Source organism: Nocardioides okcheonensis (assembly GCF_020991065.1).
GTDB lineage: Bacteria > Actinomycetota > Actinomycetes > Propionibacteriales > Nocardioidaceae > Nocardioides > Nocardioides okcheonensis.
The window spans coordinates 689,909-747,119 of the sequence record NZ_CP087710.1 but is presented as its reverse complement, the minus strand read 5'-3'; the positions used below and the strand labels follow the sequence as shown (position 1 = coordinate 747,119).

At 69.9% G+C, this 57,211-nt stretch carries 56 protein-coding genes, 1 tRNA gene and 2 rRNA genes (1 of these 59 only partly in view); 45 read left to right on the top strand and 14 right to left on the bottom strand.

Annotated elements, in window-relative coordinates; all coding sequences use genetic code 11:
- Positions 1–53 precede the first annotated feature (53 nt).
- The 3 genes from LN652_RS03315 (at position 54) to LN652_RS22130 (ending at position 4,020) form a co-directional block, all read left to right on the top strand.
- A 23S ribosomal RNA gene (locus LN652_RS03315) occupies positions 54–3,189 on the top strand.
- Between the two features lie 153 nt (positions 3,190–3,342).
- Positions 3,343–3,460, top strand: a 5S ribosomal RNA gene (gene rrf, locus LN652_RS03310).
- A 278-nt stretch (positions 3,461–3,738) separates the two neighbouring features.
- On the top strand, positions 3,739–4,020 hold the full coding sequence (locus LN652_RS22130; protein ID WP_230443279.1) for a single-stranded DNA-binding protein: 282 nt from the start codon (positions 3,739–3,741) through the stop codon (positions 4,018–4,020).
- Here the strand turns inward: LN652_RS22130 and LN652_RS03300 are convergent.
- Positions 3,995–5,113, bottom strand: coding sequence for a DUF1015 family protein (locus LN652_RS03300; protein WP_230443278.1), 1,119 nt, complete (start codon positions 5,111–5,113; stop codon positions 3,995–3,997). The genes LN652_RS22130 and LN652_RS03300 overlap by 26 nt on opposite strands.
- 48 nt (positions 5,114–5,161) lie before the next feature.
- On the opposite strand from LN652_RS03300, the gene LN652_RS03295 reads away from it, so the two are divergent.
- Genes LN652_RS03295 through LN652_RS03260 form a run of 8 tightly spaced genes read left to right on the top strand, consistent with a single transcriptional unit; the run spans position 5,162 to position 13,776 of the window.
- A complete protein-coding gene (locus tag LN652_RS03295) occupies positions 5,162–6,181 on the top strand; it encodes an HAD-IIA family hydrolase (RefSeq protein WP_230443277.1) in 1,020 nt (339 codons plus the stop codon).
- 10 nt (positions 6,182–6,191) lie between these two features.
- Positions 6,192–6,392: a hypothetical protein gene (locus LN652_RS03290; RefSeq protein WP_230443276.1), complete on the top strand. Its 201-nt coding sequence runs from the start codon at positions 6,192–6,194 to the stop codon at positions 6,390–6,392.
- 6 nt (positions 6,393–6,398) lie between these two features.
- On the top strand, positions 6,399–7,235 hold the full coding sequence (locus LN652_RS03285; protein WP_230443275.1) for a TlyA family RNA methyltransferase: 837 nt from the start codon (positions 6,399–6,401) through the stop codon (positions 7,233–7,235).
- Positions 7,232–8,188: an NAD kinase gene (locus LN652_RS03280; protein WP_230443274.1), complete on the top strand. Its 957-nt coding sequence runs from the start codon at positions 7,232–7,234 to the stop codon at positions 8,186–8,188. Before LN652_RS03285 ends, LN652_RS03280 begins: the two co-directional genes overlap by 4 nt.
- Positions 8,181–9,965: a DNA repair protein RecN gene (gene recN / locus LN652_RS03275; protein WP_230443273.1), complete on the top strand. Its 1,785-nt coding sequence runs from the start codon at positions 8,181–8,183 to the stop codon at positions 9,963–9,965. The genes LN652_RS03280 and recN overlap by 8 nt, the downstream gene beginning before the upstream one ends.
- Positions 9,966–9,980: 15 nt before the next feature.
- Positions 9,981–11,180, top strand: coding sequence for a putative cytokinetic ring protein SteA (gene steA / locus LN652_RS03270; protein ID WP_230443272.1), 1,200 nt, complete (start codon positions 9,981–9,983; stop codon positions 11,178–11,180).
- Positions 11,177–12,070 (top strand): copper transporter, encoded by an 894-nt coding sequence (locus LN652_RS03265; protein WP_230443271.1) that lies wholly within the window; start codon positions 11,177–11,179, stop codon positions 12,068–12,070. Before steA ends, LN652_RS03265 begins: the two co-directional genes overlap by 4 nt.
- 11 nt (positions 12,071–12,081) lie before the next feature.
- On the top strand, positions 12,082–13,776 hold the full coding sequence (locus tag LN652_RS03260) for a CTP synthase (protein ID WP_230443270.1): 1,695 nt from the start codon (positions 12,082–12,084) through the stop codon (positions 13,774–13,776).
- A 150-nt stretch (positions 13,777–13,926) separates the two neighbouring features.
- On the opposite strand, the gene pepN is transcribed toward LN652_RS03260, so the two are convergent.
- A complete protein-coding gene (pepN, locus tag LN652_RS03255; RefSeq protein ID WP_230443269.1) occupies positions 13,927–16,380 on the bottom strand; it encodes an aminopeptidase N in 2,454 nt (817 codons plus the stop codon).
- Between the two features lie 45 nt (positions 16,381–16,425).
- Here pepN and LN652_RS03250 point away from each other — a divergent pair, with 45 nt between their 5' ends.
- The 17 genes from LN652_RS03250 (at position 16,426) to der (ending at position 31,513) form a co-directional block, all read left to right on the top strand.
- Positions 16,426–17,046 (top strand): NUDIX domain-containing protein, encoded by a 621-nt coding sequence (locus tag LN652_RS03250; protein WP_230443268.1) that lies wholly within the window; start codon positions 16,426–16,428, stop codon positions 17,044–17,046.
- An 81-nt stretch (positions 17,047–17,127) separates the two neighbouring features.
- The gene (gene ald, locus LN652_RS03245; protein WP_230443267.1) at positions 17,128–18,243 is read left to right on the top strand and encodes an alanine dehydrogenase; all 1,116 of its coding nucleotides are present in this window, start codon (positions 17,128–17,130) and stop codon (positions 18,241–18,243) included.
- Positions 18,244–18,250: 7 nt separating this feature from the next.
- Positions 18,251–19,183 carry a site-specific tyrosine recombinase XerD gene (gene xerD / locus LN652_RS03240; protein WP_230443266.1) on the top strand — a complete coding sequence of 311 codons (933 nt, stop codon included), beginning with the start codon at positions 18,251–18,253 and terminating at the stop codon, positions 19,181–19,183.
- 43 nt (positions 19,184–19,226) lie between these two features.
- Complete coding sequence (locus LN652_RS03235; protein WP_230443265.1) at positions 19,227–21,848, top strand: DEAD/DEAH box helicase; 2,622 nt, start codon at positions 19,227–19,229, stop codon at positions 21,846–21,848.
- Between the two features lie 381 nt (positions 21,849–22,229).
- Complete coding sequence (locus LN652_RS03230) at positions 22,230–23,129, top strand: ParA family protein (RefSeq protein WP_456238075.1); 900 nt, start codon at positions 22,230–22,232, stop codon at positions 23,127–23,129.
- 2 nt (positions 23,130–23,131) lie between these two features.
- Complete coding sequence (locus tag LN652_RS03225) at positions 23,132–23,464, top strand: hypothetical protein (RefSeq protein ID WP_407941543.1); 333 nt, start codon at positions 23,132–23,134, stop codon at positions 23,462–23,464.
- Positions 23,461–24,327: a segregation and condensation protein A gene (locus LN652_RS03220; protein ID WP_230443263.1), complete on the top strand. Its 867-nt coding sequence runs from the start codon at positions 23,461–23,463 to the stop codon at positions 24,325–24,327. Before LN652_RS03225 ends, LN652_RS03220 begins: the two co-directional genes overlap by 4 nt.
- Entirely contained in the window at positions 24,324–25,070 is a 747-nt protein-coding gene (gene scpB, locus LN652_RS03215; protein WP_230443262.1) for an SMC-Scp complex subunit ScpB, read from the top strand. Before LN652_RS03220 ends, scpB begins: the two co-directional genes overlap by 4 nt.
- Positions 25,067–25,870, top strand: coding sequence for a pseudouridine synthase (locus LN652_RS03210; RefSeq protein WP_230443261.1), 804 nt, complete (start codon positions 25,067–25,069; stop codon positions 25,868–25,870). The genes scpB and LN652_RS03210 overlap by 4 nt, the downstream gene beginning before the upstream one ends.
- Before the next feature lie 9 nt (positions 25,871–25,879).
- Positions 25,880–26,734 (top strand): helix-turn-helix domain-containing protein, encoded by an 855-nt coding sequence (locus tag LN652_RS03205; protein ID WP_230443260.1) that lies wholly within the window; start codon positions 25,880–25,882, stop codon positions 26,732–26,734.
- A gap of 44 nt (positions 26,735–26,778) precedes the next feature.
- Positions 26,779–27,171 carry a VOC family protein gene (locus LN652_RS03200; protein ID WP_230443259.1) on the top strand — a complete coding sequence of 131 codons (393 nt, stop codon included), beginning with the start codon at positions 26,779–26,781 and terminating at the stop codon, positions 27,169–27,171.
- Positions 27,172–27,228: 57 nt separating this feature from the next.
- On the top strand, positions 27,229–27,606 hold the full coding sequence (gene aroH / locus LN652_RS03195; RefSeq protein WP_230443258.1) for a chorismate mutase: 378 nt from the start codon (positions 27,229–27,231) through the stop codon (positions 27,604–27,606).
- On the top strand, positions 27,599–28,258 hold the full coding sequence (locus LN652_RS21995; RefSeq protein ID WP_329958454.1) for a prephenate dehydrogenase/arogenate dehydrogenase family protein: 660 nt from the start codon (positions 27,599–27,601) through the stop codon (positions 28,256–28,258). The genes aroH and LN652_RS21995 overlap by 8 nt, the downstream gene beginning before the upstream one ends.
- Positions 28,165–28,686, top strand: coding sequence for a prephenate dehydrogenase dimerization domain-containing protein (locus LN652_RS21845; protein WP_329958484.1), 522 nt, complete (start codon positions 28,165–28,167; stop codon positions 28,684–28,686). The genes LN652_RS21995 and LN652_RS21845 overlap by 94 nt, the downstream gene beginning before the upstream one ends.
- 11 nt (positions 28,687–28,697) lie before the next feature.
- Entirely contained in the window at positions 28,698–29,390 is a 693-nt protein-coding gene (gene cmk / locus LN652_RS03185) for a (d)CMP kinase (RefSeq protein WP_230443257.1), read from the top strand.
- Positions 29,387–30,136, top strand: coding sequence for a lysophospholipid acyltransferase family protein (locus LN652_RS03180; protein ID WP_230443256.1), 750 nt, complete (start codon positions 29,387–29,389; stop codon positions 30,134–30,136). The genes cmk and LN652_RS03180 overlap by 4 nt, the downstream gene beginning before the upstream one ends.
- A gap of 6 nt (positions 30,137–30,142) precedes the next feature.
- Complete coding sequence (gene der / locus LN652_RS03175) at positions 30,143–31,513, top strand: ribosome biogenesis GTPase Der (RefSeq protein WP_230443255.1); 1,371 nt, start codon at positions 30,143–30,145, stop codon at positions 31,511–31,513.
- A 6-nt stretch (positions 31,514–31,519) separates the two neighbouring features.
- On the opposite strand, the gene LN652_RS03170 is transcribed toward der, so the two are convergent.
- Complete coding sequence (locus LN652_RS03170) at positions 31,520–32,191, bottom strand: M23 family metallopeptidase (protein ID WP_230443254.1); 672 nt, start codon at positions 32,189–32,191, stop codon at positions 31,520–31,522.
- A 187-nt stretch (positions 32,192–32,378) separates the two neighbouring features.
- Here LN652_RS03170 and LN652_RS03165 point away from each other — a divergent pair.
- Positions 32,379–32,452, top strand: a tRNA-Pro gene (locus LN652_RS03165).
- Positions 32,453–32,629: 177 nt separating this feature from the next.
- Here the strand turns inward: LN652_RS03165 and LN652_RS03160 are convergent.
- From LN652_RS03160 to LN652_RS03145, 5 genes are all read right to left on the bottom strand, one after another.
- Positions 32,630–33,649, bottom strand: a complete 1,020-nt coding sequence (locus LN652_RS03160) for a tyrosine-type recombinase/integrase (protein ID WP_230443253.1) — start codon at positions 33,647–33,649, stop codon at positions 32,630–32,632.
- Between the two features lie 163 nt (positions 33,650–33,812).
- On the bottom strand, positions 33,813–34,112 hold the full coding sequence (locus LN652_RS22125; protein WP_407941519.1) for a helix-turn-helix domain-containing protein: 300 nt from the start codon (positions 34,110–34,112) through the stop codon (positions 33,813–33,815).
- Positions 34,113–35,090: 978 nt separating this feature from the next.
- Positions 35,091–35,288, bottom strand: coding sequence for a helix-turn-helix domain-containing protein (locus tag LN652_RS03155; protein WP_230443252.1), 198 nt, complete (start codon positions 35,286–35,288; stop codon positions 35,091–35,093).
- Positions 35,289–35,855: 567 nt separating this feature from the next.
- On the bottom strand, positions 35,856–37,487 hold the full coding sequence (locus tag LN652_RS03150) for a hypothetical protein (protein WP_230443251.1): 1,632 nt from the start codon (positions 37,485–37,487) through the stop codon (positions 35,856–35,858).
- A 3-nt stretch (positions 37,488–37,490) separates the two neighbouring features.
- Entirely contained in the window at positions 37,491–37,844 is a 354-nt protein-coding gene (locus LN652_RS03145) for a hypothetical protein (protein ID WP_230443250.1), read from the bottom strand.
- Positions 37,845–38,080: 236 nt separating this feature from the next.
- Here LN652_RS03145 and LN652_RS03140 point away from each other — a divergent pair, with 236 nt between their 5' ends.
- Both LN652_RS03140 and LN652_RS03135 read left to right on the top strand, forming a co-directional pair.
- Positions 38,081–38,992 (top strand): hypothetical protein, encoded by a 912-nt coding sequence (locus LN652_RS03140; protein ID WP_230443249.1) that lies wholly within the window; start codon positions 38,081–38,083, stop codon positions 38,990–38,992.
- A gap of 211 nt (positions 38,993–39,203) precedes the next feature.
- Positions 39,204–40,358 (top strand): IS30 family transposase, encoded by a 1,155-nt coding sequence (locus LN652_RS03135; protein WP_230443242.1) that lies wholly within the window; start codon positions 39,204–39,206, stop codon positions 40,356–40,358.
- A 177-nt stretch (positions 40,359–40,535) separates the two neighbouring features.
- Here LN652_RS03135 and LN652_RS03130 read toward each other — a convergent pair whose 3' ends face one another.
- From LN652_RS03130 to LN652_RS03120, 3 genes are all read right to left on the bottom strand, one after another.
- Positions 40,536–41,492 (bottom strand): ubiquitin family protein, encoded by a 957-nt coding sequence (locus LN652_RS03130; protein WP_230443248.1) that lies wholly within the window; start codon positions 41,490–41,492, stop codon positions 40,536–40,538.
- 32 nt (positions 41,493–41,524) lie between these two features.
- Entirely contained in the window at positions 41,525–42,004 is a 480-nt protein-coding gene (locus tag LN652_RS03125) for a SigE family RNA polymerase sigma factor (protein ID WP_230443247.1), read from the bottom strand.
- Positions 42,005–42,214: 210 nt separating this feature from the next.
- Positions 42,215–43,411 (bottom strand): IS110 family RNA-guided transposase, encoded by a 1,197-nt coding sequence (locus LN652_RS03120; RefSeq protein ID WP_230443246.1) that lies wholly within the window; start codon positions 43,409–43,411, stop codon positions 42,215–42,217.
- 341 nt (positions 43,412–43,752) lie between these two features.
- On the opposite strand from LN652_RS03120, the gene LN652_RS03115 reads away from it, so the two are divergent.
- Positions 43,753–44,763 carry an IS481 family transposase gene (locus LN652_RS03115; protein ID WP_230443245.1) on the top strand — a complete coding sequence of 337 codons (1,011 nt, stop codon included), beginning with the start codon at positions 43,753–43,755 and terminating at the stop codon, positions 44,761–44,763.
- A gap of 81 nt (positions 44,764–44,844) precedes the next feature.
- The gene (locus tag LN652_RS03110; protein ID WP_230443244.1) at positions 44,845–45,402 is read left to right on the top strand and encodes a VanZ family protein; all 558 of its coding nucleotides are present in this window, start codon (positions 44,845–44,847) and stop codon (positions 45,400–45,402) included.
- Between the two features lie 253 nt (positions 45,403–45,655).
- On the opposite strand, the gene LN652_RS03105 is transcribed toward LN652_RS03110, so the two are convergent.
- On the bottom strand, positions 45,656–45,862 hold the full coding sequence (locus LN652_RS03105) for a hypothetical protein (protein ID WP_230443243.1): 207 nt from the start codon (positions 45,860–45,862) through the stop codon (positions 45,656–45,658).
- Positions 45,863–45,930: 68 nt separating this feature from the next.
- Positions 45,931–47,085, bottom strand: a complete 1,155-nt coding sequence (locus LN652_RS03100; RefSeq protein ID WP_230443242.1) for an IS30 family transposase — start codon at positions 47,083–47,085, stop codon at positions 45,931–45,933.
- Between the two features lie 87 nt (positions 47,086–47,172).
- On the opposite strand from LN652_RS03100, the gene LN652_RS03095 reads away from it, so the two are divergent.
- A complete protein-coding gene (locus tag LN652_RS03095; RefSeq protein WP_230443241.1) occupies positions 47,173–47,436 on the top strand; it encodes a hypothetical protein in 264 nt (87 codons plus the stop codon).
- A gap of 73 nt (positions 47,437–47,509) precedes the next feature.
- Here the strand turns inward: LN652_RS03095 and LN652_RS03090 are convergent, their stop codons facing one another.
- Positions 47,510–48,781: an IS110 family RNA-guided transposase gene (locus tag LN652_RS03090; RefSeq protein ID WP_230443240.1), complete on the bottom strand. Its 1,272-nt coding sequence runs from the start codon at positions 48,779–48,781 to the stop codon at positions 47,510–47,512.
- Positions 48,782–48,973: 192 nt separating this feature from the next.
- Between LN652_RS03090 and LN652_RS03085 the strand changes: the two genes are divergently transcribed.
- The 11 genes from LN652_RS03085 to LN652_RS03035 form a co-directional block, all read left to right on the top strand.
- The gene (locus LN652_RS03085) at positions 48,974–49,438 is read left to right on the top strand and encodes a GNAT family N-acetyltransferase (protein WP_230443239.1); all 465 of its coding nucleotides are present in this window, start codon (positions 48,974–48,976) and stop codon (positions 49,436–49,438) included.
- 475 nt (positions 49,439–49,913) lie between these two features.
- A complete protein-coding gene (locus tag LN652_RS03080) occupies positions 49,914–50,480 on the top strand; it encodes an SAF domain-containing protein (RefSeq protein WP_230443238.1) in 567 nt (188 codons plus the stop codon).
- Position 50,481: 1 nt separating this feature from the next.
- On the top strand, positions 50,482–51,393 hold the full coding sequence (locus tag LN652_RS03075; protein WP_230443237.1) for a P-loop NTPase family protein: 912 nt from the start codon (positions 50,482–50,484) through the stop codon (positions 51,391–51,393).
- Between the two features lie 383 nt (positions 51,394–51,776).
- The gene (locus LN652_RS03070; protein WP_230443236.1) at positions 51,777–53,156 is read left to right on the top strand and encodes a CpaF family protein; all 1,380 of its coding nucleotides are present in this window, start codon (positions 51,777–51,779) and stop codon (positions 53,154–53,156) included.
- Positions 53,153–54,115 carry a type II secretion system F family protein gene (locus LN652_RS03065; protein WP_230443235.1) on the top strand — a complete coding sequence of 321 codons (963 nt, stop codon included), beginning with the start codon at positions 53,153–53,155 and terminating at the stop codon, positions 54,113–54,115. Before LN652_RS03070 ends, LN652_RS03065 begins: the two co-directional genes overlap by 4 nt.
- Entirely contained in the window at positions 54,112–55,026 is a 915-nt protein-coding gene (locus LN652_RS03060; protein WP_230443234.1) for a hypothetical protein, read from the top strand. The genes LN652_RS03065 and LN652_RS03060 overlap by 4 nt, the downstream gene beginning before the upstream one ends.
- 122 nt (positions 55,027–55,148) lie before the next feature.
- The gene (locus LN652_RS03055) at positions 55,149–55,412 is read left to right on the top strand and encodes a hypothetical protein (protein WP_230443233.1); all 264 of its coding nucleotides are present in this window, start codon (positions 55,149–55,151) and stop codon (positions 55,410–55,412) included.
- Between the two features lie 79 nt (positions 55,413–55,491).
- The gene (locus LN652_RS03050; RefSeq protein WP_230443232.1) at positions 55,492–55,830 is read left to right on the top strand and encodes a TadE/TadG family type IV pilus assembly protein; all 339 of its coding nucleotides are present in this window, start codon (positions 55,492–55,494) and stop codon (positions 55,828–55,830) included.
- Between the two features lie 68 nt (positions 55,831–55,898).
- Positions 55,899–56,324 (top strand): TadE/TadG family type IV pilus assembly protein, encoded by a 426-nt coding sequence (locus tag LN652_RS03045; RefSeq protein WP_230443231.1) that lies wholly within the window; start codon positions 55,899–55,901, stop codon positions 56,322–56,324.
- Positions 56,321–56,812 (top strand): pilus assembly protein TadG-related protein, encoded by a 492-nt coding sequence (locus LN652_RS03040; protein ID WP_230443230.1) that lies wholly within the window; start codon positions 56,321–56,323, stop codon positions 56,810–56,812. The genes LN652_RS03045 and LN652_RS03040 overlap by 4 nt, the downstream gene beginning before the upstream one ends.
- A 56-nt stretch (positions 56,813–56,868) precedes the next feature.
- Positions 56,869–57,211 carry the beginning of a LysM peptidoglycan-binding domain-containing protein gene (locus LN652_RS03035; protein ID WP_230443229.1) on the top strand. It continues 3,176 nt past the right edge of the window, so the window shows 343 of its 3,519 coding nt (coding positions 1–343); the start codon lies at positions 56,869–56,871; its stop codon lies beyond the right edge, outside the window.

The following is a 57,211-nucleotide window of genomic DNA, read 5'->3' as shown; positions in this document are numbered from 1 at the left end:
TTGATTGGGGTGTGTCGGTGGTGTTGTTCATGTGTGTTGTCTTGACGTTGTTGAGACAAGCTATGAAGGGCACATGGTGGATGCCTTGGCATCAAGAGCCGATGAAGGACGTTGGAGCCTGCGATAAGCCCTGGGGAGTTGGCAACCAAGCTGTGATCCGGGGGTGTCCGAATGGGGAAACCCAGCACGAGTCATGTCGTGTTACCTGCACCTGAACACATAGGGTGTGTGGAGGGAACGTCGGGAAGTGAAACATCTCAGTACCGACAGGAAGAGAAAACAACAGTGATTCCGAGAGTAGTGGCGAGCGAAATCGGATGAGGCTAAACCTCAGGTGTGTGATACCCGGCAGGGGTTGCATCTGGGGGGTTGTGGGACCGCTCGATTGAGTCTGCCGGCTCAGTGCAGAGTAAGAAACCAGTGTGGAAGTCGAAGTCGGTTGGAAAGCCGTACCGTAGAGGGTGATAGGCCCGTAGACGTAAAGCGCTGGCTCTGGAGCGTGTTCCCAAGTAACACGGAACCCCTGAAATTCCGTGTGAATCTGGCGGGACCACCCGTTAAGCCTAAATACTCCTTGATGACCGATAGCGGACAAGTACCGTGAGGGAAAGGTGAAAAGTACCCCTGGCGGGGAGTGAAATAGTACCTGAAACCGTGTGCCTACAATCCGTCGGAGCCTTGTGCCAACTTGTTGGTCGGGGTGACGGCGTGCCTTTTGAAGAATGAGCCTGCGAGTTTGCGGTGTGTTGCGAGGTTAACCCGTGTGGGGAAGCCGTAGCGAAAGCGAGTCCGAATAGGGCGATTCAGTAGCGCGCTCAAGACCCGAAGCGAAGTGATCTATCCATGGGCAGGTTGAAGCGTCGGTAAGACGACGTGGAGGACCGAACCCACTTAGGTTGAAAACTGAGGGGATGACCTGTGGATAGGGGTGAAAGGCCAATCAAACTTCGTGATAGCTGGTTCTCCCCGAAATGCATTTAGGTGCAGCGTTGCGTGTTTCTTGCCGGAGGTAGAGCACTGGATAGCCGATGGGCCCTACAAGGTTACTGACGTTAGCCAAACTCCGAATGCCGGTAAGTGAGAGCGCAGCAGTGAGACTGCGGGGGATAAGCTCCGTAGTCGAGAGGGAAACAGCCCAGACCATCAGCTAAGGCCCCTAAGCGGTGACTAAGTGGAAAAGGATGTGGAGTCGCATTGACAACCAGGAGGTTGGCTTGGAAGCAGCCACCCTTGAAAGAGTGCGTAATAGCTCACTGGTCAAGTGATTCCGCGCCGACAATGTAGCGGGGCTCAAGTCATCCGCCGAAGCTATGGCATTCAGCGAATACATCAGCATCGACTCGATCGGTGTTCAGTGCGCTGGATGGGTAGGGGAGCGTCGTGTGGGCAGTGAAGCGCCGGAGTGATCCAGGTGTGGAGGCCACACGAGTGAGAATGCAGGCATGAGTAGCGAATCACGGGTGAGAAACCCGTGCGCCGAATGATCAAGGGTTCCAGGGTCAAGCTAATCTGCCCTGGGTAAGTCGGGACCTAAGGCGAGGCCGACAGGCGTAGTCGATGGACAACGGGTTGATATTCCCGTACCGGCGAAGTTTCGCCCATGACGAACCTGGTGATGCTAACCACCCGAAGCATCGTGGACCGGACCCTTCGGGGCGAGGCCGTGGTGTGGAGCGTGGGACCCGAGCTGGTAGTAGTCAAGCGATGGGGTGACGCAGGAAGGTAGCCCAGCCACAGCGATGGTTGTCTGTGGGCAAGCGTGTAGGACGTCTGGTAGGCAAATCCGCCAGATCCACTTGGGTGTGGAGTCTGAGACGTGACGCGGAGCCACTTTTGGTGAAGTGGGTGATCCTATGCTGTCGAGAAAAACCTCTAGCGAGAAACGAGCCGCCCGTACCCCAAACCGACTCAGGTGATCAAGTAGAGAATACTAAGGCGATCGAGACAACCATGGTTAAGGAACTCGGCAAAATGCCCCCGTAACTTCGGGAGAAGGGGGGCCGGATCCGTGAACCCACTTGCTGGGGGAAGCGGTGATGGCCGCAGAGACCAGGGGAAAGCGACTGTTTACTAAAAACACAGGTCCGTGCGAAGTTGTAAGACGATGTATACGGACTGACTCCTGCCCGGTGCTGGAAGGTTAAGAGGACCGGTTAGGCCGCAAGGCCGAAGCTGAGAATTTAAGCCCCAGTAAACGGCGGTGGTAACTATAACCATCCTAAGGTAGCGAAATTCCTTGTCGGGTAAGTTCCGACCTGCACGAATGGAGTAACGACTTTCCCACTGTCTCAACCATGGACTCGGCGAAATTGCACTACGAGTAAAGATGCTCGTTACGCGCGGCAGGACGGAAAGACCCCGGGACCTTTACTATAGTTTGGTATTGGTGTTTGGTACGGCTTGTGTAGGATAGGTGGGAGACTGTGAAGCCCTCACGCCAGTGGGGGTGGAGTCAACGTTGAAATACCACTCTGGTCGTACTAGATGTCTAACCTAGGTCCGTTATCCGGATCAGGGACAGTGCCTGATGGGTAGTTTAACTGGGGCGGTTGCCTCCTAAAATGTAACGGAGGCGCTCAAAGGTTCCCTCAGCCTGGTTGGCAATCAGGTGGCGAGTGTAAGTGCACAAGGGAGCTTGACTGTGAGACAGACATGTCGAGCAGGGACGAAAGTCGGAACTAGTGATCTGGCCACGGCATGTGGAAGCGTGGTCACTCAACGGATAAAAGGTACCCCGGGGATAACAGGCTGATCTTCCCCAAGAGTCCATATCGACGGGATGGTTTGGCACCTCGATGTCGGCTCGTCGCATCCTGGGGCTGGAGTAGGTCCCAAGGGTTGGGCTGTTCGCCCATTAAAGCGGCACGCGAGCTGGGTTTAGAACGTCGTGAGACAGTTCGGTCCCTATCCGCCGCGCGCGCAGGAAACTTGAGAAAGGCTGTCCCTAGTACGAGAGGACCGGGATGGACGAACCTCTGGTGTGCCAGTTGTTCTGCCAAGAGCACGGCTGGTTGGCTACGTTCGGAAGTGATAACCGCTGAATGCATCTAAGCGGGAAGCACGTTTCAAGATGAGGTTTCCCACCCAATAATGGGGTAAGGCCCCCCACAGAACATGGGGTTGATAGGCCGGAGGTGTACAGCAGTAATGCCCAGCCGACCGGTACTAATAGGCCGAGGGCTTGTCCCAACCACGTACAAGACCACACACACGCGCAAAAACAACGAACACACATGTTCGCGTCCACTAGGCAGTTCCCAACCAACACACCCAGACACACCCCCCACATGCACACACGTGCGGAGCAGGGGTGAAGGTCAGGACGAGTTGAGTTGAAAGAGTTACGGCGGCCATAGCGAAACGGGAAACACCCGGTCCCATACCGAACCCGGAAGTTAAGCCTTTCAGCGCCGATGGTACTGCAACCGAGAGGTTGTGGGAGAGTAGGACGCCGCCGGACAAACATTCAAGAAGTGGGGCCACCCGTCACGGGTGGCCCCACTTCTGCATTTCCCCCCACCAGCAACGCGCGCAGTGCGCCCTTGGGTGTCCACAGGCGCCATTCGGACACCGGTATCCACAGGGTCGGGCGTCGCCGGCAGCTGGACGTCGGTGCCGCCGACGAGGGTGGGTGCAGGAGGTGGAGCTGTGGAGCACACACGGATCACGGACCAGGTCGACCTGGTCAACGAAGCGCGGCTCGTCGGGACGGTCACGGGGCCGCCGGCGGTGCGCACGATGCCCAGCGGTGACGAGGTGGTCACGGTGCGTGTGTCGGTTCCGAGAGGACCGCGGGCCCTGGGCCGCACGACGAGCGGCGCCCCCGGTGCGGACTCGGTGCCGTGTGCGGTGTGGGGTGGGCGCGCCCGACGGAGCGTGCTGAACTGGCGGCCGGGGGACCTCGTCGAGGTCACGGGAGCGATGCGCTGCCGGTTCTTCCGTGCCGGCGGGGTGACTCAGTCGCGCGTGGAGGTCGAGGTGACCGGCGCGCGGGTCATCCGCCGTTCACGGGTCGCATGAGCACCCCGAGGCTCGGCTTCGGCTGGAACGAGGTCGCCTTCTCGGGCAGGAGCCCGCCGGCTTCCACGAGGTCCTTGACCTGTTCGAAGTCGGGACTCGGCAGCAAGATGGCCGGTCGTCCCGGACCGGCGACCGCGAGGGCCTCCTCCACGCTGTGGTGGTGGTCGACCCGGACCGGCGGCCGGGGCAGGCGCGGCAGGACGTCCTCGTGGAGCCACGCGACGGCGGCCCGGTGCTCGAGTCCCTGGGGGGCGACGGTGACCCACGTGTAGCCGTCGGTCAGGGCGAGGTGCGTGCTGTCGAGCACGGCGAGCGCCTCCGACCGGGTGCCGTGCCGGACCTCCGCACCGGCACCGTCGGCGGCATCGGCCAGCTCGCCGAGCGACGTTCCGGCCAGGGTGCGGTGGATCGCCCCGAGGAAGAGGGGCGTGTCGTCCTGGTCGACGAGCATCGCGAGCCCGGCGTCCCAGTCCGTGCCGGGGTGTTCCTGCTGGAGCCTGAGGTAGGCCGCGTATCGGTGGTGGCCGTCCGCGATCAGGCACGTGGTCCGGCCGAGGAGCTCGTCGAGTCGCTCGAGCAGCGAGGGGTCCCGGACGGCCCAGATCCGCTGACGCTGACCGGTGCGATCCAGGTAGGTCCAGTCCGGGTCGCCGTCCGCGACGACGGTCAGGACCTCGCGGAGGTCGGCGGAGCCGTGGTGCACGAGCAGGATGGGGGCCGGGTTGAGCGCCATCTGCAGCATCCGGTCGGCGAGCTCACCCGCCTGGTCGGGGTGGATCGCCTCGTGCGGCCACACGGCGCGGTCGATCGCGTCCGCGGCGCGCCGCGAGACGTCCAACGCCCCGACCAGTCCGCGGACGGTGAGGCCCTCGACCGTGTACTCGTGCAGGTAGAGCGCCGGTGCGTCGTCGGCCGTGGCGCGACCCTGGTCGATCCAGCTGGTCAGGCGGCTCGCGACGTCGCGGTAGGGTCGCGCGAGGGCGCGGGCCGAGGCCGGGTCCCCCACACGTCCGGGCGCGAGCATCACGGCCGTGAACGGCTGGAGCTGGAACGGCTTCGCGACGTAGGGGGGCACGATCGCGGCGACGTCCATCGGAGCATCGTAGGGGGACGACGGTCACAGTCCTGAGAGGGGTGGAGCATGCTCGAGGAGTCCGTGGAACCGGTCCTGGCGGGCCACGACCTGGTCATGTTCGACCTGGACGGCGTGGTCTACGTCGGCAACGACGCGATCGACGGCGTCGCGGACCGGATCGACGCGGTCCGCGCGGCCGACGTGCACGTCGCGTTCGTCACCAACAACGCCTCCCGCACGCCCGCACAGGTCGCCGAGAAGCTGGCGGGCGTGGGGGTCCGGGCGGAGCCGTCCGACGTGGTCACCTCCGCCCAGGCTGCGGCGCACCTGCTCGCCGAGGAGCACGGAGCGGGCGCACGGGTCCTGGCCCTCGGCGGTGAGGGCCTGTGGACCGCGCTCGAGGAGGCGGGGCTCGCGCCGGTCGCCGAGCCCGACGGCGCCGCCGCCGTCGCCAGCGGCTACGGCCCGGACGTCCGCTGGCGCGAGATCATGCGGGTCGCCACCCTGGTGCGCGACGGACTTCCCTACGTCGCGAGCAACAGGGACATGACCATCCCGACCGCCTACGGCCTCGCCCCCGGGCACGGCGTGCTCGTCGACACGATCGCACGGTTCTCCGGGGTGACGCCCACGGTGGCCGGCAAGCCGGCCCGTCCGCTGATGGACGAGACCGTCCGCCGCGTCGGCGGCGAGCGGCCGCTGATGGTGGGGGACCGGCTCGACACCGACATCGAGGGCGCCCACGCCGTCGGCGTGCCGTCGCTGCTCGTGCTGACCGGGGTCAGCGGGCTCGAGGACCTCGCGTCGGCCGGACCCGACCTCCGCCCGACCTACGTCTCGCCCACCCTGTCCGGACTCTTCGAACCGCACCCGGTGCCCACCACGGACGGCGGGCGTGCCGAGCTCGGGGGCTGGTCGGCCACGGTGGAGGACGGGCGCCTCGCTGTGACGGGGTCGGGCGACGACGCCGACTGGTGGCGGGTCGCAGCGACGGCCTGCTGGCTCCACATGGACCGGGTCGGGACGCCCGCGGACGTCTCCGACACGACACCTCCCGGCCCCGCCCGGCCCTCCGGCGACGAGTAGGCTCGCCGCCATGGACGAGGGAGTCGTGGACGCACCGGCGCCGCCCGACGTCGAGCCCACCGGCGTGGACGCCGTCGACCGGGTCCTGGCCGAGGTCGACGGACTGGCGGACCGCCCGGTGGCCGAGCACGTCGCGGTCTTCGAGGCCGCCCACGAGCGCCTGCGGCGTGCCCTCGACGCGGCACCTGCAGCCGACCAGCGAGGTGCCTGACCGACCGTGCCGCCACGTCGACTCCGCCTGGACCAGGAGCTGGTCCGCCGTGGGCTCGCCCGCTCCCGCGAGCACGCCAGCGACCTCGTCGCCTCCGGTCGCGTGACCGTGTCCGGAGCCGTGGCGACCAAGGCCGCCACGGGTGTCACCACCGACGTCGCGATCGTGGTCCGCGACGACCCCGACCGGGTCGACTACGTGTCGCGCGGCGGGCACAAGCTCGCCGGTGCGCTCAGGGCGTTCGCGGCGTACGGGCTCGACGTGGAGGGCGCGCGCTGCCTCGACGCGGGCGCCTCCACGGGTGGCTTCACCGACGTCCTGCTGCGTGCCGGTGCCCGTGAGGTCGTCGCGGTCGACGTCGGCTACGGCCAGCTGGCCTGGTCGCTGCAGAGCGACGAGCGGGTGGTCGTCCACGACCGCACGAACATCCGCGAGCTGACCCCCGAGATCGTCGGCGAGCCCGTCGACCTGGTGGTCGGTGACCTGTCCTTCATCTCCCTCGCCCTGGTGCTCGACCCGCTCCTGTCGGTGACTCGGGACGACGGCGCGCTGGCCCTGATGGTGAAGCCGCAGTTCGAGGTGGGCAAGGACCGCGTCGGCAAGGGCGGGGTGGTGCGCGACCTCGCCCTGCGCGCCGAGGCGGTCACCTCGATCGCCGACCTCGCTGCCGCGCGCGGCTGGGGAGCGGTGGCGGTGACGGTGAGCCCGCTGCCGGGTCCGTCGGGGAACGTGGAGTTCTTCCTGCTGCTGCGGCGGCCCGCCGAGATCGGCGCCGACGACGTCCGCGCCGAGGTGGAGCGCGCGGCGTCGTTGGGGGTGGCGGGTGAGAGGGTGGACCCGTGACGACAGCCAGCCCCGGCCGCCGGGTCCTCGTGCTCGCCCACACCGGCCGCGCCGAGGTGCGTGACGTCGCCCGTGCGTGCGTGGGTGCCCTCAACGCGCACGGCCTCGCCGTCCGGCTGCTGGAGGACGAGGCCGCCGACCTGGGCCTGGCTCCGGACGACGGTCTCCTCGAGACGACCACGGCGCGTGACGTCCCCGGTGAGGGGTGCGAGCTCGCGCTCGTGATCGGAGGCGACGGCACCATCCTGCGCGCCGCCGAGCTGACCCGCGAGACCAGCACGCCGCTGCTGGGGGTCAACCTCGGTCACGTGGGGTTCCTCGCCGAGGCCGAGCAGGAGGACGTCGAGTCCACCATCGCGGCCATCGTGAACCGCGCCTACACCGCCGAGGACCGGCTGACCCTCGACGTGCGCGTCCTGCAGGGCAAGGAGGTCGTCGCCTCGACCTTCGCCCTCAACGAGGCGTCGGTGGAGAAGGCGTCGCGCGAGCGGATGCTCGAGGTGGTCGTCGAGGTCGACGGCCGGCCGCTGTCACGGTGGGGTTGCGACGGCGTGGTCTGCGCGACCCCGACCGGCTCCACCGCCTACAACTTCAGCGCAGGCGGACCGGTGGTGTGGCCGGAGGTCGAGGCCCTGCTGATGGTCCCGCTCAGCGCCCACGCGCTCTTCGCCCGGCCGATGGTGGTCGCCCCGACGTCGGTGCTGGCGGTCGAGGTGCTCTCGACCACGGCGAGCCCCGGCGTGCTGTGGTGCGACGGTCGCCGGACGGTCGACCTGCAGCCGGGCGCCCGCATCGAGGTACGGCGCGGCGAGCGCCCGGTGCGCCTGGTCCGGCTGCACCGCGCGCCCTTCACGGACCGACTGGTCGCGAAGTTCGACCTGCCGGTCGAGGGCTGGCGCGGCGCCGCCGAGCGCGAGCGCCGACGCCGGGACGGGAGCGACCACGATGCTTGAGGAGATCCGGATCAGCCAGCTCGGGGTGATCGACTCCTCGACCCTCGAGCTCGGACCCGGCCTGACCGTCATCACCGGTGAGACGGGTGCGGGCAAGACCATGGTCGTCACCGCCCTCGGTCTGCTGCTGGGCGGCCGCGCCGACAGCGGCGCGGTGCGCTCGGGGGCGAAGCAGGCGCGCGTCGAGGGCGTGGTGTCGCTCGCCGACCCGTCGGCCACGCTCGGGTCGTTCCGCGACGCCGTCGAGGACACCGGGGGAGAGGTCGAGGACGAGCAGGTCGTGCTCGCGCGCAACGTCGCCGCCCAGGGCCGCTCGCGCGCCTGGGTGGGCGGTGCGTCCGTGCCCGTCACCACCCTGGCCGAGGTCGCCGAGCCGCTGGTGGCGGTGCACGGCCAATCCGACCAGCACCGGCTGCTCAGGGCCGGGGCCCAGCGCGCCGCGCTCGACCGGTTCGGCGGGCCCGCCCTCGCGGCCACCGCGGCGGCCTACGCGGACCTCTGGGCCCAGCTCGCCCGGACCGAGCGCACCCTCGTCGAGGTCGTGGGCTCGGCGCGCGAGCGCGCCCGTGAGGCCGACCAGCTGCGCTTCGGCCTGGGCGAGGTGGAGGCGGTCGACCCGCGCCCGGGGGAGGACGCCGAGCTGGCGGCCGAGGAGACCCGGCTGGGCTTCGCCGACACCCTGCGCACGGCCGCAGAGACTGCACGCGAGGCGCTCTCGAGCGAGGACGGCGCTCCTGACGCGCTCGGCACGACGAGTGTCGCGCGCCAGGCGCTGGAGGGGGTGCGCGAGCACGACGCGACGGCCGGCGAGCTCGCCGACCGACTCGCCGAGCTCGGTCACCTGCTCGTCGACGTCGCCGGGGACGTGGCGTCGTACGCCTCGAGCCTGGACGTCGACCCGGCCCGCCTGGCCGCGGTCTCGGAGCGGCGTGCGGCCCTCAGCGCGCTGACGCGGAAGTACGGCGAGAGCATCGACGAGGTGCTGGCGTGGGCCGAGGACGGTGCCAAGCGGCTCCTCGACCTCGAGGACACCGACGGACAGATCACCGAGCTCGAGGCGCGCCGGGACCGGATCCGCGCGGAGCTGGGCACCCTCGCCGCCAAGCTCACCAAGCAGCGGGTGGCCGCGGCGAAGAAGCTCGGGAAGGCGGTCAGCGACGAGCTGACCTCGCTGGCCATGCCGCACGCGACCGTGTCGATCGCGGTGACGCAGGCGGAGCTGCCGGTCCCCGCGACTCCCGCCGGACCCCAGCTCCTCGTGGACGGCCGGTGGCTGCGGGGGACCGCGCACGGGGTCGACGAGGTGGAGCTCCTGCTCGCGGCGAACACCGGGGCCGACCCGCGGCCCCTGCACAAGGGGGCGTCGGGCGGCGAGCTCTCGCGCGTGATGCTGGCGCTGGAGGTGTCGCTGGCCGAGACCGGCTCGGTGCCGACCTTCGTGTTCGACGAGGTGGACGCGGGCGTCGGCGGCCGCGCCGCGATCGAGATCGGGAGGCGGCTCGCCGCCCTCGCCCGCTCCTCGCAGGTCCTCGTGGTGACCCACCTGCCCCAGGTGGCGGCGTACGCCGACCGCCACGTCGTCGTCCACAAGTCGAGCGACGGCTCGGTGACCACCTCGGGCCTGGTCACCCTCGACGAGGCCGAGCGCGAGCGCGAGCTGTCGCGGATGCTGGCCGGGGTCGAGGACTCCGACAGCGCCCGGGCCCACGCCCGCGAGCTCCTCGACGCCGCCGCGCCCGAGCGGGCGTGCCTCCCGGAAGGGCAGGCCCGCGGCTGACACCATGGCGCGGTCATGAAGTTCGCAGTCCGCACCCGTCAAGCCCCCGCCCCGCCCGGCGTGCACGGCACCGCCAGGCTCCACCGACGCACCGCCGCACTCCTCGGTCGGCTCGGTCCCGGTGACGTAGCCGTCCTCGACCACCTCGACCTCGACCGCGAGACCGCGCAGGCGCTGGTCGACGCGGGAGTCGTGGGCGTGGTCAACGCCGGACCGATGATCTCCGGCCGCTACGCCAACCTCGGCCCGCAGCTCCTCGTCGAGGCGGGGGTGGTGGTCGTCGACAACGCGGGCACGGAGGTCTTCGACCGGCTCAAGGACGGTGCCGGCGTCCGGATCCACGCGGGCGTGGTGCACGCCGGGGACACCCTCGTCGCCACCGCTCGCGAGCTGACCCCCGAGCTGGTGCGCAGCGAGATGACGGCTGCGCGCAGCGGTCTCGCTGCCCAGCTCGAGAGCTTCACCCACAACAGCACCGAGTTCCTCCGGCGCGAGCAGGACCTGCTGCTCCACGGCCACGGCGTGCCCCGCACGCAGACGTCGATGGCCGGGCGGCCGGTCGTGGTCGTCGTGCGCTCCCACGGCTGGGAGGCGGAGCTGCGCGGGATCAAGGCCTTCGTGCGCGAGCAGCGACCGGTGCTCATCGGCGTCGACCACGGCGCGGACGCGCTGGCCAGCGCCGGGCACCGCCCCGACGTCGTCGTGGTCACCGGCGGCACCGACGACCTGCCCAGCGGCGGGGTGCTGCGCAAGGCGCGCGACGTCGTCGTGCTGGTGGAGCGCGACGCCCCGCGCAGCGTGACCGAGAACTTCGAGCGGATGGGCATCCGCCCGCTGCGCTTCGAGACCTCAGCCACCACCGAGGACGCGGCGCTGCTCCTCGCCGCCGCCCGTGAGCCCGCGCTCGTCGTCGGTGTCGGCATGCACGCCACCCTGGACGAGTTCCTCGACCGGCGCCGCACGGGCCTCGCCAGCACCTTCCTGACCCGCCTCAAGCTCGGGCCCGACCTCGTCGACGCGGCCGCGATCCCGCGCCTCTACGACGGCGCGGTGCGCCCGCGCCACCTCCTGGGCGCGGTGGTCGCCGGCGTGCTCGCGGTCGCCGCGGCCATCAGCGTGACCCCCGTCGGCCAGCAGTGGGTCGACGACGCCACCCCCGTGGTCTCCCGGACCACCTCCGACCTGCTCGACGACGTACGAGGAATGCTCCCGTGATCACCCTGCGCCACCACGTCCTGACCATCGTCGCCGTCTTCCTGGCGCTCGCCGCGGGCATCGTGCTCGGCGGCGGACCGTTGTCCGACGTCGGCGCCTCCGTCGCGAGCACCGGCCAGGACGAGCCGGCGGCCGGGTCGGCGGACCAGGCCGGAGCGGCCTACGACGCGGCGTCGCTGGAGGCCCTGGCGCCCTCCTACGTCTCCGGGCGGCTCGCCGAGCGGTCGGTCGCCGTGGTGACGGTGCCGGGCGCCGACGAGCGGCTCGTGGGCGCGCTCTCGGACGGCATCGCCGCCGCGGGGGGATCGGTGAGCGGGCGCTACACGCTGACCGACGAGCTGGTCGACCCGGGCCAGAAGTCGCTCGTCGACACCCTCGGCAGCCAGCTGCTCACCCAGCAGGTGAAGGACGCGGTCCCGGCCGAGGCATCGACCTACGACCGGATGGGCCAGCTCCTCGGGCTCGCCGTGGCCACGAAGACGCCGGAGGGCGACGAGGTCAGCGGGAAGTCGCGCGCCGTCGTCGACGCGGTCACCGGTGCGGGGCTGCTGGGCGACCCCGGCGACGTAACGCAGCGCGCGCCGCTCGTGCTCCTCGTCCTCGGACCCGACGCGCGCGACGACGGGTCCGACGCCGTGCTCGCCGGCCTCGTGGAGGGCCTCGCGGCCCAGGCCGTCGGTGTCGTGGTCGCCGGGACCACCGCCGACGGCGGCGCCGGCCAGCTCGGGCGGCTGCGCGCCGACCCGGCCGCGACCGCGGTCGCGACCGTCGACGGCATCGACACCCCGGCGGGCCGACTGGCGACACTTCTCACACTCCAGCGCTCGTTGAGCGCACCCGGCGGCGCGTTCGGTGCGTCGGGTGCGGACGGCGCCCTTCCTCTCGGGTAGGATCGAAGCCCGTGAAGAGCCCGACGCCGACCAAGCACGTATTCGTCACCGGAGGCGTCGCCTCCTCGCTCGGCAAGGGGCTCACCGCCTCCAGCCTGGGCAACCTGCTGAAGTCGCGCGGTCTCCGCGTGACGATGCAGAAGCTCGACCCGTACCTCAACGTGGACCCGGGCACGATGAACCCGTTCCAGCACGGTGAGGTCTTCGTGACCAACGACGGGGCGGAGACCGACCTCGACATCGGTCACTACGAGCGGTTCCTCGACACCGACCTCAACCAGATCGCCAACGTCACCACCGGGCAGGTCTACTCGTCGGTGATCGCCAAGGAGCGCCGCGGCGACTACCTCGGTGACACCGTCCAGGTGATCCCGCACATCACCAACGAGATCAAGGACCGGATCCTCGCGATGGGCGGGCCGGACATCGACGTGGTCATCACCGAGGTCGGCGGCACCGTCGGCGACATCGAGTCGCTCCCGTTCCTCGAGGCCGCCCGGCAGACCCGCCACGAGATCGGGCGGGACAACTGCTTCTTCATCCACGTCTCGCTGGTGCCCTACATCGGTCCGTCCGGCGAGCTGAAGACGAAGCCGACCCAGCACTCGGTGGCCGCGCTGCGCTCGATCGGCATCCAGCCCGACGCGATCGTCTGCCGCGCCGACCGCGAGCTGCCCGAGGGCATCAAGCGCAAGATCGCGCTGATGTGCGACGTCGACGACGACGCCGTCGTCACTGCCGCCGATGCGCCCTCGATCTACGACATCCCGAAGGTGCTGCACCGCGAGGGCCTCGACGCCTACGTCGTACGCCGTCTCGACCTGCCGTTCCGCGACGTCGACTGGACCACGTGGGACGACCTGCTGCGCCGGGTGCACCACCCGTCGGAGGAGGTGACGGTCGCGCTGGTCGGCAAGTACATCGACCTGCCCGACGCGTACCTCTCCGTCAGCGAGGCCCTGCGCGCCGGCGGCTTCGCGCACGAGGCCAAGGTCAACATCCGCTGGGTCGCCTCCGACACCTGCGACACCGAGGCGGGTGCCGCCAAGCAGCTCGGCGACGTCGACGCCGTCCTGGTCCCCGGCGGGTTCGGGGTGCGCGGCATCGAGGGCAAGCTCGGCGCGCTGCGCTACACCCGTACCCACGGCATCCCGACCCTCGGGCTGTGCCTGGGCCTGCAGTGCATGGTCATCGAGTACGCCCGCAACGTCGCCGGGCTCGAGAAGGCCGGGTCGACCGAGTTCGACCCGGACACGGTCGAGCCGGTCATCTCCACGATCGAGGAGCAGAAGAAGTACGTCGAGGGTGCCGGCGACCTCGGCGGCACCATGCGCCTGGGGCTGCAGCGGGCCGAGCTCGCCGACGGCAGCGTGGTGCGCGCCGCGTACGGCTCCGGCACGGTCGAGGAGCGGCACCGCCACCGCTACGAGTTCAACGACGCCTACCGCGAGACCCTCGCGGAGGCCGGGCTGGTCTTCTCCGGCATCAACCCCGAGCTCGGCCTCGTCGAGTTCGTCGAGCTGCCGGCCGACGTGCACCCGTACTACGTCGCGACCCAGGCGCACCCCGAGCTGCGCTCGCGGCCGACGCGCCCGCACCCGCTGTTCGCCGGGCTGGTCGGCGCGGCGATCGAGAGGCAGCGCTCGGAGCGGTTCCCGCTCGACGAGTCAGGGCTGCGCCGCAAGGACGACGCGGCGGATTCCTGACGCTCGACTGGGCGGACTTGTCAGGCTCTTCCTGAACATGTCAGGCCGTGCACGGCCTGACATGTTCAGCGATCCCCGGTCAGCCGGGGATCGCTGAAACTGCGCGAGGAAGTGCCCGGTCGGCGCGTTCCAGCGCGAGGAAGTGCCCGGTCAGAGGCGGCGGGCGGCGAGGATCCGGCCGAGCACGAACGCGTTCGAGCGCAGCTGGTTGCGGGCGTAGGCCATCAGCGTGGTGTCGTCGGCCGCGGCCTCCGCGGCGGCGAGGAACGCCTCGTCGCCGGCGCCGAGCGGGAACATCGCGCGGATGGTGAGGCCCTGGTTGAGCAGACCGCCCTTGAGCGTGTGCAGCTCCTCGAGGTACCGGTGGGTGAACGGGGCGAGGAGGTCGGCCTGGCCGGGGCGCCAGAACGTCGACCCGAGCACCAGCGTCTCGCGGCTGGCCGGGACGGCGTAGTCGACGAAGAACGCCTTCCAGACCTCCTCCTTGGCCTCGAGCGTGGGGTGGGCCGCCAGCACGGCGAGCCGGCGCATGCCGGCGTCGGGGTCGGGGTCGCTCTCGAGCAGCCGCGCCACCAGGTCCTCGTCGAGGTCGCCGAGCTCGGAGCGCCGCACGGCGCAGCGCCAGGCCAGGTCGAGGTCGCTCGCCTGCTCGACGGCCCGGTCGAGGACCGCCCAGTGCTCGTCGGTCGAGGCGGACGCGGCGAGGGTGCGCAGCGCAGCCTGGCGGGCGTCGGGGACGTCGACGAGGGCGAGGACCGCGTCGGCGAGGCCGCGCAGCAGGTCGGGTGACTCGGCGGCGGGCGCCCAGCGGTCGGCGACCAGCAGCGCCTGGGCGAGGAACGGCTCGATGAGCGCGGGGCTGGTCTCGCTCGCCAGCGCCCGGGAGAGCGCCGCCGCGACGTCGCGCGGGGGCACGTCACCGAGCAGCAGGAGCTGGCCGGCGGTGGCCGCGACGAGGGACCGGTCCAGCGGGTCGTCGAGCTGGTGGACCCGCTCCAGCATCAGTCGGAGGGACGCGGCGTCGGGCTTGACGGCGGCGAAGGTGAGGTCGCCGGCGTTGAGCAGGCGCAGGTCGCCGGCGGGCAGGTCCACGGGGGTGGAGGTGCCGCTGATCTCGACCGAGGTGCGCCCGACGGGGGCGAGGCCGTCGTCGGTGGCGTCGAAGACCGCGACGTCGAGGCGGTGCGGCCGCGGCTCCTGGTCGTCGGGGGTCTGCACGACGAGCGCGTCGCCCTCCAGCGAGATGACGTCGGTGCCGGCCTCGTCGAGCCAGGCCTTCGTCCACGCGGACAGGTCGCGGCCGGAGGCGCGGGAGTAGCACTCCATCAGGTCGTCGAGGCGGGTGTTGGTGAAGGCGTAGCGGGCGAAGTAGTCGCGCAGGCCCTCCACGAACGCGTCCTCGCCGATGTAGGCGACGAGCTGGTGGAGCACGCTCTGGCCCTTGACGTAGGTGATCGCGTCGAAGTTCGACATCGCCGACGACACGTCCGCCACGTCGCCACGGATCGCGTGGCGGGCGGGGCTCATGTCCATCTCGTAGGCGGTCCGCTTGCCGGCGGCGAGGAACGTGGCCCACTGGTCGGTGAACTCGCTCGCCCCGGCCATGCCCCAGTTGGCCGCCCACGAGGCGAAGGCCTCGTTGAGCCACAGGTCGTCCCACCACTGCATGGTCACGAGGTCGCCGAACCACATGTGGGCCATCTCGTGGAAGATGAACTCCGCTCGCACGCCGCGCTGCGCGTGGGTCGGGGGAGTGCGGAACAGCTGGCCGTCGCCGTAGGTCACGCAGCCCCAGTTCTCCATCGCGCCGCCGAGGTTGGGCACGAAGACCTGGTCGTAGCGCTCCTGCGGGAACGGGAAGGCGAACCGCTCGCCGAAGAACGCCAGGCCCTGCCGGGTGAGGGTGACGAGCTCGTCGAGGTCGCGCTCGAGGACCGGCACCAGCGACTGGCGGCAGTAGAAGCCGAGGTCGTGGCCGTCGTGCTGGCGGCGCACCTCGTGGAACGGACCGGCGTTGACCACCACGACGTAGGTCGACAGGCGCGGGGTATCGGGGTAGGTCCACACGCGGGCGTCGGCTCCGTCGGCGTCGACCACGGACTCCGGCGCCCCGTTGGAGGTGACGAGCCACGACGACGGGGCGGTCACGACGAAGCGGTGGGGGGCCTTGAGGTCGGGCTGGTCGAAGCACGCCCAGACCCGGCGGGCCTCGTCGGGCTCGAGGCTGGTCCAGACGTAGACCAGCTTGTCGGTCGGGTCGACGGTGCGCAGGATGCCCTCGCCCGAGGACGTGTTGGTGGTGCTGGCCTCGACGACCAGGACGTTGTCGGCCGCCAGCCCCGGCAGCGGCAGGCGTCCGTCGGCGCAGGTGGAGACGTCGAGGTCGGTGCCGTTGAGCGTCGCCCGCGCGACGTCCATCGCGACGTCGACGAAGGTGGTGGCGCCCGGCTCGGAGCAGGTGAAGGTGATCGTGCTCGTCGAGGCGAACAGCTCGCCCTCGAGCAGCCCGGTCATGTCGACCGCGATGTCGTAGCGCTGCACCTCCAGCAGCGCGGAGCGGGCGGCGGCTTCGTCCTGGGTCAGGCTCGACAACGTCAACGTCATGAAGGTGACGCTACTCACTCCGCGGGCCGCGCTAGCGTGCGGGGCATGACTGACCCGAGCGCTGGACCTCCCGTCGACGAGCTCTCCGACCGGCCGATGTCCTGGCCGGTGGTCTCCACCCGGGACCTGCACCGCGACGACTGGGTCGTCGCGCTGCGCGAGGACGTGATCACCCGGCCCGGCCACCCCGAGCAGTTCAGCCGGATCAGCCTCGAGCACCCGGGCGCGGTCGTGGTGCTGGCCGTCGACGACGACGAGCGGGTGATGTGCCTGCGCCAGTACCGCCACACCACCACCCACGAGTTCGTCGAGCTGCCGGCAGGCCTGCGCGACGCGGGCGACGAGCCCGCGGTGGAGACCGCGGCGCGCGAGCTGCGCGAGGAGGTCGAGCTCGAGGCGTCGCGCTGGCGGCGGCTGCTCAGCACGTACGCCAGCGCGGGCGTCAGCGAGGAGGTGCACGAGATCTTCCTGGCCCGCGGGCTCAGCCACGCGCCCCGCGGCGACTTCGAGATGCGGCACGAGGAGGCGGAGATGGAACGCTTCTGGGTGCCGTTCGCAGAGCTCCTCGACGCGGTGCTCGAGGGCCGGGTCCGGCAGGGCCCGCTGGTCCAGGCCGTGCTCGCCTACGAGGTGCACCGGCAGCGCGGGACCCTCGACGCCGGGTGAGCGCGATCCGGAGTAGTCTCGCTCCCGCTGTGAGGCGAGCCACACCCGTGGCCCCTCTCTGATCCCTGAGGAGCAAGGCAGATGAAGGTCGGAGTCCCGAAGGAAGTCAAGAACCGCGAGTACCGCGTGGCCCTGACCCCGATCGGTGTGCACGAGCTGGTCCAGCACGGCCACGAGGTCGTGATCGAGAAGTCCGCCGGTGTGGGCTCGCAGATCCCGGACGAGGAGTACGTCGCGGCGGGCGCCACGATGCTCGACACCGCGGACGACGTGTGGGGCACCGCCGACATGGTCCTGAAGGTCAAGGAGCCGGTCGCGGAGGAGTACGCCCGGATGCGGGAGGGCCAGACCCTCTTCACCTACCTCCACCTCGCCGCCGACAAGCCGCTGACCGAGGAGCTCATCGCCCGCAAGGTCACCGGCATCGCCTACGAGACCGTCCAGCTGCCCTCCGGCGGTCTCCCGCTGCTCTACCCGATGTCCGAGGTCGCGGGCTGCCTCGCCCCGCAGGTCGGCGCGTACTCGCTGATGAAGGCCAACGGCGGCCGCGGCGTCCTCATGGGCGGTGTCGGCGGCGTGGCCAACGCCAAGGTCGTCATCATCGGCGCCGGCGTCTCGGGCCAGAACGCCGCGAACATCGCGCTCGGCATGGGCGCCGACGTGACGCTGCTCGACACCGACCTCGACAAGCTCCGGATGTCGTTCTGGCGCTACAACAACCGCGTCCACGGTCTCGCCTCCTCCAAGCTCGCGATCGAGCAGCAGGTGATGGAGGCCGACATGGTCATCGGCGCCGTGCTGATCCCCGGCGCGGCCGCGCCCAAGCTGGTCACCAACGACCTGGTCTCGCGGATGAAGCCGGGATCGGTGCTCGTCGACATCGCCATCGACCAGGGCGGCTGCTTCGAGGACTCGCACGCCACGACCCACGACGACCCGACCTACGAGGTCCACGACTCGGTGTTCTACTGCGTGGCGAACATGCCGGGTGCGGTGCCGAACACCTCGACCTACGCCCTGACCAACGCCACGCTGCCCTACGCCGTCGCGCTGGCGGACAAGGGCTGGCAGCAGGCGCTGCGCGACGACCGCAGCCTCGCGCTCGGCCTCAACACCCACGACGGCCACCTCACCAACGCGCCCGTCGGCGCGGCCGTCGGCATCGAGTCGGTCGACCTGGACAGCGTCCTGGGATGATCCCGGGGTGAGCGCGGGGGCGACACCGGGACGAGCCGCCAGGACCTACCTCGACCACCTCGCGGTCGAGCGCGGCCTGGCGGCCAACACCCTCAGCTCCTACCGCCGCGACCTGTCTCGCTACCAGGAGTTCCTGGCCGGGCAGGGCGTCGACGACCTGGACGCCGTCACCGAGGCGACGGTGACGGCGTTCCTGGTGAGCCTGCGCGAGGGCAGCGACGGGCACCCGCCGCTGAGCGCGACCTCGGCGGCGCGCACGGTCGTCGCGGTCCGCGGCTTCCACAGGTTCGCGGTGTCCGACGGGCTGGCCGTCGCCGACCCGGCGGCCGCGGTGAAGCCACCGTCGCCGACCAAGCGGCTCCCGAAGGCACTGCCGCTGTCGGACGTCGAGGCGATCCTGGAGGCCGCCGGCGCGCCGGAGACGGTGCTGGCGCTGCGCGACCGGGCGCTGCTGGAGGTCCTCTACGGCACCGGCGCGCGGATCTCCGAGGCCGTCGGGCTCGACGTCGACGACCTCGACACCGTCGACGGCACCGTCCTGCTGCGCGGCAAGGGCGGCAAGGAGCGGCTGGTACCGGTCGGGGGCTACGCCCGCGACGCGGTCGCGGCGTACCTCACGCGGGGCCGGCCCGAGCTGGTCGGCACCGGTCGCGGCGGTCCGGCGATGTTCCTCAACTCCCGCGGCGGGCGACTGTCGCGGCAGAGCGCGTGGGCGGTGCTGGTCAAGGCGGCGGAGCGGGCGGGGGTGACGGCGTCGGTGTCGCCGCACACGCTGCGGCACTCCTTCGCGACCCACCTGCTCGACGGCGGCGCGGACGTCCGGGTGGTGCAGGAGCTGCTCGGCCACGCGTCGGTGACCACCACGCAGGTCTACACGCTGGTCACGGTCGACAACCTGCGCGAGGTGTTCGCGACCGCGCACCCGCGGGCGCGGGACTGACGGCGGCTTCGCCGGCCCGGGAGCCGGGTGGTTGGATCGGTGCATGCCGGACCGCGTACGCCTCGACACGCTCGTGCCGGCCGGGACGGACCCCGACGACGTCTACGACGCCTTCAGCCGGTGGGCGGCCGACCGTGGCGTCCCGCTCTACCCCCACCAGGACGAGGCGGTCATCGAGCTGCTCGGGGGCAACCACGTCGTGCTGGCCACCCCGACCGGGTCGGGGAAGTCGATGGTCGCGATCGGCGCGCACGCCGCTGCCCTCGCGCGCGACGAGGTGAGCTTCTACACCGCCCCGATCAAGGCGCTGGTGAGCGAGAAGTTCTTCGCGCTGATCGAGGTCTTCGGCGCCGACAACGTCGGCATGCTCACCGGCGACGCGGCCGTCAACCCGGACGCGCCGATCATCTGCTGCACCGCCGAGGTGCTCGCCAACATCGCGCTGCGCGAGGGCCGGTCGGCCGACGTCGGCCTGGTGGTCATGGACGAGTTCCACTTCTACTCCGAGGGCGACCGCGGCTGGGCCTGGCAGGTGCCGCTGCTCGAGCTGGTGGACGCCCAGTTCCTGCTGATGTCGGCCACGCTCGGTGACGTCTCGTTCTTCGTCGAGGACCTGCTGCGCCGGACCGGTCGGGACACGGCGGTGGTCGACGACGCCGAGCGCCCGGTGCCGCTGAGCTTCCGCTGGTCGATGGAGCCGCTGGACGACACGCTCGAGGAGCTCGTGACCACCGGCCAGGCCCCGGTCTACGTCGTGCACTTCACCCAGGCGGCGGCGGTCGAGCACGCCACGAACCTGCTGAAGTCGAGACTGGTCTCGGCCGGCGGGGGCCTCACGGTCGACAAGGATGCGATCGCCGAGCGGATCGGTGCGTTCCGCTTCGGCGCGGGCTTCGGCAAGACGCTCTCCCGGATGGTCCGCAACGGCATCGGCGTCCACCACGCGGGCATGCTGCCGAAGTACCGCCGGCTCGTCGAGACCCTCGCGCAGGCCGGACTGCTCCGGGTCATCTGCGGCACCGACACGCTCGGTGTCGGGATCAACGTCCCGATCCGCACCGTGCTGTTCACCGGTCTCGCGAAGTTCGACGGCAACCGCCAGCGGGTGCTGCGCACCCGCGAGTTCCAGCAGATCGCGGGTCGTGCCGGCCGCGCCGGCTACGACACGGCCGGCTACGTCGTGGTGCAGGCGCCGGAGTTCGTCATCGAGAACGAGCAGCAGAAGGCCAAGATCGCCGCGCGCCAGGCCGCGGGGAAGAAGAAGTCGAAGGCGCAGCTCAAGAAGGCCCCCGAGGGCACGGTCGTGTGGACCGAGCAGACCTTCGACAAGCTGGTGGCGGGCGTGCCCGAGCGGCTGGTCAGCCGGATGAAGGTCGACAACGCGATGCTGATCAACGTGCTGTCGCGCGAGGAGGACGCCGTCGCGGTGCTGCGCCGGCTCACCACCGACAACCACGAGGACGCCCGCGGACGGGTCCGGCTCGCGCGGCGGGCGCTGCGACTGTCGCGCTCGCTGCTGCGCACCGGCATCGTCACCCGCCTCGACGAGCCGGACGAGCACGGCCGCCGGTTCGTGCTGACCGAGGCGCTGCCGGACGACTTCGCCCTCAACCAGCCGCTCGCCCACTTCGCGCTGGCGGCCTTCGACGTCCTCGACCCGGAGTCGGAGACCTACGGCCTCGACGTGGTCTCGGTCGTGGAGGCGGTCCTCGAGGCGCCGCGCCAGATCCTCATGGCCCAGCAGCACGCCGCCCGCGGCGACGCGATCGGGGAGATGAAGGCCGACGGGCTCGAGTACGACGAGCGGATGGCGCTGCTCGAGGAGATCACCTGGCCGCAGCCGCTGCGCGAGCTGCTCGAGGCGCTCTACGAGACCTACCGCCAGACCCACCCCTGGCTGCCGGACGACGCCCTCGGGCCGAAGTCGGTGGTGCGGGAGATGTGGGAGAACGGGATGGGCTTCACCGACTTCGTCTCGCGCTACCAGCTGGCCCGGTCGGAGGGACTGGTCCTGCGCTACCTCACCGACGCCTACCGCACGCTGCGCCAGACGGTGCCGGAGGCGCACCGGGCGCCCGAGGTGGAGGACGTCATCGAGTGGCTGGGGGAGACGGTCCGCCAGACCGACTCCTCGCTGCTCGACGAGTGGGAGGCGCTGTCGGACCCCGACCACGCCTCGAGCGCCGTCTCGCACCACGAGCCTCCTCCGCCGCCGCGCCCGCTCTCGCGCCAGGACCGGCCGTTCCGCGTGATGGTGCGCAACGCGATGTGGGCCCGGGTGGAGGCGGTCGCGCGCGACGACCTCAACACCCTCGTACGCCTCGAGCGGGCCGCGGCCGACCGCACCGACCCGCCGCGCGAGGTCGTCGTGGGCCGCTCGGTGTGGGACGCCGCGCTCGAGGACTACTACGCCGAGCACGACCGCGTGCTCACCGACGCCGACGCACGCGGCCCCGACCTGCTGGTGGTGGGGGAGGAGCGCACCGGCGAGCCGGTCGGCGCCGAGGAGGGCACCGAGGCCCGCCTGCGCGACGTGCGCCAGACCCTCCACGACCCCGAGGGCGACCACGACTGGGTGATCGAGGCGGTCGTCGACTGCGACGCCACCGACGCCTCCGGCGAGCTGGTCCTGGCGACCGTCGCGGTACGTCGCCTCGGCGGCTGACGCCCTGCACAGGTTCGTCCACAGCCCGGCCGGTCCCTGTGCACGGGACCGTGCCTCCGTGCACAGCACACCGCCCCTGCCTGTGGGACCACGGGTCGGTGTTGGAGGTGCCGCGGGGGTGGTCCTAGAGTCGCGCGAAGGCGTTCTCGGAACTGTCGACGTGTCGACAAAGTCCCGGGTGCCGGGCGTGGTCCAATCGGAGCAGACGTCGATGCGTGAGGAGCGGACATGAGCGGTGCCGGATTCCCGGGTTCGGGTGACGTCGGGAGCAACGCGGCGCAGATGCCGCCGCTGGTCCGACCACCGCAACCCGGCGCCCGCACCAGCCCCGCCACCTCCGCCGGCCACCAGCCGGGTCCTTCCCCCCGAGACGAGCACACCGTGACGCAGCCCATCCCGTTCGAACGCCCCCTGGTCGAGGAGGTGCCGGCGGCCGACGTGCCGATGGGCCCCACCGGCCGGCCGATGCCGGTGTTCCCGGAGCCGGTGGCGGTGCGCGAGCACGGCGGCGCGCGGGTGATCTCGATGTGCAACCAGAAGGGCGGCGTCGGCAAGACCACCACCACGATCAACCTCGGCGCCTCGCTCGCCGAGTTCGGCCGCCGGGTGCTGCTCGTCGACTTCGACCCCCAGGGCTCCCTGTCGGTGGGCCTGGGGCTCAACCCCCACGAGATGGACCTCACCATCTACAACCTGCTGATGGACCGCGAGGTGGCCGTCGACGAGGTCGTCGTCCCGTCCGGCATCGAGGGCATGGACCTGCTGCCCTCCAACATCGACCTCTCCGCGGCCGAGGTCCAGCTCGTGCACGAGGTGGCCCGCGAGCAGACCCTCCAGCGCGTCCTCGCGCCGGCGCTGGAGCACTACGACATCATCCTCATCGACTGCCAGCCCTCGCTCGGCCTGCTGACGGTCAACGCGCTCACCGCCTCCGACGGCGTCATCGTCCCGCTCGAGTGCGAGTACTTCGCGCTGCGCGGCGTGGCGCTGCTCAAGACCACCATCGACAAGGTGCGCGAGCGGCTCAACCCCAAGCTGGAGATCGACGGCGTCCTCGGCACCATGTTCGACGGCCGTACGCTGCACAGCCGCGAGGTGATGGAGCGGCTCGTCTCGGCCTGGGGCGACAAGGTCTTCCACACCGTCATCCGCCGGACCGTGAAGTTCTCCGACGCCACCGTCGCGGGCGAGCCGATCACGTCCTACGCGTCGTCGTCGACCGGCGCCGACGCCTACCGCCAGCTCGCGAGGGAGGTGCTCACCCGGTGGCCCGCCGAGTGAGCATGCCGGCCGCGGACGACCTGTTCCGGCCGACCTCCCCGGCTTCGCCGGCCCCGGCCGAGCAGGGCCCTCGACGGGTGCGCGCGGTCGTCGAGGAGACCGAGCCCGGGCCGCGACGCCCCAGCGGCCGGGTGCGCCACGACGAGAAGATGACCGTCTACGTCACCGCCGACGAGCTGCTCGACATCGAGCACGCCCGACTGACCCTGCGTCGCGAGCACGGCCTCGCGGTCGACCGCGGGCGGCTGGTGCGCGAGGCGCTCGCCCTCGTGCTCGCCGACCTCGAGGCGCAGGGCGTCGACAGCCCCCTGGTGCAGCGGCTCCTCGACGAGTGAGCGCACCCGCCGACCAGGCGACCGAGGCGCCCGCGTTCGCCGTCCGTCTCGACAACTTCGAGGGCCCCTTCGACCTGCTGCTGGGGCTCATCGCCAAGCACAAGCTCGACATCACCGAGGTCGCGCTCTCCCAGGTCACCGACGAGTTCATCGCCCACGTCAAGGCGCTCGGCGACACCTGGGACCTCGAGCAGACCACGTCGTTCCTCGTCGTCGCCGCCACCCTGCTCGACCTCAAGGCGGCGCGGCTGCTGCCGCAGGGCGACGTGGAGGACGAGGACGACCTCGCGCTGCTCGAGGCCCGCGACCTGCTCTTCGCGCGGCTCATGCAGTACCGCGCCTACAAGCAGGTCGCCGCGGTGCTGGAGCGGCGCCTCGCCGCGGAGGCGCTGCGCCACCCCCGTGCCGTGGGCCTCGAGGAGCGCTTCGCGACGCTGCTGCCCGAGGTGCTGATCGGCGTGGGGCTCGAGCAGTTCGCCCAGCTCGCGGCCCGGGCCATGGAGCCCAAGCCGGTGGTGGAGGTCTCGCTGCAGCACATCCACGCCGCCAAGGTGAGCGTGCGCGAGCAGGCGCAGCTCGTCGTCGACCGGCTCCGCCGCAGCGGCACCCTGACGTTCCGCGCGCTCTGCGGTGACTCGCCGGACCGGCTCACCACCGTGGCGCGGTTCCTGTCACTGCTCGAGCTGTTCCGCGAGGGAGCCGTCGCCTTCGACCAGGTGACGCCCCTCGGCGAGCTCACGGTCCGCTGGACCGGCGCCGAGGACGGCGACGTCGACATCCACGACGAGTTCGACGGTGCCCCGCCGGCGGACGATGATGAGGGCGGGGCGCCCGAGGCGGACGCCCCCGAGGAGGAGCAGTGAGCGACCAGCCGGATCCCGTGGGTGAGCCCGCGGAGCCCGACACCCTCGACGTCGCGGTCGTCGAGCTGCGACCGGCGCTCGAGGCGATCTTGATGGTCACCGACGAGCCGCTCGACCGGGTGCGGCTCGCGTCGGTCGTCGGGCACCCCGTCGCCGACGTCGAGGCCGCGCTGCAGGAGCTCGCCGCCGAGTACACCGCGCAGGGTCGCGGGTTCGACCTGCGCCAGGTCGGCAACGGCTGGCGGTTCTACTCCCGCCCCGAGCTCGCCGCGGTGGTCGAGTCGTTCGTGCTCGACGGTCAGCAGGCACGCCTCACCCAGGCCGCGCTGGAGACGCTGTCGGTCGTGGCCTACCAGCAGCCGGTGTCGCGGGCCAGGGTGTCGGCGATCCGCGGCGTCAACGTCGACGGCGTGATGCGTACGCTGCTCAGCCGCGGCCTCGTCGAGGAGGCCGGGCAGGACGAGCACAGCGGCGCCCACCTCTACCGGACCACCTCCTACTTCCTCGAGCGGATCGGCGTCACCTCGCTCGACGAGCTGCCCGAGCTCGCGCCGTACCTCCCCGACATGGAGGACCTCGAGGACGAGCTGGCCAGCGTCGCCGGTCTCGACTCGCCGCCCCCCGACCCCGGCAGCCCGGCTCCGGCCGAGCCGGTCGCCGAGCCCGCACCCACCCCCACCCACCACCCCTCCTCGCACAGCGGCTCCGGCACGGAGCCCGACGGCGGGACGGAGATCTCATGAAGCCGCACGACGCCCCCGACAACGACCAGCCCGCCTCCCAGCGGCCCGACACCGACGCCGACGGCCTGATCCGGCTGCAAAAGCTGCTGGCCCAGTCGGGCGTGGCGAGCCGCCGCAAGTGCGAGGAGCTGATGCTCGACGGGCTCGTGGAGGTCGACGGCGAGGTCGTCTCCCGGCTCGGCACCAAGGTCGACCCGCGCACCGCGGTGATCCGGGTCGAGGGCAAGCGGCTGCCGCCGATCAGCGACAAGGTCTACCTGGTGCTCAACAAGCCGCGCGGCGTGGTGTCGACGATGTCGGACCCCGAGGGACGGCGCACGCTCGGCGACCTGGTCGCGGACCGGCCCGAGCGGCTGTTCCACGTCGGCCGGCTCGACACCGACACCGAGGGCCTGATCATCCTCACCAACGACGGCGACTTCGCCCAGCACCTCGCCCACCCCTCCCACGAGGTCGACAAGACCTACGTCGCCGAGGTGGACGGGGAGGTCCACGTCCGCACCGTGCGCGAGCTGCTCGCCGGCGTCACGCTCGAGGACGGTCCCGTCACGGTGACCCGTGCGCGGGTCCTGGGCGGCGACCCTCGTCGCGAGGGCAGCAAGCGGTCGATCGTCGAGCTCACCATCCACGAGGGCCGCAACCGGATCGTGCGGCGGCTGCTCGACCACGTCGGCCACCCGGTGCGCCGGCTCACCCGCACCGAGATCGGGCCGGTCACCCTCGCCCGGCTCCGCTCGGGCGAGATGCGCGAGCTCACCGTCGCCGAGCTCGGCGGACTGATGGACGACGCCCACCTCTGAGCGGGGTCCGTGGAGCGCCGCCCCGGGCGCGCGTACGGTGGCTGGATAGCTCCCGTCCACCCGGCGCTGACGCCGTACGTCGTCTCGATGACGGCCTACGACGTCCGCCACGCGGCGTCGTCGGGGGTGCACCTCGGGATGCCGTCCACGGAGCTCACGTTCGTGCTGCCGCTCGACGACCCGCTGGACGTGTCGTGGGACGGCGACCCGTCCTCGCGCACCACCGTCTGGGCCTCGGTGTCCGGGCTGCACACCCGCGCGGCGCACATCCACCACGGACCGCGCCAGCGCGGCATCCAGCTGGCGCTGACCCCGGCGGGCGCCCGCGCCCTGTGGGGCGTGCCGGCCGCCGCGCTGTCGGGGAGCCTGCTCGACGTGCACGAGGTGGACCGCGCCTGGGCGGACCTGCCGGAGCGGCTCGCGGTCGCGACGTCGTGGGGCGAGCGGCTGCACCTGGTCGAGGCGACGCTGGTCGAGGCGCTCCGGCGGCACGCAGGGCCCGGTCCCCGACCGGAGGTGGCGCGGGCGATGGCGATGCTCACCCGCGGCGCACGGGTCGACGACACGGCACAGGACGTCGGCTTCAGCAGGCGTCGCCTCTCGACCCTCGTGCGTGACGAGGTGGGCGTCACGCCGAAGCAGCTGCAGCGCCTGGCGCGGTTCGCCGACGCCCACCGGCGGATGCGCACGGTCGTGCTCACCGGCGAGGGCACGGTCGCGTCCGTCGCCGCCGCGTCGGGCTACGCCGACCAGGCGCACCTCGCGCGGGAGTGGCACGCCCTCGCCGGGTGCAGCCCGACCGAGTGGGCGAGGCGGGAGTTCCCGAACGTCCAAGCCGTGGCCCTCGCGCCCGAGGAAGGGTGAGGACCGCCGGAACCCTCCGGCGACGACACGAGGAGCAGCGACCGATGACCGACGTCTCCCGCACCACCCTCTGGCACACGTTCTCCGTCCGCGACGCCGACGCCATGACGGCCTGGCTGGCCGCCGTCGGCTTCACCGAGCACGCCACCTACCGCGACGATCAGGACGCGCGGATCGTGGTGCACGCCGAGTGGGCGTGGCCCGGCGGCGGCGGCATCATGTTCGGCTCGGACCGGCCCGACGCGGCCATCGCCGGCACCGGACCCGCAGCGGCGTACCTGGTCACACCCGACCCGGACGCGGTCTTCGCCGCCGCGGTGGCGGCGGGCGCGACCGTCGTGCGGCCGATGGAGGACCACGACTACGGCGGGCGCGGCGGCAGCGTCCTCGACCCGGAGGGCAACCACTGGTCCTTCGGGGACTACCAGCCGGCCTGAGCACGGCAGGCGAGACACCACCTCGGACCGGGTGGCCGGCTGGCCTAGGGTTCTGCCATGGCAGTACGGGCAGTGCGAGGGGCCACCCAGCTCGACGAGGACACGCGCGAGCACATGCTCGACCGGGTCGCCGAGCTCGTCACGGACGTGATGGCCGCCAACGACCTCGAGGTCGACGACTTCATCTCGATCATCTTCACCGCCACCAGCGACCTCACCAGCGAGTTCCCGGCCTACGCCGCGCGCCAGCTCGGCTTCTCGGACGTGCCGCTGGTGTGTGCCCGCGAGCTGGAGATCGAGGGCTCGATGCCCCGCGTGGTGAGGCTGATGGCCCACGTCGAGACCGACCTGCCGCGCGCGGACGTCACCCACGTCTACCTGCACGGCGCGGCCAACCTGCGCCGGGACCTGACCCGCACCACCAGCCATGACTGAGCCGGCCGGTCCGGGGGAGGTCCCGGGGCCGGTCCTCGTCGTCGGCACGGGCCTGCTGGGCACGTCCCTGGCGCTCGCCTGCCGCCGCGCCGGGGTGGACGTGCTGCTCGACGACGTGTCGTCGGAGCACCTGCGCACCGCGTCGGGGCTCGGGGCGGGCCGCCCGGTGCTGGAGGGCGACCGGCCGCGGCTCGTGGTGGTGGCGACGCCGCCGCAGCACCTCGCGGTGAGCATCCGGGCCGCGCTCGACACCCACCCGGAGGCGGTCGTCACCGACGTCGGGAGCGTCAAGGAGGCGCCGCTGGCGGCGCTGCGCGCGAGCGGTGAGGACGACCTCGAGCGCTATGTCGGCGGGCACCCGATGGCCGGCAGCGAGCGGTCCGGCCCCCTGGCGGCGAGCGCGGCGCTGTTCGACGGCCGTCCGTGGGCGGTCACGCCGCACGAGCGGTCCGCCCCGCGGCCGCCGACGCGGTCGAGGCGCTCGCGCGGCTGTGCGGCGCGGTCCCGACCCGGCTGTCCCCGGCCGACCACGACCGCGCCGTCGCGCGTACGTCCCACCTGCCGCACCTCGCGGCCGTCCTGGTCGCCGGCCGGCTCGCCGACGCCCCCGCCGCCCACCTCGCGCTGTCGGGGCAGGGCGTGCGGGACGTGACCCGGGTGGCCGCGAGCGACCCGGCGCTCTGGCTGGAGATCCTGGGCGCCAACGCGTCCGCGGTGCTGGACGTGCTCGGCGAGGTGCGCGCCGACCTCGAGGCGCTCATCGGCGCCGTCGCGGTGCCGGGCTCCGACGACCTGACCGCGATCCTGGCGCGCGGCAACGCGGGCACGGCGGCCATCCCCGGCAAGCACGGCGGGCCGGTGCGGCCGACCCGGTCGGTGTTCGTCTCGGTGCCCGACCACCCGGGCGAGCTGGCGCGGCTGTTCGGCGACGCCGGTGAGGTCGGCGTCAACATCGAGGACGTCCACATCGACCACGACCCCGGACGACCCGTGGGTCTCACGGAGCTGGTGGTGGAGGAGGGGCGCGCCGAGCACCTGCTGGAGGCTCTCGAATCCCGCGGGTGGACCACCCACCGGTAACCTTCTCGCCCGTGAGCAGCGCCGAGACCAGCCCCACCGCCCATCTCGTCGTCGCCGTCGACGGCACCTCGGGCTCGGGGAAGTCCAGCACGTCGCGCGGCGTCGCCGACCGGCTGGGCCTGCGCTACCTCGACACGGGCGCGATGTTCCGCGCGATGACCTGGTGGCTGCTGCGCGAGGGCGTCGACGTCCACGACGCCGCCGCGGTGGCAGCGGCCGCGGGCAGGCCCCGCATCGAGTCGGGCACCGACCCGCTCGCCCCGACGATCACGGTCGACGGCATGGACGTCTCGGTGGAGATCCGCACCGACGAGGTCAACGCCGCGGTCAGCCCGGTCAGCGCCGTCCCCGCCGTCCGCAGCCGGCTGCTCGACCTCCAGCGCGAGGCGATCGGTGCGGGCGGCATCGTCGTCGAGGGGCGCGACATCGGCTCGGTCGTGTGGCCGCAGGCCGAGGTCAAGGTCTACCTGAGCGCCGACCCCGACGCCCGCGCCGCCCGGCGCGCCGCGGAGGAGGGTGGCTCGGACCTGGCCACGACGCAGCAGTCGCTGCTCGAGCGCGACCGGATCGACTCGGGCCGGGCCACCGCGCCACTGACCATGGCCGAGGGCGCCGTCCACGTGGACAGCACGCACCTCACCCTGGTCGAGGTCATCGACCGCATCGTGGGGCTGGCCACGCAGGCGACCCACGAGGACGCGTGAGCGCCGCGGACCTGCCGGCGAGCAGCGCGGAGCACCCTCCCACCCGGATGCTGCACGGGCTGCGCCCGCTGTCGGCGTGGCTGCTGCGACGGCGTTGGCCGGTGCGGGTGCACGGCGCGGAGCACCTGCCCGCCCGGGGAGGCGCGATCCTGGCGGCCAACCACGTCGGCGCGATCGACGGGCCGCTGCTGGCGATCTTCGCCCCGCGGCCGGTGCACGCCCTGACCAAGCAGGAGATGTTCTCCGGGCGGCTCGGCGGCTTCCTGCGCGGGGCCGGCCAGGTGCCCCTCGACCGGTTCCACCCCGACCCGGCCGCCATCCGCTCGTGCCTGCGGGTGGTGCGCGACGGGGGAGTCGTGGGCATCTTCCCCGAGGGCACCCGCGGCGCTGGTCGGCTGGACCGGTTCCACCACGGTGCGGCCTACCTCGCGCTGGTGACCGGAGCCCCCGTCGTGCCGGTCACGATGATCGGCACCCGGCCGCCCGGCGGCGGCAGCAACGCGCTCCCACCCCGCGGCGAGCCGATCGACCTCGTGCTCGGCGAGGCGTGGCGCACGGCACAGCAGCCGTGGCCGCGCACGCGGGAACACGTGGCCGCGACGTCGGTGTTGTTGCGGGGACACATGCTGTCCGAGCAGGACGGCGCCCTCTCGCGGACGCGGCGATCCTTGCCCGGGCCCCTTCCTGCGGGACAATCCGAGGACGACCCCGACACCGGGCTCGTCGAGCACCCCAGAGAGCTGTGAGCACGCATGAGTGAGTACGACGCCACCAGCGTCGAGTCCGCGGACCCGACCGACCCCGCCGGGCCCGCCCCGGTCCTCGCGGTCGTGGGCCGCCCCAACGTCGGCAAGTCGACGCTGGTCAACCGGATCATCGGTCGCCGCGAGGCCGTCGTGGAGGACCGGCCCGGTGTGACCCGCGACCGTGTCTCCTACGACGCCAACTGGAACGGGCGCGTCTTCACCGTGGTCGACACCGGCGGCTGGGACCCCGACGCCCGTGGCCTCGCGGAGCGGATCGCCGGCCAGGCCGAGGTCGCGGTGTCGCTGGCCGACGCGGTGCTCTTCGTGGTCGACGCGACCGTCGGGATCACCGACGCCGACGAGGCCGTGGTGCGGATCCTGCGCAAGTCCGGCAAGCCCGTCGTGCTCGCCGCCAACAAGGTCGACGACCAGCGCACCGAGGCGGAGGCGTACGGCCTGTGGAACCTCGGGCTCGGCGAGCCGTACGCGGTCTCCGCCCTGCACGGACGCGGCTCCGGCGACATGCTGGACGCGATCCTCGCGGCGCTGCCGGAGACCCCGGCCGAGACCTTCGAGGAGGTCGGCGGCCCGCGGCGGATCGCGATCGTCGGCAAGCCCAACGTCGGCAAGTCGTCGCTGCTCAACATGCTCGCCAAGGAGGACCGCGTCGTCGTCGACGACGCCTCCGGCACGACCGTCGACCCGGTCGACGAGCTGATCCAGCTCGGCGACCGCACCTGGCGCTTCATCGACACCGCCGGCATCCGCAAGCGGGTCAACCAGGCGTCGGGCCACGAGTACTACGCCTCGCTGCGCACCACGACCGCGATCGACCGCGCCGAGGTGGCCGTCCTGGTCCTCGACGCCAGCCAGACCGTCTCCGAGCAGGACATGCGGATCATCCAGACGATCCGCGACGCCGGTCGCGCGATGGTGATCGCGTTCAACAAGTGGGACCTCGTCGACGAGGAGCGCCGCTACTACCTCGAGCGCGAGATCGAGCGCGACCTCGTGCAGCTGCAGTGGGCGCCGCGGATCAACTTCACGGCCCGCACCGGCTGGCACGTCGACCGGCTCGTGCCGGCGATCGACAAGGCGCTCGAGGGCTGGGAGACGCGCATCGGCACCGGTGCGCTCAACACGTTCCTCGGTCGCCTGGTGTCCGAGCACCCGCACCCGGTGCGCAGCGGCAAGCAGCCGAAGATCCTGTTCGCGACGCAGCCCTCGACCGCGCCGCCCACCTTCGTGCTGTTCACCAGCGGCAAGCTGGACGCGGCCTACGAGCGCTACATCGAGCGCCGCCTGCGCGAGGAGTTCGGCTTCGTCGGCACGCCGATCGTGATCGAGCAGAAGCCCCGCGAGAAGCGCAAGCGCTGAGCGACGTCAGGGTGTGACGCCGGCCTCGACGAGCCAGTCGTAGGGGTCGATCGGCGAGCCGCCGTCGGGGCGTACCTCCAGGTGCAGGTGCGGCCCGGTGGCGTTGCCGCTGTCGCCGACGGCGCCGATCGGGTCAGCGGCGTCGACCGCCTGGCCGACCGAGACGTCGGTCGCGCTCTGGTGGCAGTACCAGACCTCGGTGCCGTCCGGGAGCGTGACGACGGTCCGCAGCCCGTAGGGACCCGCGTCCGCCACCTCGGTCACGGTGCCGGCAGCGACGGCGACGATCGGCTCGCCGGTCGCCGCGCCGAAGTCCTGACCGCCGTGCTCGGCCTCCCACAGCGGCCCGGTCAGGCCGAAGCCCGCGGACAGCGAGTAGGACGCGAGCGGCAGCACCGCCGCCACCTGGTCGGGATCGCCGGTCCACCCGTACGTCGCGAGGACCCGCTGCCGCCCGAGCAGGGCCCGGTCGCGGGCGTCGGCGCGGCGGTTGAGCGCGGCCAGCGACCGCTGCCGCTCGCGGAGGCGTCGCTCGAGCAGCGTGGTCTCCGACCGGCTCGTCTCCTCCCGCACGCTCGACTCCGGCGCGGCGTGGGCGCGGGGAGCGGCGAGCGACAGGCCTGCCGTCACGGCGACGACAGCGAGCAGCAGGCCGGCCGGACGGGGGATGGCTGGCACGGAGTCCTCCAGGGGGTGGAGCATCCATGCTCGGGCGGGGTGTCGGGGACGTCCGGGGATCTGCCCGAAATGGCCCGGTCGGGCGCACCGAAGCGGCCCGTACGGACCATCCGCGGGTCGATTCAACGGGGCCGTTGGTCCTGCGGTAGTGTTCCCCTCGCTCCGCCGGCCTCGCGCCGGGAGCACTCGGGCTGTAGCGCAGCTTGGTAGCGCACCTGACTGGGGGTCAGGGGGTCGCAGGTTCAAATCCTGTCAGCCCGACCGAAATGAAGCCCCTGACCTGCGAAAACGCGGGTCAGGGGCTTCGTCGTTCTTGAACCAGATACCGAGATGGGACGTTTATGGGACGGAAACCCTTTCCGAACCTGCTTGTTTTGCTGTCACCCGCTGGGTCGTGTTGCCTCTCGGCGCATTGAGCTTGAGTGCCTGTCGAGGACGTCATTTGGGTGATTCGACGGGCGTTGTACCACCGGCGAAGCCCTGCAATAGGGCCGTGACGTCAGGGGTCGACCGGTCCTTGACGATGTAGTACTCCCTGGTGATGTCCGCGGAGGAGTGCCCGAGCACCCGGGCCGCGGTCTCGGAGTCGACCGTGCGGTCGATCAACGTGGCCACGGTCTTACGGAAGGTGTGGGGCGTGACCCACTCGAGGCCGGTGTCTGCGCGGATGATGCGCCACCGACGTTCGATGTTGCCGACCTGGTGCCAAGTGCCGTTGCGGGTCGCGAAAACCGCGTCGCGATCGTTCGCCGGCTGCTCGACGCGTCGCCTCGTCAGGACGGCAACTGCGAATGGTGGCAGCGCGAGTGTGCGCTTGGAGGCGTCGGACTTCGGCTTGGCCTTTCGGTAGGTGCCCTTGCCGGTCTCGGTCTTGATGGTTCCGCTGATCGAGGCGGTCGGCGGGTTTGCGGACAGGTCGATATCGGTCCACCTCAGCGCAAGTACTTCGCCGATCCGGCAACCGGTTGCCAGCAACATGTCGATGATGTCCGCAATGTCGTTGGTCGGTTTCGGTCCAGGGCGCTCCTGGGACATCCACGCGTCGACGGCAGAGCGGACAGTGCCGAGATCCTGTACCGACAGCGCCTGCACTTCGTTGTGGCTACCGCGGAGACGTGACGTCGACGTGACGGGGTTGGCCGGGATGGCACCGTCGATGACGGCCGCGTCGAGCATCATCTTGAGGACCGTCTTCGTCTTCTTCCGGCGGCTCGGTGTCGGCTGCGACCTGAGCAGTCGCTCGAGGCGGCCAGCTGTCGCCTCGCGCAGCCGGATGCTGCCAATCGCAGGGTTGATGACGTTGTCGAGGATGCGCTGGTACTCGTTGGCCGTCGTCGCTTCAGATCGCTGCTCGGCGCGGTAGAGCGATAGCCACGTCTCGCCCACCTGGCTGACGCGCATCTCGGGCCCGATCAGGTCACCGGTTGGGGCGCTTCGCTCAGCGATCTTTGCTTTCAACTCTCGTGTCGCAGCGGCTGCCGTGCGCCCAGTCGCTTTGACGCGCCGCGTGACACCGTCGAGGTCGCGGAATCGGGTGTGGGCACGGTAGACCCCGGGACGCACCAACTCCGTTGAGATGCTTCCGTACGTCCCGATGGGGAGAGGAGGACGAGCCACCGTTTCATCGTTCAGCTGAGGCGCGCGGGTGCCTGTAGCGCGGACGTGAACGCCTGAACCCCGGAGTAGCCGTAGGATCGGGTGCCGCGCGTCCTGAGTCGTCGGCGTTGGCGCTGGTAGTCGTCGAGCCGGCGTTAAGTGTCTCGGCGTGCTCCTCGATCCATGTTTCGAGGTCCGATTGGCGGTACCGCAATGCGCCCCCAGCCTTAACGGCCCGCGGGCCAAACCCGGGCCGGCGTGTGCGCCAGGTGTACAGAGTCGCTTTCGAGATGCCGAGGTAGGTCGCCGCCTCCGTGATGCTCATGGTGGCAGGGGCAACTATCGATTCGGATGAAGCCGTCGTGGCGGGCCCGACTGACCGAACCGTTCTTGCGCGGATCATGATGATGACCCCGCGCCGAGGGTCAGATTCTCGGTCGTGGCGTAAGAACTTGGCCGGGTGTTGCGCATGGATGTGACCCTTCTCAGCACCGCTCGTCTTTGTCGCACTGCTCAAGGCCTGCTGATGCGCTGCTGTGTGTTGGTAGGACCTGATGATCACCTAGGTGTTCCGACGGGGCCGCTGCGCTCGCACGCAACTGTGGATAAGTCGTCATGCTGGCCGACTTGTGGAGATCCGGGGCGCAGGTTCGTCAGCACCGAGGCTGGAGTCGATGTCCTCTCCGCCCCACCTTGCTACTCGGGTTGTCCGCAGGCACCGACCGAACCAAGGTTGAGACACGTGGTCGGGTGCCGCCGCGGATGTAGGCGGCAGTCGAGAGCTGAGGACAACTCGTGGCCGGTCGTCTTGGAGCCGGAGGCGGCTTGACGAAAAGAGTTACTGGTTCGAACCCAGTATCGCCCACCCGAGTAACCGCAGGTCAGGGGCCGATTTCCGAAATGGGAATCGGCCCCGTGCCATGTACGTGCCAGATCGGGTGCGATCTGCGCGCGTCATCGCACGAGGATCCGAGCGCACGGCACCGGTGAAATGACAGCCGACCGACGGTCGGACATCGTCGCAACGATTCGGCCGGCCGACCGAACGAGTGTGGGTGGTCGCAGGCGTACGGCGTGGGCCGGAGGTCCGCATCGGCCGCGTTGGCACTCCGGCTGCGGAACGCTGTTGGCACCGTCGGTACGCACGCGCCGACGGTGCCCTGCCGCGATCGACCCCCCGGAAGACCGCGGCCAGCAGGTCAGTTCTAACCGGACGATGTGCGCGGCACACCCTCAAGCGATCAACGGCTCACCCTCGGCGCTCGACCGGTCAGGTCGGCGAGACGCGAAACCGCTCATGGTGTCAGCGGCGGACGGCGGGGATGGGTCGTAGGGCAGCCTCGAGCTCGTCCAGGCGAATGCGGATCGGCCGGGTGCCGCACTGGTAGGCCGGGATGGTGCCGTCGCTGATGCGACGACGAATGGTCCGAGTGGAGAGCGACATGATCTGGGCAGCCTCATCGAGGCTCACGTACACGGGTAGCTGCTTGGTCGTCCGCATCATTTACATCCCCACGCCTTCTCAGCCGCGCTCATCAAGCCGCGGGAGTCCAGCACGGCGGGCGAGAGCGGAGTTTGCCCCGCGGCGTGGACTGTGGGCTCTCCCAATCCGCTGAGCACCTGGCTGGTCATGGAGACCTATGTGGGTTCGACGGTCCGGTGAGGTCATCGGGTGGGCGCGTCTCCGGGACCGACTGAGTACGCCTATCGGGTGCGCTGCCGGATCGCTCTTCTGTGCCTCAGACTGTCTCGCCGATGCTGCGCCCTCGAGCGTTGGTGGGACACCTGTCGCCGGTGCAGGTCCGTTGCATCAGCGTGCGCGGTCCGGCCTCATCGACCGTGTCGGCGGCTACCGTACGAGCGATGATGACAGGCGATCCGCACGTGGCGCAGGGCTCGGAGTTGTCCATGGACAGGACAGTAGGCCTGAAGGCTAAGGGCCAGTCGTCTCTCCACAGGACAAGCCGTGGCCAATCTCAGGCGAACTGACCATCAGTCCCGTCGCGCGGATTGCCGCTACCTGGCATGCGCGAGTGGGCGAGCAGGCGTGAGATGGATGCGGTCTCAGTCAGCGGGGTGGCGACGTGCCCGTACTGCGAGTGGTGACACTCCCAGACGGACGGACTGACGTCGTTCGAGCCTTGCCGGCCAGGTGGGGTTGCCGCTGCCTCGACAAGTTCTCTCGTGCTGGGTCGTCGGGAACGGGCCACAGGACGACGTCTGCTGTGGCGGTGGTGATCGCTCCGGCGGCGGTCGCGGCTTGCACGGCAGTGTGGCTCGAGGCCTTGAGCGCGGCGATGACGGGGACTGGGGCGGGCACGGTTCGTCCGGCGTGGATGTCGAGGGGCGACACCCATGCGATGTTGCTGTCCACCGCGATGGGGACTCTTCCTGCGGCGATGTCGTTCTGGGCGCGGTGGGACATGACTCGAGCGTGGCCCGACAGCCCGGGGGCCGCGCTCCTTTCGTCGACGACGTGGGCGAGTTCGTCGCCATGACGCATGGCTGCCAGAAGGGCGTGGAGGCCCTCGGCAGCTCCCGGACGCGTACGGATCGTGTGGGGGGTGGCGCGTCCGGCGCCGTCCTGGGTGAGCTCGCGTGCAGCGGCTCGGAGTTCGCCCGCCGCGAGCAGGAGCGCGTCGGCCGGGTGCGTGTGCGCGGGGGTGAGGTCGTCCCACCGTCCGCCGAGGTCGGTCCAGGCGGCACCGGACTGAGCAACGGCCTCGACGAGTCGGCTCGGGACGTAGCCCTGTTCGTGTGCGGCAGCGGCGTCCAGAAGTGTCAGCGCCGATCCGGCGATGAACGCTTGGGTGCGAACGACCAGGACGATGTTCTTAGGCCAGCTGTGTCCGGCCAGCCCTCGATGGGCTTCGATGTCCCAGCGGGCCAGGGCCAGATTCAGGCGACTCGCCGATGCGGGGTCGGCGCGATGCTCTTTGTTGAGCAGAGGTGCGAACTGTCGTCGGTTGACGTAGCTGGCCGCCGCGGATTCGGCAGCGCCGATACGACGCACCCATTCCGTGGTCGGCGCGACGGCGTAGGGAATGCGTTCGTTGGGAGAGGCCAGGGGGCGTGGTGTGGCAGCGGCCAGATCGTGACGTGTACGTCCGAACTGGAGCAGCGCGACCGAGACGGCGTGGGTCGTCACGTAGACAGCATGAAGGAGCCGCGCTCGTGCTGCTTCGAGGTCGTCCCGTCCCGCCGGTGAGAGCGGACCGTGGTAGCCGAAGCGTCGAGTGAGGTCAGCGGCGCGCGAGAGCGTGTCCGCCATCTCGAGGAGGCGCCCATCCGGCGCGGTCGGCCCGGGCCAGCGTTTGGTGGTGAGTCGGCGGGAGACGCCGGTGCCGATCACGTCGAGGCGGTCCATGCACGAGGTCGGAGGTTCTGCTCGACGAATTTCAGCGGGTGGTGGCGACATGGGTTGGGGGAGGGGCTGTGGGAGGGGCGCGGGCAGGGCGTGCCACATGCTGCCGGCCGCGGAGATCAGCGTGGGCCAGGCGTGCAGGAGTGGTGCCGCGTCGTGTTCGCATACGTCCATCAGCAGGACGCGGGCGTGCCGGTCGACGTCGAAGAGCAGTTCGCCGACGCTCCGCTGGTCGGATACGTGGGTGAAAGCGTCAGTGTGAAACAACTCGACATCGTCACCGTCGTACGCCCACTGCCGCGGGGCGGTCGTCGGGTCATTTGCCGGGTCTGTCATGTCTCACCAGGCGACGCGGTCGGCGTCGCGGATGAGGTCGCAGAGCGCGACGACGAAGTCGGAGACATTGGGTATGGCGTTTGGTCCTAGTCGTAGGTCGCGTGTGAGGTGCTCGGCCGTCCGGAGCAGGCTGGGCACGCTGGCCTCGCCGCCGCGCTGGGACTCGTGGACGGACTGACCGGGGGCCAGCGCGTGACACGCTTGAGCGCGGACGAGGTAGATGCCCAGGCCGAGATCCATGCGGGTCGGGTCGAACTGCGAACTGGTCCTGGTCTGTTCGTAGGCGTGGTCGAGCAGGGCGACGATCTCGCCGATCGCACGGTGTCGGGGGTCGACTCCGGTGTGCTGGGTGGTCATGCCGACAGGCTCCGGGGAAGGAACTCGGTCCGGGGTGATCGCTGCGAGCCTGTGCGATGCGACGACCGATTAGGGCGCCTGTGGATAACTCCATGACGTACCGCCGACGTATCCACACTGGTCATGCGCACCTAGGGACACAGCTCGGGCGGTGCGTGCAGTCCTACTCAGGGGTTTGACCGCCTGGAGGTTCGCAGGAGCAACTACCCAGGCGCGCTGGAAGAGGAGGAGTCGACATGAACCGGGTCCCGGATCGACTGCTGCGCTTGGTGCTGAACGGCCCCTCAGCGATGGCAGGACTGGCGATCTACATGGTCGTCCTGGCAGCGTTGCCCGATGCGGTCGCACTGCCGGTTGTGGTGGTTCTTGTGGCGGCGATGGCTCTGCCTGCCTCCGGTCGCGTCGAGACGTTGGTCGCGCGAGTGGTGACCGGGTCGCGGTCAGCATCGCCCGATGAGTTCAGGATCTGGTCGCACGTGGAGTCGCTGGCGGAGGCGGTGGATCCAGGCGAAGTGGCTGTTGGCCATCCGCGTCTGCTGGTGAGGCGATCCGCACGCTCTCGTGGCGCGTCGGTCGCGCACGCGGGCCGGACCTCGGTCGTGGTCTCGCCGTTCGTGCTGCAGGGGCTGTTCACAGGACAGTTCGCTGTGGCGGCGGTTGCGGGGGAGGCGGCGCGAAGTCGAGTCGAGCACAAGTTCACCGCGCAGCGGGGCGCTGTGCGTGGGTGGTTCATGACGCTGCCCGTCCGAGCACTGGCTATCTGTCTGGGCCCGGTGCTGAGGAGAGTGGTCGGATGGTCGCTGTGCCGTGCGGCGTGGCACTTACGGGTCGTGGTCGGGACCGTCTGCGTGGTCGACTGGCTTACCCACGACCGTGCAGGGAGTGGTCTGGCAGCCGGAATGCTGGTGCTTCTCAGCTATGTCGTGCCCGCTGCGCGCCGGGAGGCATCACGGAGAGCCGCGTCGCAGGCGGAGGTGGTCCGCAGCGCGGCCGCGCGCAGCCAGGATCTGCACGAGAGTCCCCCACGGGGTGGCCACTCGAAAGGGCCCGATCGGTCACACCCCGTCGAGACCGCATCACCGACCAGCGTGGCACGTTCGGGGGATGCCTTCGATCGACCTCGTCTGTACGTCGTACGCACTGAGTAGCTCACCCGAGAGGTCCGAGACGCGTGGTTTGGGTTCGCCGACCCGGTTTGCGCTAATTGCGGCACTGCCTGCTTCGCCGACCCGATCAGGGTAGGCAAGGGTCAGGAGCGGTTGTCGCGGCTCACGAGGGGGGCTGTACGCGCCCGAACGACCGGATCTGCCGGTGCTCTCAATAGGTTGTCGCAACACTTCCTGATTCAAGGAGGTCGCGATGGCACGTCAGAGCTATCAACGGTTGTCGCCTGCCGACATCGACAAGATCTGGGAGCGGCTGCGGTCCGGGCATTCGGTCAAGCCGACAGCTCGAGCGCTCGGGCTGTCGACCAGCACGGTGCGCAGCTATCTGATCCGGTGCGGCGGGATCAGGCCTGACCCGCGCCATCGCGGGGCGAGTCACCTGAGCTTGGAAGAGCGTGAAGAGATCAGCCGCGGTCTGGCTGCCGGACGGTCGTTGCGGGTGATCGCTGCAGGGCTGGGTCGCTCACCGTCAACGATCAGCCGCGAGGTGGCCGGCAATGGTGGTCGTCACCGGTATCGAGCCACGGTGGCTGACCAGGCCGCATGGGCCAGGTCGACCCGTCCGAAGGTGTGCAAGCTGGCCACGAACCCGGTGCTGGCTGGCATCGTGGCCGAGAAGCTGCAACGCCGCTGGTCGCCCCAGCAGATTGCCGGCTGGCTGAAGCTGACCTACCCCGACGACCCAGGGATGCACGTGTCGCACGAGAGCATCTACCGCACGCTGTTCGTGCAGTCACGTGGCGCGCTGCGCAAGGAGCTCACCGCCTACCTGCGCACCGGCCGGGTCATCCGCCGCTCGCACGGCACCCGGCTGCCGGACGGTCGTGGCGGCCGTCCCGGGATCGTGAGCATCAGCGAGCGACCCGCTGAAGCCAAGGACCGGGCCGTGCCTGGCCATTGGGAAGGCGACCTCGTCTTCGGCCGCGGCATGAGTCCGGTCGCCACCCTGGTCGAGCGATCGACCCGCTACCTGTTGCTCGTCGGCCTGCCCGGCGGAAACCACAAAGCCGACGCTGTCGCTGACGCTTTGGCAGCCGCGGTGCGGCACCTGCCCGACCATCTGGCACGGTCGCTGACCTGGGACCAAGGCCACGAGATGGCTGAGCACAAACGGTTCACCCATCAGACCGGGATCCAGGTTTACTTCTGTGATCCCAAGTCGCCCTGGCAGCGCGGCAGCAACGAGAACACCAACGGGCTGCTGCGCCAGTACCTACCGCGCAGGCTCGACTTCCGGACCCTCACCCAAGACGACCTCGACGCGATCGCACTCGAGCTCAACGACCGACCTCGACAGACCCTCGGCTTCAAGACACCATCACAAGCACTAGCCGAGGTGTTGCGTTGACCGCCTGAGCCCGCACCGATGTCCGGACGTTGTCCGCTCAGTCGTGGCGAGCGCGTTCTGGTGTCGATCAGATGAGGGGCTCCGCCGTTGTCCAGGCGGCCAGATCGGGGTGCGGTAGAAGTGGTCTGGTGGACCCCGGCCCGGCGCGGGCGGTCTCGCTGAGAAGCGGCCGCGTGGCTATCGCAGTGCGAGCGTCCCGGTCGGGTCGGTGAGCAGGACCCGGCAGGCGGTTTCGTGACACTGCGTCAGCGTGCGCGACCCACCTTGCTCGGTGAGCACGACCAGGGCGTCGCCGGTCCAGGCGAGGTCGACCGCGGCGCCGTTGATTTGTACGCGCTCCGTGGTGCCGGAGGCGATGTCGTAGAGGGCGAGACCCGGGCGCATGCCCTGGGCCCGCTCGCTCCGACTGGGCGCGTAGGCGTAGGAGACACCGTCCGGCGACAGGGCGCCGGTCACGCCGCCGAGGAAACCGCCCGTCCGTGCACCGTCGGAGTCGAAGAAGCTGACGACGTTGCCGGCCGCGACCACGACCGTGCCGGCTCCGGCCTCTACAGCGGTCACCGCCGCCGACGAGCCGTCACTGCCGATCTCCAGCTCACGGGGCCCGTCGTCGCCGTGCAGCGTCAGGTCCCCGTCCTGCTGGGTCACGAAGACATCCGCTCCGGCCGCCACGAGCTCTCCGTCGGACCCGACGGGTTCGCCACCTGCCGCGTCGTGGATCGTGCCGTCGTCGACCTGGTAGGTCACGCCCGTCTCGGTCGCGAACGCCGCCCTCACACCGTCGGTGCGGACGTCACCCGGGCCGCTCAGCACCCCGTCGCCCCACCACACCAGTTGTCCGTCGACGACGCCGACCGGCGTACCGACGTGTCCCGTGGGCACGGGCGTGCCGTTGGCCTGGACGAGCTGGATCTGCTCGTCGAGGACGACCGGGACGCCGTCGTCGGGGACCACCGTCGCCACGACGCTGTCATGCTGCTCGACGAGGCCCGGCACCGCGAACGCGCCCACGACCGCCGCGAGCGCCGCACCAGCTGCAGCGGCCTGCAGCGATCGCCGACGACGACGGAGTCGTCGCGTCCTCGCGGCCAAGTCGGCGCGGTCGATCGGGGGCACGTCCACCGTGTCGCGCACCTCGCGCAACGTCTCACGAACAATCGATTCAGTCACAGCACGATCTCCACTTCGGTCATCGCGGCACGCAGCCGCTTCAGGGCGTGATGGGTCTGGCTCTTGATGGAACCGACGCTGACGCCGAGGGCATCGGCCGCCTCGGCCTCGGACATGCCCTCGAGATACCTCAGGACCAGGGCCGCACGCATCCGCGGCGGAAGTCGTCGTACCTCGTCCCAGACCGCCTGACGATCAGCGGCCTCCGTCACGTTGCCCACCAGCACGGCGTCGGGGGTCTGCTCCACGAGCGTTTCGCGGTCACGCCGACGCCACACCCGCTGGGCCTGTCGCACCATGGCCTGGCGCACGTAGGCCTCCGCCGCGCCCTTGTCCCGGATCGAGCGCCACCGCACGCACGTGCGCGCCATCGCCTCCTGCAGCAGGTCCTCGGCCCGGAAGTGGTCGCCGACCAGCAGGTAGGCGAAGCGGTACAAGCTGGCCCACCGCGCGGCCATGAACTCCTCGAACGTCATCTCTGCTTCCATCACACCTCAAGAGCGCCGAGGGTACGCAAAGGTTGAGACACTGACGAGGAAAACTTGCGGTGTGGTAGGTGCAGCTCTCGCAGTCCAAGGCGACCCGGGCAGTCCCACAGGTCGAGGTCGAACGCCCCCCTTGCTCACGAGTCGGGCGAATGCATCGACGTCGACTCCCGGGACATCCGGATCTGGCACCCCTCTGTGTCAAGGCACGGCTTTGAAGAGTGTCTTCCGGCCGGCTGGTGGTCGGCGTAGCGTCGGGTTCGCGGGTCCGGGAAGTGGCTGATCCGAAGTGTCGATGAGCGGGTGCGAGTCGGCCGCGCTGGATTGAAGAGTCGCCCCGCAGTGCCCTCCCGGATCCGCTCCATCGTGCTGTTGAGCGTCGGCGATGAGCTGGCGGTAGACGACGTCGGACAGCCGTCGCTTCAAGCAGCGCAGTGCTTCCATCGGGGTCTTCCCGGCGGCGAGCTTGCGGCGGTAGTAGGCGCGGCCTTCGGTGTCGTGGCGGATCTGCACGATCGCGGCCACGTGCAGCAGGTGGTTCATCCGCCGGTTCCCGGCCCGCGACAGCCGGTGGCGGGTCTGCTCGCCGGACGAGACGTCCAAGGGTGCGGTCCCGGTCCAGGACGCGAACCGGTTCCGGTCGGCGAACCGGGCTACGTCGCCGACGTCGGCCAGCACCCGTGCCGCGCCCGCCGGTCCGATGCCGTAGATGTCCATCAGGTGCGACCCGCGGGCGGTGACCGCGGCCGTCAGCTCGGCCTTGATCTTCTTGAGCTTGGCGTCGACCGCGACCAGGTCGGCTACCTCCTCGGCGGCCATCCGACGTCGGGTCTTCCCGGCGATGTCACGCGGCCGCACCGTGGCGAGCATCGTCTTGGCCTGGGCAGCGGACAGGTCGCGTTTGCGCTGGCCAGGCAGCAGTTCGCTGAGGAGTCGCTGCAACCGGTTGACCGTCTGAACCCGTTGGTGGGCGAGCTCGTCACGGCGGTCGGTGAGCATCCGCACCGCCTCGAGCTCACCGTCCTCGACCAGCACCCGCAGCCCCTCGGTGCGGACCGCGACGACCGCGATGGAGTGGGCGTCCAAGGCGTCGGTCTTGCGGTTGTGGCCGGTGTCGAAGAGCCGCACCCGCGCGGCGAGCTTGGCCGGAACATCGACAACCCGCTCGCCGGCAGCAACAAGACGTTGGGCCAGCGAACGACCGGCGCCGTTGGCTCCCTCGACGGCCCACGTGCGTTGGGGCCACTGCTTCACGTAACGCTGGAGTGCGGCGTAACCGGCTCTGTCTGTAGCGAAACGACCCGTGCCGAGCAGCTGCTCGTGGGTGTCGACGACCTCGATCGTCACCGACATCTTGTGGGGATCGACCCCGATGATCACTGCCTGCGTCTTGCTCATCTGCTCACCTCGCAACTGGGAACCAGCAGGACGACGAGGTGGGCATTGCTACTACGAGCTGGGCAGACCCCTCTGGAGCCACTCCTCGTCACGGTGACCGACGAGGCGCAGTCCAGATGAGAGCCACACCATCGGTGGGCAGCCGATAAAAGAGCGTCTCGCCGATCACCTGGATCGAAGTCTGGCCGGACACCGATCCTGCGGGAAGTTTCCTAGTTGTGATGACCAGGCACGTTGGTCGAGATCGTGTGACGACACGATCTGACTTGTAGATGGGTGAAGGCCTCCCCGGTGTGGAGTGGAGCTGTCTAAGAAACCGCTCCGCACCGAAGGAGGCCTTCGTGTCCCACGCTACCCATGCCAACGCTGCCCTGACCCCTCGTGCCCGGCTCAGGTTGGCCAAGCTGATCGTCGACGAGGGGTGGAAGATTCCTCGCGCGGCCGAGCGCTACGACGTGTCGTGGAAGACCGCGAAGAAGTGGGCTGAGCGCTACGAGGCCGAGGGGCCGGCCGGGATGCTCGACCGGTCCTCGGCCCCGCACCACCAGCCGAACCGCACCCCACAGCCGGTGGTGCGCAAGATCGTGCACCTGCGGTGGAAGCAGCGCCTGGGGCCGGTCGAGATCGCCGATCGGCTCGGGATGCAGTCCTCGACCGTGTACGCCGTCCTTCGTCGGTGCCGGCTCAACCGCCTTACTTACATCGACCGCGCCACCGGTGAACCGATCCGTCGCTACGAGCACGCGAAGCCGGGCGACATGCTCCACATGGACGTCAAGAAGCTTGGCCGGGTGCCCGACGGCGGCGGCTGGCGCTACCTGGGCCGAGTGCAGGGGTGGAAGAACCGCAGCGCCACCGCAGCCCGGACCGGAGCACCCAGAAGCAAGCACGGGGAGCCGCTGATCGGGACCTGCTTCCTGCACACCGTGATCGACGACCACTCCCGCGTCGCCTACGTCGAAGCCCGTGACGACGAAACCAAGGAGACAGCCACCGAGGTTCTGCGCAACGCCGTCGCGTGGTTTGCCGTACGTGGCGTCACCGTCGAGCGCGTGCTGACCGACAACGGCGGCTGCTACCGCTCCTACCTGTGGCGCGACACCTGCGCCGACCTCGGCATCACCCACAAGCGCACCCGGCCCTACCGGCCGCAGACCAACGGCAAGATCGAACGCTTCCACCGGACCCTGGTCGAGGGTTGGGCCTTCAAGAAGTTCTACATCTCCGAATCCGCACGACTGGCCGCTCTGCCAGCATGGGTCCACGAGTACAACCACCACCGGCCCCACTCGGCCATCGGCAAGCGCTCACCCATCACCAGGTTGGACAACCTGGCTGGGCATCACACCTAGTAGCCGATGAGCGGGCGCGGTGCATCGCCGTCTGTGGCGAGTTGCTCGGGGTTGGGACGTCCCCGCCCATAGGTTCGGACCGTGTTCGACGACGACGTCTGGCGGTACCTCCCACTCGGTCCACTGCCTACTTTCCTCGTGGCCGGTGTCGGGCTCGCTGCGGCTGTTTACGTCACGGTGAGCTGTTCCCGAGCCGCTCGTACGGCAGCGGCGGTCATGCTGGTGTTCTCGGTGCTGGTCGTGCTCGGCGTGACAGCGCGCGGAACTCTGGCGGTCTCCGACGGGGAGTTTAGTTGGAGACTCGGCGAGTCGATCCGGGGCGAACTCGGCAGCGTGAACCGGGCATTGGGTCTGGTCAACGTCTTCGGGAATGTCGCGTTGCTTGTTCCGGTCGGCTGGATGGCCGCCGTCCTGTCGGACCGCCGGGAAGTACTTGTCGGGGTGGCGAGCGCGCTGGCCCTGTCGGTGTTCGTGGAGCTGTGGCAGATGATCTCGGGGTCGTTCGGCGATGTCGACGATCTGGTGCTGAACTCCCTCGGAGGACTGGTGGGGGCCACCCTCGCTGTCATCCTGAAGCCCATACGGCGACGCCCTACGGCTGGCGCCTGCGCAGGGCCGCAGAGCGAGTCCGCAGGCTGAGGAGCAACTACCCAACCCACATCGGTGCTTCGAAAGAAGTGTCCAGATCTGCCGCGATCTGAGCGCCCGCTGGCGCCGATGTCCGAACGCACCGATACAGAGTCTCCTCGCAACTCGTGCGCGGCGCTCGATCTCGACCACCCGCGACCGGCCCGCTCCGCAGCCAGGTGCGGGTACTACTCCGGTGCCCGTCGAGATCTGCTGCCATGAGCTCTGCCGAAGCGAGACAGGCCATTCGAGGGGCGCGCAGGTGTCAGAACTCGTCAAGCCCCATGTGCCAAGCAACATGACGCTCGGTCCACTTGCCCTGGTCGGCATCAGACGACGCAATAAGGGTCCCGCACTGGCGGCATGCGGCAGCAAACTCGCTTACCCGCTGCATCCACCCGTTGGTGTTGAGTTCCTCAAGGCTCGTCATGCCTGCGTCGAAGCTACTCGTTCCGTAGTCGAAGATGCTCATGGACGCAGAGTAGAGCGCCCGGATCCGCCGCGAACCGAGCATCCGCTCATGCCTGCGGGCTCAGGCGGTCAACGCAACACCTCGGCTAGTGCTTGTGATGGTGTCTTGAAGCCGAGGGTCTGTCGAGGTCGGTCGTTGAGCTCGAGTGCGATCGCGTCGAGGTCGTCTTGGGTGAGGGTCCGGAAGTCGAGCCTGCGCGGTAGGTACTGGCGCAGCAGCCCGTTGGTGTTCTCGTTGCTGCCGCGCTGCCAGGGCGACTTGGGATCACAGAAGTAAACCTGGATCCCGGTCTGATGGGTGAACCGTTTGTGCTCAGCCATCTCGTGGCCTTGGTCCCAGGTCAGCGACCGTGCCAGATGGTCGGGCAGGTGCCGCACCGCGGCTGCCAAAGCGTCAGCGACAGCGTCGGCTTTGTGGTTTCCGCCGGGCAGGCCGACGAGCAACAGGTAGCGGGTCGATCGCTCGACCAGGGTGGCGACCGGACTCATGCCGCGGCCGAAGACGAGGTCGCCTTCCCAATGGCCAGGCACGGCCCGGTCCTTGGCTTCAGCGGGTCGCTCGCTGATGCTCACGATCCCGGGACGGCCGCCACGACCGTCCGGCAGCCGGGTGCCGTGCGAGCGGCGGATGACCCGGCCGGTGCGCAGGTAGGCGGTGAGCTCCTTGCGCAGCGCGCCACGTGACTGCACGAACAGCGTGCGGTAGATGCTCTCGTGCGACACGTGCATCCCTGGGTCGTCGGGGTAGGTCAGCTTCAGCCAGCCGGCAATCTGCTGGGGCGACCAGCGGCGTTGCAGCTTCTCGGCCACGATGCCAGCCAGCACCGGGTTCGTGGCCAGCTTGCACACCTTCGGACGGGTCGACCTGGCCCATGCGGCCTGGTCAGCCACCGTGGCTCGATACCGGTGACGACCACCATTGCCGGCCACCTCGCGGCTGATCGTTGACGGTGAGCGACCCAGCCCTGCAGCGATCACCCGCAACGACCGTCCGGCAGCCAGACCGCGGCTGATCTCTTCACGCTCTTCCAAGCTCAGGTGACTCGCCCCGCGATGGCGCGGGTCAGGCCTGATCCCGCCGCACCGGATCAGATAGCTGCGCACCGTGCTGGTCGACAGCCCGAGCGCTCGAGCTGTCGGCTTGACCGAATGCCCGGACCGCAGCCGCTCCCAGATCTTGTCGATGTCGGCAGGCGACAACCGTTGATAGCTCTGACGTGCCATCGCGACCTCCTTGAATCAGGAAGTGTTGCGACAACCTATTGAGAGCACCCCGATGTGCGAGCGAGGAGGGCAGGTACTGTCCAGGGCATGACCTCGCCCGAGAATCCCGGCGACTTCGGCTTTGATGACGGCGACACCCTCGCCTCCGTGGAGACCGGAGTTGGCGGTCAACGCGTGATGATCTCCGGTTGGGGCCACAGCGACCTCGATACCGGAACTCCCGGCCCGCACGTGAACCTCCGCGGCAACGAGGGGCCGGGCCTAGTCTTCTCGTCGAACCAGATCGCTGACTTGGTCAGTGCTCTCATCCTGGTGCGCGACCGAATCGACCGCCAGTTCGGCGACCAGTAGCCGATTCCAACTAGGTGTTGCACTCCATGACGTCGTTGACGCTCCAACGGCCCGGATCTGGCACCCCTCTGTGTCAAGACGCAGCAGGGAGTGGGGTTCTAGGGTGTTGTCTGGCGGGTCCGGGAAGTGACTTGTCCGAAGAGTTGGTGTGGGGCTGTGAGCCGGCCGCGCTGGAGTCAGAGTCGTCGCCCCGTTGTCCTCCTGGGCCCGTCCTCGTTCCCCTGTTCGTCGTCGCACCGGTGGCGCGGACGGCGTCGTTGAGCATGGTCTGGAAGACGATGTCGGACAGCCGACGCTTCACGCACCGCATGGCTTCCATGGGCGCCTTGCCGTCGGCCTTCTTGCGGTCGTAGTAGGCACGGCCTTCGGTCGGATTGCGCAACTGCACGCGGGCCATGGTGTGCAGGACCCGGTTGATCTGCCGGTTGCCCTTGCGCGACAACCGGTGCCGGACCTGGTCGCCGGAAGAAGCGTCGAGTGGTGCGGTGCCGTTCCAAGACGCGAAGTGGGCCTTGTTCGGGAACCGGGTGATGTCACCGACCTCGACCAACAGCCTGGCGGCACCGGTGGGTCCGATGCCGTGCAGGTCCAGCAGCGTGGTGCCGGTGGCCTTCACCAGCTCGGTGAGCTCCTTGTTCGCTTCCTTCTTCCGGGCGTAGATCCGCTCGAGGTCCGCGACGAGCTCAGCAGCGACACGTCGTCGGGTCTTGCCGACCAGGTCGCGCGGCCGGACCTTGGCCAGCAGCGCCTTGGCCTGGGCGGCGGACAGGTCGCGCTTCGCACCGCCGGGGATCAGCTCGAGCAGCAGTTGATGCAGCTGTGAGGTCTTGCGGGTGTGCTCCTCGCCGAGCGAGCGTCGCCGGTCGACCAGGAGCCGCAGCACGGCGAGCTGCTCGTCGTTGACGACCGGACGTAGCCCGGTCATCCGGGGCCCGACGAGTGCGATGGAGTGAGCGTCAGTGGCGTCGGTCTTGCGGCCCTGCCCAGTCGCGAACACCCGCGCTCGTGCGGACAACTTCGGTGGCACGTCGACGACCTCCTCGCCAGCGGCGAGCAACCGGACCGCGACATGGTGACCGATCCCCGAGCATCCCTCGATCGCCCAGACCCGGTCGGGGAACCGGCTGACATAGCGCTCCATCTCGGCGAACCCGCCTTCGTCGGTGGCATACCGGCCGCCACCCAGGACGGTCTCGTCGGCCGTCATCACTTCGATCGTGACCGACCGCTTGTGTGGGTCCATCCCGATCACCACCGGACTCTTCACGTCGTCCATCTGCTCCTCCGATGCTCGAACCTGTTGGGTTGTCGAGCCGGGAGGGCAACGCTGCTTCGAGCTGGGCAAACCCCTCTTGAGCCTCTCCTGGCCCTGGCGACGCCCGGGTCACGCAGGCCAGATGAGAGCCACACGACCAGCATGGGCAGCCGAAATGAGAGCGACAGCCCGGGCGCCTGAACCGAGCCTCGCCAGACCCGGTCCTGCCGTCAATGAAACAAGCAGCCGATGAGCGGGTTGCCCAGTTGCTTGAATGACCGCATGGAGCGTGTGAGGCGAGCAGTGCTAACAGACGCGACTGCGATTGCGGCGGTGCACCGCGAGTCGAGGGCCGCGTACTACGGGGACCAACCGGACCCGGATGACGGTCGGGAGGCTATGTGGGAGCACCTGCTGGGCGTCGAGGGCGGAGTGACCTTCGTCGTGGAAGACCGCGACGTCGTCGTGGCGTTCATGTCGGCGCGTCACCTCGATCACTACGAGCCCGTACTCGAATTGTCCTCGCTGTACGTACAGCCGGGTCGTTTCGGGCGGGGAACAGGCAAGCGGTTGCACGAGGTCTTCGAGTCCGAACGCAGGTTGGGCGAAGGGGGATTCCTTGAGGTCTGGGAGGGGAACCAGCGGGCCATCGACTTCTACCGACGGCACGGATGGGTCGCAACATCGACTTCGCGACCTGGCCCGCATGACACACCGTTCATCACGTACCGACTGCCAGCGGGATAACCCCGGACAGAGCGAACGCACTCACATGCCGCAATGGGTTCACGGGTGCGTCGACAACTTTGGGAACGAGCACACCGAGATTCGGTGCTTTTTTGCCTCTTTCCTGCCGGCGTAGATGGGAGCACAATCGCGTCAAGGCGATCTTGTCTCACTTCATCGGGGGAGTGGACCGCCGCCGGGTAAGGGAGGCCCTCAGTAGTGCGACTCCTTGCGCCCCTGCCCGGTGCCTGTGGATAACCGTTTCGCTCCGGCGCAATCGTCGTAGTTTGCGTAACGAGTAAGCGAGCGTTGAACGCTCCGCCTCAGCTCTGACCCATAGGTGGTCGGAGGACTCGGGAGGAACTGAGCAGCGATGTCGGTAGATGCAGACCGCAAGTCCAGCCCGGACACCCGCGCGGGCGCGCCGGGAATGGGCGCTGCCCCGACGCCACTGCCTCGGCTCAGGGTCCGCCGCCGCCCCTGGCTGTTCGCCCTGATGGCCGCTCTCGTGGCAGCCGGTGGCCTTTTGGCGGCGTATGCCTACACCTCGCTTGACCGTACTGAGGCGGTCCTGGTCCTCGCAGGCGACGTGGCTCGAGGCGCCACGATCGAGCAGTCGGACATCTCGGTGGTCCGGCTCAGTGTCGATCCGGCGCTTTCGGCGGTGGCGGCGACGGACGAGTCCCGGATCGTGGGGAGCCGCGCTGCTGCGGATTTGTGGGCGGGCACCTTGGTCACGGAGGACTCGATCGCCGAGTCCGTCGTTCCGGTCACGGGTGAGTCCATGGTGGGCGTCAGTCTGACGAGCGCCCAGATGCCGTCGGAGCCGCTCTACGCTGGTGACCAGGTGCGGTTGGTCCTGACCCCGGAGGGCGCCGACGGATCGGGGGGTCTCGGACAGACGCTCCGCACCATCGACGCGGCCGTGGTCAACATGTCCGATGTCGCCGAGACCGGGAGCACGGTCGTCGATGTCACGGTGGCCTCTGACGAGGCCGCTGAGCTGGCGGCAGTAGCAGCTCGGGGCGGCGTCGCGCTCGTGCTGGAGACCCGGGAGAAGTGACATGGCGCTGGTCGTGGTGTTTTCCGCCGGAGGGTCGCCCGGCGCGAGCACGACGGCGCTGGGGCTGGCGTTCGCCTGGCACCGGCCTGTGCTCCTGGTCGATGCAGACCCGAGCGGTGCATCAGCGGTGTTCGCCGGTTATCTGCGCGGCACCCAGGCCCCCGGCGGCGGGCTGATCCGTCTGGCACTCGCGCAGCGCGATGGTGAGCTGGCCGCGGTTCTCCCGCACGAGACGCTGGTCCTCGACCCTCCACCACACCACCATCCACTCGGCACGTCGGCGACGGCGGCGACTGGTGCGGCTGTGGGGTCGGTCTGGTTCCTTGCCGGCATCCGTGACCACAGGCAGGCGCCCAGCGTGGTGGCGCTGTGGGAACCGCTGGTCGAGCAGCTGCGAGCGATGAACGACCAGGGACAGGACGTGATCGTCGACGCTGGCCGGCTCGGTCTCGCCGGATCACCGCGCGAGCTGATTCTCGGCGCCGACCTCGCACTTCTGGTGACCCGGACGTCGCTGCCTGCGCTAGCGGCCGTCCGGTCGTACGCCGACACACTGCGCGAGGACTTCGCGGCCCTCGGAGGAGGTCACCGCACGGGGATTCTGGCCGTGGATGAACGTCGGCGCTGGCCGATCCAGGTCGACGGGATCCCGCCCGTGCGGCCCTACATGCCCCGGCAGATCGAGAAAGCGCTGAAGTTGCCCGTCGTGAGCACGCTGCCGTGGGCACCCGACGCAGCTGCGGTCTACTCCCACGGGGCACGACCCCCGCGCAAGTTCGCCGGGTCCACACTCCTCGCGAGCTATCGGGCCGCGGCAGGCGCCATCACGAGCCACATCGCCGCACGTCCCGATCTGCCCAAGCCCACGTCCGCGGTCACTGCGGCAGCGCCCCTCACGGCAGGCCGGTCATGACCACCGAACAGAACCCGGGGGATGAGAGCGACGCGCTCGGGGCAGACGCCGACCGGACGAGTCCGGCACGATCAGGGTCGAGGTTCGCCCACCTGCGAGGCGAAGGTCGAGCCGCCTCTGCACCCCGACCGATGTCCGAGCGAGCCAGCGACCACGACCGCCGGACGCGAGTCGACTCTTCAGACCCGCCAGACCAGACAGAGCCTCCAGATCCTCCAGACCTGGGGGACCTCCCGATGTTCGCTGATGGAGCGCTGGGCGAGGTTGCGCTCTGGGGAGGAAGTGGCGGACCCGACGGTGGACCCGGTGGCGGCGGAGTGCGTGCGCTGATCCCGGAGCCCGCCTCGGGTGTAGGGCATCGGTCTGATGTCGTGGGGTCAGAGGTGGTGGCGCAGCTCCGGACCGAGGCGTCGGCTCGACTCACGGCTCGGCTCGAGAAGGAGGGCAACCGGCTCACGGACGACGAACGCGAGCAGGTCGGTCTCGCGGTGATCGCCGAGCTGGTTCGTGCCGAGTCGGAGGAACGCGTCTCGTCCGGCCAACCCGGCTGGACCTCGGCGCAGGAGGAGCAGCTGCGTCAGGCGCTCTACGACGCGATCTTCGGGTTGGGCCGCCTGCAGCCGCTCGTCGATGACGAGTCCTTGGAGAACATCATCATCATCGCTCGCGGAACCAGCATCACCGTGTGGCTCGAGGCGTCCGATGGCACCGTGTCCGAGGGGCCGCCGGTCGCGGACTCCGAGGATGACCTCCGCGAGTTCCTCGCCGACCTCGGAGCCCGGCAGAACCGTCCGTTCACCGAAGCACGACCCAGCCTGCACCTGCGACTGCCCGGCGGCGCACGCCTCGCCGCCGCCTCCTGGGTCACCGCCCACACCTCCGTCGTCATCCGACGCCACCGCCTCGTCGAAGTCTCGATGGAGCAGATGGTGCATCTGCGGGGCGCGTGCAGCCCCGCGCTGGCTGACTTCGTCTCCGCCTGCGTCAGGGCGGGCAAGAGCATCGTGGTCTCGGGAATCCAAGGGTCGGGGAAGACGACCTGGGTGCGCGCCCTGTGCTCCCAGATTCCCGCACACGAGATGATCGGCACCTTCGAGACCGAGTTCGAGTTGCACCTGCACGAGATGACCGACCGTCACCGGATCGTGCACGCGTGGGAGCACCGCCCCGGGTCGGGCGAAGTCGGCGCCGCTGGACGCCAGGCGGGAGAGTTCACCCTCGAGGAGGCCATCCACGACTCCTTCCGGTTCAACCTGGACCGTCAGATCGTCGGCGAGGTCCGCGGACCTGAGGTGTGGTCGATGCTGAAGGCCATGGAGTCCGGCCCCGGATCCATCAGCACGACCCACGCGCGCAGCGCCGAGCACACGGTCGAGAAGCTCGTGTCCTGCGCGATGGAATCGGGTCCGCAGGTCACCCGCGAGCTCGCCATCAGCAAGATCGCATCAGCGATCGACGTCGTCATCTACCTGCACGCCGACATCGTGGAAGAGCCGGACGGCACCCAACGCAAGCGCCGGTGGGTCCACGAGGTCCTCGTCGTCGAACCCAGCCCCGACGCAGTAATGGGCTACTCGGCCACCTCGGCGTTCTGCCCCGACGCGACGGGACCCGCCGGCCCGGCCGTCGCCACCGGAGAGCTCTCGGACCGTCTGTGCCGTGACCTGATCCGCCACGGCTTCGACCTGGACGCCTACAACGCCGAGTCCACGCGCTCGCGCACCCTCAACCGCGACCTAACCCGTGGCGCAGGTGCGTCGTGAACCCCTTCATCGCCGCAATGGCCGGAGCCATGATGGTGGCCGGACTGATCGGCATGGTGGTCGCCTGCCTGCCCGCTCCACCGCGACCGCCGCAGCCACCGTGGCCGGCGCGCCCAGGCAGCCGGCCATCCGGCCGGCGACTCGCCCTGCCCTGGAGCGGTGTCAGCGTCCGCACCCGACGACTGCTGCTCGTCGGCACCGTCGCCGGTCTGGTGATCGCGCTCGTCTCCGGCTGGGTCATCGCCATCGCACTGGTACCGGCAGCCGTCGCGGGAATCCCGGTCCTGCTGACGCCTCCGGCCTCCGGCGAACAGGTGGAAAAGCTCGAGGCGCTCGAGGAATGGGCCCGCTCGCTGTCCGGGAAGCTCACCGCCGGCCAGTCCCTGCGCTCTGCCCTCATCCGGTCCCTTCGCTCGGCGCCGGCCCCGATCGAACGAGAGGTCGGACTCCTCGTCTCCCGGCTCTGGGACAACAGCACCTCGACCGAGGACGTCCTGCGCCTCTTCGCCGAGGACATCAACGACTCCACCGGCGACGTGGTCGTCACCAACCTCATCCTCGCCGCATCCGGCCGGGGCCAGGTCGGGCTCTCGGTAGCACTCGAGGCGCTCGCAGAGACTGTCGCCGCCGACGTCCGCGCTCGCCGGCAGATCGCCGCCGACCAGGCCAAGCCGCGCACCACCGCCCGCACTGTCACCGCCATCACCCTCGCCGTCCTGGGGGTCCTCAGCCTGACCGGCACCTACATCGCGCCCTACGGCACACCAGTCGGCCAGATCGTCCTCGGCCTCCTCCTGAGCGCCTACGTCGCGACCCTGATGTGGCTGCGACGCATGGCGGTGCTCCCACCACTGCCGCGCTTCCTCAACCTCACCGCCCGTCAGGCGGCCCGAAACGGGGCCGGAAACGGGGCTGGAACTTGGGCAGCGTCCACCGCAGGATCGGGAGACCGGCTATGACCGGCCTCCAGGTCGCCCTGTGCGGAGGGCTCCTGATCGGCCTGGCCGCGGCCCTGCTGGTCTATCGCCTCGCACCGTCAGACCCGCACCTGGGTGACGTCCTCGACCGCCTCGCTCCTGCGCCGCTGACCCGCGGCACCGTTCTCGACGGCAGCGCCAGCTCAGCAGGGACGTCGACGACCCTCGCGGACCGCCTCGGCGGCTGGGCACTCCGCACCCTGCCGGGCGGAGCGTGGGTCCGCACCCCGCGCCGGGATCTGGCCATCCTCCAGATCAGCGAGACCCGCTTCTATGGCGAAAAGGTTCTCTGGGCCGGTCTCGGCCTGATCTTCATCCCTTCGATATCGACCATCTTGACGCTGGCGGGTCTGCCGATCCCGCTGGCCATCCCCGCGCTCGGCTCGATCATGCTCGCCGCTGTGGGGTGGTTCGTGCCCAACTACAACGCCGTCGATGACGCCAAGCGCGCGCGGGTCGAGTTCCTGCGGGCTCTGGGCGCCTACATCGAGCTCGTCGCCCTCGAACGCCGCTCGGGAGCCAGCGGCCACCAAGCGCTCGCGGTCGCCGCCGACGTGGGCGACTCGTGGGTCTTCACCCGCATCGCCACCGAACTGCGTCGCGCCCGCTACGCCTCACGCGCCCCGTGGGAATCCCTCCACGACCTGTCCGACGAGCTCGGTGTCCCCGAGCTGGACGACCTCGCCGACATCATGCAGCAGTCCAGCCAAGACGGCGCCCAGATCTACACCAGCCTCCGAGCACGAGCCAATGGGCTGCGCTCAGCCATGCTCAGCGCCGAGATCGGCAAGGCCAACGCTGCCTCCGAGCGGATGTACATCCCCGCCAGCCTCCTCGGCGTCGTCTTCATGGCGATCCTCATCACCCCTGCACTCCTCCGATTCACCTCCTAGCCCCGCAGTGCCGACACATCCACCCCCACAGCCCACCACGACCTAGACCCCACACGTCCCATACCGAGGAGCCCCGACCTTCCAGAACCCACATCGCACTCCAGCCTCGAAAGGATCCAGCCATGAAACTCCCTCTCCATCTGTCCACCCAGATCCATGTGTGGCTTCTCTTGCAGTTCACGACGCTCAGGACCGCATGCACCCAGCCCGATCAAGTCGGCCTCGATAACACTGCGGCACCACGTCTCTCGGGGCGGCGGCGTAGCGATCGCGGCTCGGTCACGATCGAGCAGGTGATCTGGGCCGGTGCCGTCATCGTCATCGTCGGCATCGTGGTGGCGGCGATCACCGGCTACGTCACCACCCAGGCCGGGAACATCAAGTAGGACGTCCTTGATGTCACCGCGCAGGAGCCTGCCCCGGGAGCACCGCACTCGCGACGACCGAGGGTCGGTCGCGATCCAGATGGCGCTGCTGCTCCCTGCCCTGTTCGCGGTGATGTTTCTGGGTGTCCAGGCGTCGCTGTACTACCACGCTCGGACCGTCGCTCTCGCGGCCGCCGAGGAGGGTGCCCGCGAAGCCGCAGGGCAGACCGGAAGCCGCGACAGCGGAATCGCCGTGGCATCAGCCTTCCTGCGCGACGCCGGCGGAGACGACGTCATGACCGACACCGGCATCACCGGCAGCCGCACCGCGGACACGGCCACCGTCACCGTGACCGGAAAGACACTCAGCGTCATCCCCGGCTGGCGAGGCACCGTGACCCAGCACGCCACCATGCCGGTCGAACGGGTCACCCCATGAGCCCCCGGCAGATCACCCGACCGGACCACCGGACGAGTTCCCATCCGATCCCGTCTACACAGATCCGGGTGAGTCGCCGCCTCCGTGATGAACGAGGGTCGGTCGCGATCGAGGCAGTCGTCGGCCTACCGGCCTTCGCGCTGTTCATCTCACTCATCGTGATGGGTGGCCGGGTCGAGATCACCCGCCAAGCCATCGAAGCGGCAGCCTTCGATGGCGCACGAGCAGCCTCGCTGGAACGCACCCGAACCGACGCCGCCGCAGCCGCGCGCACGAGCGTCGCCGCCAGCCTGACCGCGCTGCCCTGCACCACCAGTAGCGTGGTCGTCGACGCCGCCGGCTTCGACGCGCCACTCGGCACCACGGTGCTGGTCGGCGTCACCGTCACCTGTCGAGTCGGGCTCGCCGACCTGTCCCTGCCCGGTGTACCTGGCCACCGGCTCCTCACCGCGACCGCGTACAGCCCCGTCGACGCCTATCGGGAGCGCCGATGACGCATCACCGGGTACCCCACTGCGTCGCAGTCAGCAGCTTCGACATTTCGTCCGGCCGAGACTTCGGAGGGCCCAGCCGTCGCCGAGACGACCGCGGCTCGATCTCGATCTGGTTCGCCACGACCTCCTTCATCATGGTCGTACTCGTTGGCTTGGTGGTCGACGTCGGTGGGCAGGTCCAGACACAGCAGCACGCCCGAGCAGTCGCGGCTCAGGCCGCGCGCGCCGGTGCCCAGGAACTCGACGCCACCTCAGTCAAGGGCCGCGGCCTGGCGATCGACCCTGGCGGCGCTCGCGTCGCAGCTATCGCCTACCTCCGAGCCACCGGTGTCGCCGGAACCGTCACCGTCAGTGACGGGACGCTCCTCACGGTCCGCACCACTGACACCTATCGGCCGAAGTTCCTCAGCATCATCGGCGTCACCCGCATGACCGTCACCGGTGAAGGATCCGCGCGACTCATCCAGACTCCAGGGAGCCGGACATGACCCCACGCGACCCCCACCACGGGCCCCTCCGCCAGCCCCAGAACTGGCCCCAGAGCATGCCGACCCCGCGCGCCGGAGGCCGACTCCTCGGACTGCTCGCGACGCTCCTCCTCGCCGGCATCCTCGTGGGTCTGCCCGCGATGCTGATCGCGATCGGGGCCACGCCGCTTCCCGGGGCATCGCCCTCGCTGAAATCGCTGGTCGACTCCCTCCTCGCACCCGATGACGGAACCCTTCTCCTGTCCACCCTCGAACTCGTCGCCTGGGCCGCCTGGGCGTACGCAGCAGCCGGCCTGTTGACCGAGCTGACCGCCCGCCTGCGGGGCGTGCCGTCGCGGCGAGTCCCCGGCCTCGGCACCTCCCAGTTCATCGCCAGGACGCTGATCGGCGTCGCCGCGC

Bases quoted from the DNA above. Each gene is read 5' to 3' on its own strand.
- LN652_RS22130 (WP_230443279.1), top strand. From the start codon at position 3,739: ATGCCCAGCGGTGACGAGGTGGTCACGGTGCGTGTGTCGGTTCCGAGA.
- LN652_RS03300 (WP_230443278.1), bottom strand. From the start codon at position 5,113: ATGGACGTCGCCGCGATCGTGCCCCCCTACGTCGCGAAGCCGTTCCAG.
- LN652_RS03295 (WP_230443277.1), top strand. From the start codon at position 5,162: ATGCTCGAGGAGTCCGTGGAACCGGTCCTGGCGGGCCACGACCTGGTC.
- LN652_RS03290 (WP_230443276.1), top strand. From the start codon at position 6,192: ATGGACGAGGGAGTCGTGGACGCACCGGCGCCGCCCGACGTCGAGCCC.
- recN (WP_230443273.1), top strand. From the start codon at position 8,181: ATGCTTGAGGAGATCCGGATCAGCCAGCTCGGGGTGATCGACTCCTCG.
- steA (WP_230443272.1), top strand. From the start codon at position 9,981: ATGAAGTTCGCAGTCCGCACCCGTCAAGCCCCCGCCCCGCCCGGCGTG.
- pepN (WP_230443269.1), bottom strand. From the start codon at position 16,380: ATGACGTTGACGTTGTCGAGCCTGACCCAGGACGAAGCCGCCGCCCGC.
- LN652_RS03250 (WP_230443268.1), top strand. From the start codon at position 16,426: ATGACTGACCCGAGCGCTGGACCTCCCGTCGACGAGCTCTCCGACCGG.
- ald (WP_230443267.1), top strand. From the start codon at position 17,128: ATGAAGGTCGGAGTCCCGAAGGAAGTCAAGAACCGCGAGTACCGCGTG.
- LN652_RS03235 (WP_230443265.1), top strand. From the start codon at position 19,227: ATGCCGGACCGCGTACGCCTCGACACGCTCGTGCCGGCCGGGACGGAC.
- LN652_RS03225 (WP_407941543.1), top strand. From the start codon at position 23,132: ATGCCGGCCGCGGACGACCTGTTCCGGCCGACCTCCCCGGCTTCGCCG.
- LN652_RS03210 (WP_230443261.1), top strand. From the start codon at position 25,067: ATGAAGCCGCACGACGCCCCCGACAACGACCAGCCCGCCTCCCAGCGG.
- LN652_RS03200 (WP_230443259.1), top strand. From the start codon at position 26,779: ATGACCGACGTCTCCCGCACCACCCTCTGGCACACGTTCTCCGTCCGC.
- aroH (WP_230443258.1), top strand. From the start codon at position 27,229: ATGGCAGTACGGGCAGTGCGAGGGGCCACCCAGCTCGACGAGGACACG.
- LN652_RS21995 (WP_329958454.1), top strand. From the start codon at position 27,599: ATGACTGAGCCGGCCGGTCCGGGGGAGGTCCCGGGGCCGGTCCTCGTC.
- der (WP_230443255.1), top strand. From the start codon at position 30,143: ATGAGTGAGTACGACGCCACCAGCGTCGAGTCCGCGGACCCGACCGAC.
- LN652_RS22125 (WP_407941519.1), bottom strand. From the start codon at position 34,112: ATGAGCATCACGGAGGCGGCGACCTACCTCGGCATCTCGAAAGCGACT.
- LN652_RS03155 (WP_230443252.1), bottom strand. From the start codon at position 35,288: ATGCGGACGACCAAGCAGCTACCCGTGTACGTGAGCCTCGATGAGGCT.
- LN652_RS03150 (WP_230443251.1), bottom strand. From the start codon at position 37,487: ATGACAGACCCGGCAAATGACCCGACGACCGCCCCGCGGCAGTGGGCG.
- LN652_RS03145 (WP_230443250.1), bottom strand. From the start codon at position 37,844: ATGACCACCCAGCACACCGGAGTCGACCCCCGACACCGTGCGATCGGC.
- LN652_RS03140 (WP_230443249.1), top strand. From the start codon at position 38,081: ATGAACCGGGTCCCGGATCGACTGCTGCGCTTGGTGCTGAACGGCCCC.
- LN652_RS03135 (WP_230443242.1), top strand. From the start codon at position 39,204: ATGGCACGTCAGAGCTATCAACGGTTGTCGCCTGCCGACATCGACAAG.
- LN652_RS03125 (WP_230443247.1), bottom strand. From the start codon at position 42,004: ATGACGTTCGAGGAGTTCATGGCCGCGCGGTGGGCCAGCTTGTACCGC.
- LN652_RS03120 (WP_230443246.1), bottom strand. From the start codon at position 43,411: ATGAGCAAGACGCAGGCAGTGATCATCGGGGTCGATCCCCACAAGATG.
- LN652_RS03105 (WP_230443243.1), bottom strand. From the start codon at position 45,862: ATGAGCATCTTCGACTACGGAACGAGTAGCTTCGACGCAGGCATGACG.
- LN652_RS03100 (WP_230443242.1), bottom strand. From the start codon at position 47,085: ATGGCACGTCAGAGCTATCAACGGTTGTCGCCTGCCGACATCGACAAG.
- LN652_RS03095 (WP_230443241.1), top strand. From the start codon at position 47,173: ATGACCTCGCCCGAGAATCCCGGCGACTTCGGCTTTGATGACGGCGAC.
- LN652_RS03085 (WP_230443239.1), top strand. From the start codon at position 48,974: ATGGAGCGTGTGAGGCGAGCAGTGCTAACAGACGCGACTGCGATTGCG.
- LN652_RS03080 (WP_230443238.1), top strand. From the start codon at position 49,914: ATGGCCGCTCTCGTGGCAGCCGGTGGCCTTTTGGCGGCGTATGCCTAC.
- LN652_RS03075 (WP_230443237.1), top strand. From the start codon at position 50,482: ATGGCGCTGGTCGTGGTGTTTTCCGCCGGAGGGTCGCCCGGCGCGAGC.
- LN652_RS03060 (WP_230443234.1), top strand. From the start codon at position 54,112: ATGACCGGCCTCCAGGTCGCCCTGTGCGGAGGGCTCCTGATCGGCCTG.
- LN652_RS03055 (WP_230443233.1), top strand. From the start codon at position 55,149: ATGAAACTCCCTCTCCATCTGTCCACCCAGATCCATGTGTGGCTTCTC.
- LN652_RS03050 (WP_230443232.1), top strand. From the start codon at position 55,492: ATGGCGCTGCTGCTCCCTGCCCTGTTCGCGGTGATGTTTCTGGGTGTC.
- LN652_RS03040 (WP_230443230.1), top strand. From the start codon at position 56,321: ATGACGCATCACCGGGTACCCCACTGCGTCGCAGTCAGCAGCTTCGAC.